The 56,927-nt window shown below is 42.6% G+C and carries 62 protein-coding genes (2 of these 62 only partly in view); 38 read left to right on the top strand and 24 right to left on the bottom strand.

The window, feature by feature from the left end:
• A protein-coding gene (locus GWK48_RS01385) for a histone deacetylase family protein (protein ID WP_174628910.1) crosses the window boundary here: on the top strand, positions 1-879 show its 3' portion. 144 nt of this gene lie to the left of the window's left edge; 879 of the gene's 1,023 nt are visible here — the last part of the coding sequence; the start codon falls outside the window, past its left edge; it ends in the stop codon at positions 877-879.
• On the opposite strand, the gene GWK48_RS01380 is transcribed toward GWK48_RS01385, so the two are convergent.
• Entirely contained in the window at positions 847-2,100 is a 1,254-nt protein-coding gene (locus GWK48_RS01380; protein WP_174628908.1) for a helical membrane plugin domain-containing protein, read from the bottom strand. The two genes, GWK48_RS01385 and GWK48_RS01380, sit on opposite strands and share 33 nt — an antisense overlap.
• Before the next feature lie 49 nt (positions 2,101-2,149).
• Here GWK48_RS01380 and GWK48_RS01375 point away from each other — a divergent pair, with 49 nt between their 5' ends.
• Positions 2,150-2,467 (top strand): PIN domain-containing protein, encoded by a 318-nt coding sequence (locus GWK48_RS01375; protein WP_174632409.1) that lies wholly within the window; start codon positions 2,150-2,152, stop codon positions 2,465-2,467.
• On the opposite strand, the gene GWK48_RS01370 is transcribed toward GWK48_RS01375, so the two are convergent.
• Genes GWK48_RS01370 through GWK48_RS01355 form a run of 4 tightly spaced genes read right to left on the bottom strand, consistent with a single transcriptional unit; the run spans position 2,454 to position 5,060 of the window.
• Positions 2,454-3,005: a thioredoxin family protein gene (locus GWK48_RS01370; protein ID WP_174628906.1), complete on the bottom strand. Its 552-nt coding sequence runs from the start codon at positions 3,003-3,005 to the stop codon at positions 2,454-2,456. The genes GWK48_RS01375 and GWK48_RS01370 overlap by 14 nt on opposite strands.
• Positions 3,002-3,343, bottom strand: a complete 342-nt coding sequence (locus tag GWK48_RS01365; protein WP_174628905.1) for a hypothetical protein — start codon at positions 3,341-3,343, stop codon at positions 3,002-3,004. Before GWK48_RS01365 ends, GWK48_RS01370 begins: the two co-directional genes overlap by 4 nt.
• Positions 3,340-4,659 (bottom strand): dihydrolipoyl dehydrogenase family protein, encoded by a 1,320-nt coding sequence (locus tag GWK48_RS01360; RefSeq protein ID WP_174628903.1) that lies wholly within the window; start codon positions 4,657-4,659, stop codon positions 3,340-3,342. The genes GWK48_RS01365 and GWK48_RS01360 overlap by 4 nt, the downstream gene beginning before the upstream one ends.
• Before the next feature lie 5 nt (positions 4,660-4,664).
• Positions 4,665-5,060, bottom strand: coding sequence for a DsrE family protein (locus tag GWK48_RS01355; protein ID WP_174628901.1), 396 nt, complete (start codon positions 5,058-5,060; stop codon positions 4,665-4,667).
• A 256-nt stretch (positions 5,061-5,316) separates the two neighbouring features.
• Here GWK48_RS01355 and GWK48_RS11645 point away from each other — a divergent pair, with 256 nt between their 5' ends.
• The 13 genes from GWK48_RS11645 to GWK48_RS01300 all read left to right on the top strand — a co-directional run bounded on the left by GWK48_RS11645 (position 5,317) and on the right by GWK48_RS01300 (position 14,917).
• Complete coding sequence (locus tag GWK48_RS11645) at positions 5,317-5,451, top strand: hypothetical protein (RefSeq protein ID WP_281359992.1); 135 nt, start codon at positions 5,317-5,319, stop codon at positions 5,449-5,451.
• Between the two features lie 575 nt (positions 5,452-6,026).
• Positions 6,027-6,278, top strand: a complete 252-nt coding sequence (locus GWK48_RS11415; RefSeq protein ID WP_246263866.1) for a transposase — start codon at positions 6,027-6,029, stop codon at positions 6,276-6,278.
• A 151-nt stretch (positions 6,279-6,429) separates the two neighbouring features.
• Complete coding sequence (locus tag GWK48_RS11410) at positions 6,430-6,615, top strand: transposase (RefSeq protein WP_246263865.1); 186 nt, start codon at positions 6,430-6,432, stop codon at positions 6,613-6,615.
• Positions 6,616-6,916: 301 nt separating this feature from the next.
• Positions 6,917-7,333 (top strand): DsrE/DsrF/DrsH-like family protein, encoded by a 417-nt coding sequence (locus GWK48_RS01345; RefSeq protein ID WP_174628900.1) that lies wholly within the window; start codon positions 6,917-6,919, stop codon positions 7,331-7,333.
• Positions 7,334-7,343: 10 nt separating this feature from the next.
• On the top strand, positions 7,344-7,586 hold the full coding sequence (locus GWK48_RS01340; RefSeq protein WP_174628898.1) for a sulfurtransferase TusA family protein: 243 nt from the start codon (positions 7,344-7,346) through the stop codon (positions 7,584-7,586).
• A gap of 70 nt (positions 7,587-7,656) precedes the next feature.
• A complete protein-coding gene (locus tag GWK48_RS01335) occupies positions 7,657-8,499 on the top strand; it encodes a 4Fe-4S dicluster domain-containing protein (RefSeq protein ID WP_174628896.1) in 843 nt (280 codons plus the stop codon).
• A gap of 164 nt (positions 8,500-8,663) precedes the next feature.
• Positions 8,664-9,971, top strand: a complete 1,308-nt coding sequence (locus tag GWK48_RS01330; protein WP_425487506.1) for a heterodisulfide reductase-related iron-sulfur binding cluster — start codon at positions 8,664-8,666, stop codon at positions 9,969-9,971.
• Between the two features lie 44 nt (positions 9,972-10,015).
• Entirely contained in the window at positions 10,016-11,113 is a 1,098-nt protein-coding gene (locus tag GWK48_RS01325; protein WP_174628893.1) for a CoB--CoM heterodisulfide reductase iron-sulfur subunit A family protein, read from the top strand.
• A gap of 46 nt (positions 11,114-11,159) precedes the next feature.
• Entirely contained in the window at positions 11,160-11,843 is a 684-nt protein-coding gene (locus GWK48_RS01320) for a hypothetical protein (RefSeq protein ID WP_174628891.1), read from the top strand.
• The gene (locus tag GWK48_RS01315; RefSeq protein WP_174628890.1) at positions 11,830-12,522 is read left to right on the top strand and encodes a 4Fe-4S dicluster domain-containing protein; all 693 of its coding nucleotides are present in this window, start codon (positions 11,830-11,832) and stop codon (positions 12,520-12,522) included. The genes GWK48_RS01320 and GWK48_RS01315 overlap by 14 nt, the downstream gene beginning before the upstream one ends.
• Positions 12,519-13,439: a CoB--CoM heterodisulfide reductase iron-sulfur subunit B family protein gene (locus tag GWK48_RS01310; RefSeq protein WP_174628888.1), complete on the top strand. Its 921-nt coding sequence runs from the start codon at positions 12,519-12,521 to the stop codon at positions 13,437-13,439. Before GWK48_RS01315 ends, GWK48_RS01310 begins: the two co-directional genes overlap by 4 nt.
• A gap of 29 nt (positions 13,440-13,468) precedes the next feature.
• Positions 13,469-13,801: a YidH family protein gene (locus GWK48_RS01305; protein WP_246263864.1), complete on the top strand. Its 333-nt coding sequence runs from the start codon at positions 13,469-13,471 to the stop codon at positions 13,799-13,801.
• A gap of 156 nt (positions 13,802-13,957) precedes the next feature.
• The gene (locus tag GWK48_RS01300; RefSeq protein WP_246263863.1) at positions 13,958-14,917 is read left to right on the top strand and encodes a sodium:calcium antiporter; all 960 of its coding nucleotides are present in this window, start codon (positions 13,958-13,960) and stop codon (positions 14,915-14,917) included.
• 174 nt (positions 14,918-15,091) lie between these two features.
• On the opposite strand, the gene GWK48_RS01295 is transcribed toward GWK48_RS01300, so the two are convergent.
• Entirely contained in the window at positions 15,092-16,510 is a 1,419-nt protein-coding gene (locus GWK48_RS01295; protein ID WP_174628886.1) for an ammonium transporter, read from the bottom strand.
• A 482-nt stretch (positions 16,511-16,992) separates the two neighbouring features.
• Between GWK48_RS01295 and GWK48_RS01290 the strand changes: the two genes are divergently transcribed.
• Positions 16,993-18,348, top strand: coding sequence for an ATP-binding protein (locus GWK48_RS01290; RefSeq protein WP_174628884.1), 1,356 nt, complete (start codon positions 16,993-16,995; stop codon positions 18,346-18,348).
• Between the two features lie 1,576 nt (positions 18,349-19,924).
• Positions 19,925-20,341, top strand: coding sequence for a hypothetical protein (locus GWK48_RS01285; protein WP_246263862.1), 417 nt, complete (start codon positions 19,925-19,927; stop codon positions 20,339-20,341).
• Between the two features lie 62 nt (positions 20,342-20,403).
• On the opposite strand, the gene GWK48_RS01280 is transcribed toward GWK48_RS01285, so the two are convergent.
• The 3 genes from GWK48_RS01280 to GWK48_RS01270 all read right to left on the bottom strand — a co-directional run bounded on the left by GWK48_RS01280 (position 20,404) and on the right by GWK48_RS01270 (position 23,006).
• Positions 20,404-21,147, bottom strand: a complete 744-nt coding sequence (locus tag GWK48_RS01280; RefSeq protein WP_174628882.1) for a tetratricopeptide repeat protein — start codon at positions 21,145-21,147, stop codon at positions 20,404-20,406.
• A gap of 301 nt (positions 21,148-21,448) precedes the next feature.
• Positions 21,449-22,249 (bottom strand): DMT family transporter, encoded by an 801-nt coding sequence (locus GWK48_RS01275; RefSeq protein ID WP_174628880.1) that lies wholly within the window; start codon positions 22,247-22,249, stop codon positions 21,449-21,451.
• An 82-nt stretch (positions 22,250-22,331) separates the two neighbouring features.
• Positions 22,332-23,006, bottom strand: a complete 675-nt coding sequence (locus tag GWK48_RS01270) for an ABC transporter ATP-binding protein (RefSeq protein ID WP_174628878.1) — start codon at positions 23,004-23,006, stop codon at positions 22,332-22,334.
• Between the two features lie 214 nt (positions 23,007-23,220).
• On the opposite strand from GWK48_RS01270, the gene GWK48_RS01265 reads away from it, so the two are divergent.
• From GWK48_RS01265 to GWK48_RS01235, 7 genes are all read left to right on the top strand, one after another.
• Positions 23,221-25,836 (top strand): COG1361 S-layer family protein, encoded by a 2,616-nt coding sequence (locus GWK48_RS01265; RefSeq protein WP_174628876.1) that lies wholly within the window; start codon positions 23,221-23,223, stop codon positions 25,834-25,836.
• Positions 25,833-27,056, top strand: a complete 1,224-nt coding sequence (locus GWK48_RS01260; RefSeq protein ID WP_174628874.1) for an ABC transporter permease — start codon at positions 25,833-25,835, stop codon at positions 27,054-27,056. The genes GWK48_RS01265 and GWK48_RS01260 overlap by 4 nt, the downstream gene beginning before the upstream one ends.
• 221 nt (positions 27,057-27,277) lie before the next feature.
• A complete protein-coding gene (locus GWK48_RS01255) occupies positions 27,278-27,877 on the top strand; it encodes a cysteine hydrolase family protein (RefSeq protein WP_174628872.1) in 600 nt (199 codons plus the stop codon).
• A gap of 25 nt (positions 27,878-27,902) precedes the next feature.
• Positions 27,903-28,877 (top strand): DHH family phosphoesterase, encoded by a 975-nt coding sequence (locus GWK48_RS01250; RefSeq protein ID WP_174628870.1) that lies wholly within the window; start codon positions 27,903-27,905, stop codon positions 28,875-28,877.
• Positions 28,878-29,085: 208 nt separating this feature from the next.
• On the top strand, positions 29,086-29,358 hold the full coding sequence (locus GWK48_RS01245) for a transposase (RefSeq protein ID WP_174628868.1): 273 nt from the start codon (positions 29,086-29,088) through the stop codon (positions 29,356-29,358).
• Between the two features lie 15 nt (positions 29,359-29,373).
• On the top strand, positions 29,374-29,637 hold the full coding sequence (locus tag GWK48_RS01240; protein ID WP_174632402.1) for a zinc ribbon domain-containing protein: 264 nt from the start codon (positions 29,374-29,376) through the stop codon (positions 29,635-29,637).
• A 110-nt stretch (positions 29,638-29,747) separates the two neighbouring features.
• Positions 29,748-30,395, top strand: coding sequence for a peroxiredoxin (locus tag GWK48_RS01235; RefSeq protein ID WP_174628866.1), 648 nt, complete (start codon positions 29,748-29,750; stop codon positions 30,393-30,395).
• A gap of 12 nt (positions 30,396-30,407) precedes the next feature.
• On the opposite strand, the gene GWK48_RS01230 is transcribed toward GWK48_RS01235, so the two are convergent.
• Positions 30,408-31,064: a metallophosphoesterase family protein gene (locus GWK48_RS01230; RefSeq protein WP_174628864.1), complete on the bottom strand. Its 657-nt coding sequence runs from the start codon at positions 31,062-31,064 to the stop codon at positions 30,408-30,410.
• A gap of 32 nt (positions 31,065-31,096) precedes the next feature.
• Here GWK48_RS01230 and GWK48_RS01225 point away from each other — a divergent pair, with 32 nt between their 5' ends.
• Genes GWK48_RS01225 through GWK48_RS01215 form a run of 3 tightly spaced genes read left to right on the top strand, consistent with a single transcriptional unit; the run spans position 31,097 to position 34,025 of the window.
• On the top strand, positions 31,097-32,239 hold the full coding sequence (locus GWK48_RS01225; RefSeq protein WP_174628862.1) for a DUF763 domain-containing protein: 1,143 nt from the start codon (positions 31,097-31,099) through the stop codon (positions 32,237-32,239).
• The gene (locus GWK48_RS01220; RefSeq protein WP_174628860.1) at positions 32,217-33,332 is read left to right on the top strand and encodes a citrate synthase/methylcitrate synthase; all 1,116 of its coding nucleotides are present in this window, start codon (positions 32,217-32,219) and stop codon (positions 33,330-33,332) included. The genes GWK48_RS01225 and GWK48_RS01220 overlap by 23 nt, the downstream gene beginning before the upstream one ends.
• 33 nt (positions 33,333-33,365) lie before the next feature.
• Positions 33,366-34,025 (top strand): DUF47 domain-containing protein, encoded by a 660-nt coding sequence (locus tag GWK48_RS01215; protein WP_174628858.1) that lies wholly within the window; start codon positions 33,366-33,368, stop codon positions 34,023-34,025.
• Here GWK48_RS01215 and GWK48_RS01210 read toward each other — a convergent pair whose 3' ends face one another.
• On the bottom strand, positions 34,026-34,517 hold the full coding sequence (locus GWK48_RS01210) for a hypothetical protein (protein ID WP_174628856.1): 492 nt from the start codon (positions 34,515-34,517) through the stop codon (positions 34,026-34,028). It abuts the gene before it with no gap.
• 181 nt (positions 34,518-34,698) lie between these two features.
• Between GWK48_RS01210 and GWK48_RS11810 the strand changes: the two genes are divergently transcribed.
• The 3 genes from GWK48_RS11810 to GWK48_RS01195 all read left to right on the top strand — a co-directional run bounded on the left by GWK48_RS11810 (position 34,699) and on the right by GWK48_RS01195 (position 36,607).
• Complete coding sequence (locus tag GWK48_RS11810) at positions 34,699-34,980, top strand: DUF4898 domain-containing protein (protein ID WP_174628854.1); 282 nt, start codon at positions 34,699-34,701, stop codon at positions 34,978-34,980.
• A gap of 416 nt (positions 34,981-35,396) precedes the next feature.
• On the top strand, positions 35,397-35,648 hold the full coding sequence (locus GWK48_RS01200) for a ribbon-helix-helix domain-containing protein (RefSeq protein ID WP_174628852.1): 252 nt from the start codon (positions 35,397-35,399) through the stop codon (positions 35,646-35,648).
• Positions 35,648-36,607 carry an inorganic phosphate transporter gene (locus tag GWK48_RS01195; RefSeq protein WP_174628850.1) on the top strand — a complete coding sequence of 320 codons (960 nt, stop codon included), beginning with the start codon at positions 35,648-35,650 and terminating at the stop codon, positions 36,605-36,607. The genes GWK48_RS01200 and GWK48_RS01195 overlap by 1 nt, the downstream gene beginning before the upstream one ends.
• Positions 36,608-36,950: 343 nt before the next feature.
• On the opposite strand, the gene GWK48_RS01190 is transcribed toward GWK48_RS01195, so the two are convergent.
• Positions 36,951-37,772, bottom strand: coding sequence for a DMT family transporter (locus GWK48_RS01190; RefSeq protein ID WP_174628848.1), 822 nt, complete (start codon positions 37,770-37,772; stop codon positions 36,951-36,953).
• 137 nt (positions 37,773-37,909) lie between these two features.
• The gene (locus GWK48_RS01185; RefSeq protein WP_174628846.1) at positions 37,910-38,536 is read right to left on the bottom strand and encodes a hypothetical protein; all 627 of its coding nucleotides are present in this window, start codon (positions 38,534-38,536) and stop codon (positions 37,910-37,912) included.
• Between the two features lie 452 nt (positions 38,537-38,988).
• Between GWK48_RS01185 and GWK48_RS01180 the strand changes: the two genes are divergently transcribed.
• The 4 genes from GWK48_RS01180 (at position 38,989) to GWK48_RS01165 (ending at position 42,703) form a co-directional block, all read left to right on the top strand.
• Positions 38,989-39,195 carry a hypothetical protein gene (locus tag GWK48_RS01180; protein WP_174628844.1) on the top strand — a complete coding sequence of 69 codons (207 nt, stop codon included), beginning with the start codon at positions 38,989-38,991 and terminating at the stop codon, positions 39,193-39,195.
• A 6-nt stretch (positions 39,196-39,201) separates the two neighbouring features.
• The gene (locus GWK48_RS01175) at positions 39,202-40,785 is read left to right on the top strand and encodes a sodium:solute symporter family protein (RefSeq protein WP_174628842.1); all 1,584 of its coding nucleotides are present in this window, start codon (positions 39,202-39,204) and stop codon (positions 40,783-40,785) included.
• 298 nt (positions 40,786-41,083) lie between these two features.
• The gene (locus GWK48_RS01170) at positions 41,084-41,683 is read left to right on the top strand and encodes a hypothetical protein (protein ID WP_174628840.1); all 600 of its coding nucleotides are present in this window, start codon (positions 41,084-41,086) and stop codon (positions 41,681-41,683) included.
• Positions 41,684-41,908: 225 nt separating this feature from the next.
• Complete coding sequence (locus GWK48_RS01165; protein WP_174628838.1) at positions 41,909-42,703, top strand: DUF929 domain-containing protein; 795 nt, start codon at positions 41,909-41,911, stop codon at positions 42,701-42,703.
• Here the strand turns inward: GWK48_RS01165 and GWK48_RS01160 are convergent.
• The gene (locus tag GWK48_RS01160) at positions 42,684-43,718 is read right to left on the bottom strand and encodes a hypothetical protein (protein ID WP_174628837.1); all 1,035 of its coding nucleotides are present in this window, start codon (positions 43,716-43,718) and stop codon (positions 42,684-42,686) included. The genes GWK48_RS01165 and GWK48_RS01160 overlap by 20 nt on opposite strands.
• A gap of 44 nt (positions 43,719-43,762) precedes the next feature.
• Between GWK48_RS01160 and GWK48_RS01155 the strand changes: the two genes are divergently transcribed.
• Complete coding sequence (locus GWK48_RS01155; RefSeq protein ID WP_174628834.1) at positions 43,763-44,956, top strand: cation:proton antiporter; 1,194 nt, start codon at positions 43,763-43,765, stop codon at positions 44,954-44,956.
• 50 nt (positions 44,957-45,006) lie between these two features.
• Here GWK48_RS01155 and GWK48_RS01150 read toward each other — a convergent pair whose 3' ends face one another.
• From GWK48_RS01150 to GWK48_RS01140, 3 genes are all read right to left on the bottom strand, one after another.
• Positions 45,007-45,558, bottom strand: coding sequence for a DUF1404 domain-containing protein (locus GWK48_RS01150; protein WP_174628832.1), 552 nt, complete (start codon positions 45,556-45,558; stop codon positions 45,007-45,009).
• 33 nt (positions 45,559-45,591) lie between these two features.
• Positions 45,592-47,157, bottom strand: coding sequence for an APC family permease (locus GWK48_RS01145; RefSeq protein WP_174628831.1), 1,566 nt, complete (start codon positions 47,155-47,157; stop codon positions 45,592-45,594).
• Positions 47,158-47,247: 90 nt separating this feature from the next.
• On the bottom strand, positions 47,248-47,727 hold the full coding sequence (locus GWK48_RS01140; protein ID WP_174628829.1) for a DUF1286 domain-containing protein: 480 nt from the start codon (positions 47,725-47,727) through the stop codon (positions 47,248-47,250).
• Between the two features lie 340 nt (positions 47,728-48,067).
• Between GWK48_RS01140 and GWK48_RS01135 the strand changes: the two genes are divergently transcribed.
• On the top strand, positions 48,068-48,514 hold the full coding sequence (locus GWK48_RS01135) for an EVE domain-containing protein (protein WP_246263860.1): 447 nt from the start codon (positions 48,068-48,070) through the stop codon (positions 48,512-48,514).
• On the opposite strand, the gene GWK48_RS01130 is transcribed toward GWK48_RS01135, so the two are convergent.
• From GWK48_RS01130 to GWK48_RS01115, 4 genes are read right to left on the bottom strand one after another with little or no spacing between them, the layout of a single operon-like run.
• Complete coding sequence (locus tag GWK48_RS01130; RefSeq protein WP_174628827.1) at positions 48,501-48,740, bottom strand: hypothetical protein; 240 nt, start codon at positions 48,738-48,740, stop codon at positions 48,501-48,503. The two genes, GWK48_RS01135 and GWK48_RS01130, sit on opposite strands and share 14 nt — an antisense overlap.
• Before the next feature lie 5 nt (positions 48,741-48,745).
• On the bottom strand, positions 48,746-49,468 hold the full coding sequence (locus GWK48_RS01125; RefSeq protein WP_174628825.1) for a lipoate--protein ligase family protein: 723 nt from the start codon (positions 49,466-49,468) through the stop codon (positions 48,746-48,748).
• A complete protein-coding gene (lipS1, locus tag GWK48_RS01120; RefSeq protein WP_174628823.1) occupies positions 49,465-50,307 on the bottom strand; it encodes a LipS1 family lipoyl synthase in 843 nt (280 codons plus the stop codon). Before lipS1 ends, GWK48_RS01125 begins: the two co-directional genes overlap by 4 nt.
• The gene (locus tag GWK48_RS01115; protein ID WP_174628822.1) at positions 50,304-51,101 is read right to left on the bottom strand and encodes a radical SAM protein; all 798 of its coding nucleotides are present in this window, start codon (positions 51,099-51,101) and stop codon (positions 50,304-50,306) included. Before GWK48_RS01115 ends, lipS1 begins: the two co-directional genes overlap by 4 nt.
• Positions 51,102-51,393: 292 nt before the next feature.
• Between GWK48_RS01115 and GWK48_RS01110 the strand changes: the two genes are divergently transcribed.
• Positions 51,394-52,377 (top strand): NAD(P)/FAD-dependent oxidoreductase, encoded by a 984-nt coding sequence (locus tag GWK48_RS01110; RefSeq protein WP_174628820.1) that lies wholly within the window; start codon positions 51,394-51,396, stop codon positions 52,375-52,377.
• Between the two features lie 234 nt (positions 52,378-52,611).
• Here GWK48_RS01110 and GWK48_RS01105 read toward each other — a convergent pair whose 3' ends face one another.
• On the bottom strand, positions 52,612-54,015 hold the full coding sequence (locus GWK48_RS01105; RefSeq protein WP_174628818.1) for an MFS transporter: 1,404 nt from the start codon (positions 54,013-54,015) through the stop codon (positions 52,612-52,614).
• Positions 54,016-54,210: 195 nt separating this feature from the next.
• Positions 54,211-55,257, bottom strand: a complete 1,047-nt coding sequence (locus GWK48_RS01100; protein WP_174628816.1) for a DEAD/DEAH box helicase — start codon at positions 55,255-55,257, stop codon at positions 54,211-54,213.
• A gap of 305 nt (positions 55,258-55,562) precedes the next feature.
• On the opposite strand from GWK48_RS01100, the gene GWK48_RS01095 reads away from it, so the two are divergent.
• Entirely contained in the window at positions 55,563-56,099 is a 537-nt protein-coding gene (locus GWK48_RS01095; RefSeq protein ID WP_174628815.1) for a hypothetical protein, read from the top strand.
• Here the strand turns inward: GWK48_RS01095 and GWK48_RS01090 are convergent.
• Positions 56,083-56,927 carry the 3' portion of a VWA domain-containing protein gene (locus GWK48_RS01090; RefSeq protein WP_174628813.1) on the bottom strand. 307 nt of this gene lie beyond the right edge of the window, so the window shows 845 of its 1,152 coding nt (coding positions 308-1,152); its start codon lies off the right edge, out of view; the stop codon is at positions 56,083-56,085. The two genes, GWK48_RS01095 and GWK48_RS01090, sit on opposite strands and share 17 nt — an antisense overlap.

Here is a 56,927-nt window from a genome sequence, read left to right as displayed (position 1 = left end):
ACACCTAGACCGGCCCCCATTGATGCCCTTTATGAAGTTCATGATAAGGGATTGATAGAGAGAATTATGGAGGCAAGCAAATTGCCTTACATAGGGTTTCTTGATTCTGGAGATACGGTGCATTACCCTGGTATGTTTGAAGATGTCCTACTTGTGGCAGGCTCTGCGCTGACAGCCATTGAGATGTCTAACTATCTAAAAACCATTTACGTCCCATTAGGGGGTTTTCACCACGCTACTAAATACAATTCCATGGGGTTTTGCCCCATAAATGACGTGAACTTAACAATCAATAGGCTTATGAATTTAAAGCAAAAGGTTGCTGTCCTGGACGTAGATGCTCACCATCCCAACGGCGTAGAAGAAATGTTCTACGAAAAACCCGTTTTAAAAATTAGCATATTTGCCTATGACGGTTCCTTCTTCCCAGGGACAGGCGACCCTAGAAGAAGGGGAGATAAGGAAGGAAAGGGTCTCAATTACAACGTTGCTCTTCCTCTTGGAGCTGCAGATGACTCGTTTGAGGAGGCATTGAGGATGTTAAGGTTGCTGGAAGAGTATGACCCTTCATACCTCGTTGTGATAGCAGGGGTTGACGGACATAAGGATGACGGATTAAAATCGCTAAACCTCACTTCCAATTCCTATAACTTATTAGGATATAAAATAAGCAAGCTGTTCGGTAGAAGAGAGACAAGGATAATTTCCTTTGGCGGAGGCGGTTACGGACAGGGATCTGCCCTATCGATGTACTCTTTTGTTTTAGGTTTACAAGGTTTTTTAAAAAAGGAAGAAGTTCCTACTCAAGATTTCGAAAAAAGACATGAAGTTAAGAAATTAGTGGACTCATTCCTTGAAGGCTTTTCCAGTAGCCTTTAGTAGAGATGTCATTAAACCTAGAGCGTACTTAGAATCTGGATCCCTGGTAATCCCGGTTAAGCCTGTTAGTCCAACTGGTTTCACGTTCGGTACGTCGTTTGCCCATATCTTCATGGCCTTTGCAAATTTCTCCATTACAGTAACCATAGTGTCCATTAACTGAGGATCTGCCATAACATCTAGCAATTTGTACATTCTGTCCATGGCTCCTGTTCTCTGTAGTTCCGCCAGCTTCATTAGCATATTTATCATGGAGTCCATGTCAAGCTGGGATATTGCCTTTACCGTTTTCTCGTCGGTCATCTTTTTGAGCAGTGGCATTAGGCCCTCCATGGTCCCAAGTAGTGACTCTATATCGAGCTGTTGCATCAGCTTTATTGCCCTCTCGCTTGTCAACTTCTCCATCATGGGCATCATAGAGTTCATGGCGTTCAGCAATGAATCAACGTTCATCTTCTGGATCAAGTTTAACGTCTCTTCGCTTGTCAACTTCTCCATTAACGGCCATATGGCCTGAACTTTCCCTATCTGATCCATTCCAAACGCAATCAGCGTATTCACTAGGTCCGCCTTCTGAACAGCGTCTAGTAATTCCATTCCTTGTTTCATAAGGTTCATGAGGTTGTCCAACTGTCCGCTCTTCTGCATCTCACTCATCATTGTGGCTAGCTTTCCTAGGGTTGGGGTAAGGGTCTCCGTGGCCGAAAGAAGAGCATCGATGTCAAGACTCTGGATAACCTTTAGGGTCTTCTCGCTTGTAAGCTTGCTCATCACTGGGGTAAGGGCGGACATGTACTCTAGGAGAGAGTCCAGATCCACGCTTTCCAACACTTTTAACGCCTTTTCGCTTGTCATTTTGTTAAGAATTGGGGTGAGCTTTTCAAGGGCTGACAGCGTCGAATCTATGTCCAACTGCTCAATGATCTTAATAACTCTGTCACTTGTCAACTTCTCCATTAACGGCCATATGGCCTGAACTTTCCCTATCTGATCCATTCCAAACGAGACTAACGTATTCATCAAGTCAGCCTTCTGTATGGCATCTGCTATTGTCACTACCTGGTCCAACATATCAAGCATAAAGTCCAACTCTCCCTTCCTATCCATCTCGCTAAGCTTATTGGTCACCTTTTCTATTGTAGGCAATATATCAATGAACCTCGTAATTTTCTGTAAATTTTCTTCTTTTAGTAATATTTCAAACGGATCTTGTTGAGACATAGTATTCCACTACTCCTTATATATCATAAGTTAAATAATTTTAATGAATATGTTTGCCGTTATCTCTCCAAGCTCATTTCCTAAACTAGGGAAGATTCTTGAGAAGTTTACTGAATATAGGTTGATAATCACCTCCTATGGTGTATCTTACGCCCTTCAGAACCATATCGACATAGATTACGCGTTAGACCGTGGGGTCTGGGTAAGGGCCTACTCCCACAAGGCTGGTACTTTCTCAGGCTTACCTATTCATGAAGCCGAAGCTATAATGGTTGCATCCGACTTGCAAGCGATACTCATAGCTTCGGACGAGAAAGTGAAGAAAGAGGCTGAAAGATTAGGGGTTAAAGTTGTTACTCCTGATTAGAAGATTTCATTAGCATCTTCAGAACTATGTTGGGAGGAAAGCCACCAGGGATCTCGGTTTTCTCGTTAAGGACTATCTTAGGAACGTTCATTACGTGAAACTGTTTGGCTAAGCTATCATACATCTCGGAGTCTATGACCTCTAAAGTTACGTTCTGGTTTACCAGTGCTACCTGATAGAGAAGTTCAGCAGCAATGGGACACTTCGTACAGTCCTGGGTGACAAAAAGCTTGATGTTTCCCCTGATTTTCTTAGCCATCTCCAACTCCTGTTGATCCAACTGAACTACACCAGTGGACGCCCTAACCAAGGCATTGAGAAATGGCCATAACTCGTTTACTGCAGGTATTCCGTAATAAGAAAAATACTTTCTCCCTGCTGCGTACACGTGAAGTTCAGGATTATTGCAATTGTTGTCCTCCTCTATTTGAATTGAAGCCCCTTGAAGTTGAGACAGAAACTCCGTTGCCTTGCAATGCCTAACTTTGACATCCTTGATCATCTTTATGTACTGTTTGATTATGTAGTCGTAACTCACATGAAATACCTCAAGCTTTCAATACCCTCCATTGCTTTTATTAACTTTTGTTCTAACTCTTCCCTAGAACGGAAGTTCACAATTACTTCCAGTGTAGTATCTCTTAGCTTATACGATACTTTCTCCCCAATTCCTTGAATCAACCTGGAAGCCCTTGCGTAAAGGGTTCCCATTGTCACAAGGTCGTCCAGCTTTTCCTTGCCAGTTGGAAGGGGTATAGGAATGCGTATCTCATTACCCTCGATGTAAAACGAGTAGTCGTCCATGTAAACTGTCTCGATCTGTCCCTCCTTTTTATAAAGGAAATTTTTCCTCTCCAGGTATTCCTTTAGACTCATTGCTTATCTTTAAATACATCCACATCCAGGTTAAATAACGCTTTAGCTGCGTTACTAATCCCTTCTGAGGTTGAAGGGTGGACAAGGGGTAGAAGCGCTAGATCCTCGGCCTTCATCTTTGCCTTAATTGCGATAGATAAAAGATTTATCATTTCCTCCGCATATTGGGATACGACTTCACCGAAGCATACCCTGTTATCCTCGTCAAAGCCAACCTTAACGTATCCTTCCTTCATACCGTGAATTATGGCTCTAGTAGAAGCTCTAAGAGGAAAGGAAGAGCTCTTAACGGCTCTCTGTTCGGAACCGACAGATCCTATTTGAGGGTCGGTGTATATAACTTGAGGAACAGCGGAGTAGTCTGCCTTAACGCTTTTTCCCAGTATGGATAATGCAGCTACGTACCCTTCCATCATTGCGGAATGTGCCACTTTTCTGCTCTTGTCAACAACATCTCCTATGGCCCACACCTTTGGGTTGGTTGTTCTCATAGTATCGTCAACTTTTATACCGTTACAGTTAAACTCAATACCTAGATTACTAAGACCGAGAGGGAAATTAGGTCTTCTTCCAGTGGCGTACACTATGACTTCTCCCCTAAATTCGCCACATGTAGTTTTTAGGAGCCCCCGGTCTTGATACACAGGCTCACATTTCTCCTTTACAATTATTCCGTCCCAGTCTAAGGACTCTCTTACCAGCTCTCTTGCATCTTGACTAAAGTTTTCCAACATTTTACCTCTAGTTATTAGTACTACAGACGAGCCTAGCCTCGCGTAGAATTGAGCTATTTCTACGCCAGCAAATCCTCCGCCTACAACTACCATCTCTTTAGGTACAAAGTTTAAATTAACGGCCTGATCTTCTGTTATCCCGTTTTCGACACCGCTGATCCTAGGTAGAGAGGGAGAAGAACCGGAGGCTATGATAAGGTTATCGTACTCGAGCTCCCTTCCGTCAACCTCCACCTTATCCTTACTTAACTTAGCCTCTCCAAAATAGGTTTCTCCCCCTGCATTTTCTATAAGCTTCTTCCCTGCTTCGGATAGATAATCTATTATATTATTTCTCACGGAAAATATATCTCCCTGTTCCACGTTTAGGGAGAGTCCCTTATAGTTTCCTATCTCCCTTAATCTAGCAAGGGAAAAAGAGACGTCATATAAAAAAATGCTTGGAACGCAACCAGACCTTACGCAAACACCGCCGTACCTATCCTTTTCAATTACCAGGACCTTCCTTCCGTTCCTGGAAAGGACAGATCCAGCTACGTAGCCAGCAGATCCACCGCCTATTACTATAGCGTCATATTTCATGAGTATCAGAAGAACAGCGTTCTGTCAGCATCTAAAGTTAAGTCTATTAACGTTGATCCACCTACTAGCTCTACACCGTCAACAACGTCGCTCTCGTTCATGTGGCACATGTCCTTAAGGCTTTGCACACATACGTACATTTTTACGTTGTTGTCCTTAGCCATATCGAAGAAATGTATGAAGGGGTTTCCTCCTTTCTTTCTTTCATCTTCTTGCCATTTTTTGGACAATAGTAATGGTCCTTTTATCATGTAGAAAACTGACGTTTCGTACTCCATTGATGCTGAGATAGACGCCATGAAGAGTGGAGCGTAAGTTCTATCTATATCTTCAGGACCGTGAGTAACTACTATCAAGATTTTCTTCTTCTGTTCCTCTTGTTCTGATTGAGTTTGAGCCAAACTCTATCCCTCATGTTAATTTAATTTAGCTTACTTATATTTTTTATCAAACATAGTTATCGTGGATACCCATCTATTGTTTTACGATAGTTCCTCTTCCCCTTCAGAGACGTGAGGGATACCATGACCTCTGGAAGTATAGGTTCATAAATAATTCGTAGTTTTAATTTCTTCATTTAAAATTATAAAAGAAAAAGGAAACCTCGTCTTTTAAGGTGGGGCAATGTTTTCAACTTCTTTTTCCCTACCTTTTCTTATGGTACTCCCTTCCGGTCAACTTCTCTATGAGGAGCGGGAGCCGATCTATCCAGCAATACCGGAGGAGAGTATCAGGATCGTAACTGTCAGATTGCTCCCTAATGGAGCACAACAGAAAAACTTAGGAAGTTAGCAGACGCTTCAGCGGGGTTATACAACGAGGTAAACTGCGAGAGGAGGCAACAGTTCTTCCAACAGAAGGGAGTAGATCTAAAAGGTACTTGGGATAAGTATTACGAGAAGTACAAGGAGGTATTGGATTCTGTTAATGCACATGCTGTATTGTAGAAGAACAATGAAGCGTGGCATTCCTTTTTCTCATTACTGAAGAATAAAGATAGACCGCAATTTGTTCGTCATACCCCACCACCGGGATATTGGAAAGAGGACGGGAAGAGGGAGTTAATCCTAGTAGTTAGGCAAGACCGCTACGAGGTTGATGAGGAGAGACACATGTTCATCCTCAAGGACTGGAAGATGGAAATACCCTTCACCGGTAGGTTAAGGTGGTCTGGTACTTAAGGTAGGCTAGAGATACACATAGACGACAAGTCCTACGCTTACATTTCTGTCGACGTAGGTAGGGTTACAGCAAAGAAGAGCAAAAGACCAATAAAGGAACCCCTCATCGTCCACGGTGAGAGGGACAAGATACAGATAGCGTCACCTAAAGCCGAGAAGGTAGCTTCAATTGACTTAGGCATCAACATGTTAGCAACTGTTACCGTAGACGACGGTACCGTTCTGTTCTACCGTGGTTCAACCGTAAAGGCGGACTACTTCTACTTTCAGAAAAAGGTCGCAGAACTAGACAGACTAAAGAGCGAGGCTGTGAAGATACAAGAGTTTGAGGCAAGGGAGTCAGTGTTAAGGGAAAGGGAGCTACTCTTTAAGAAACTTTACCGCAGGCTCCTTTACTACTATAGAACCTTGTCCTCTAATCTCGCTAAGACGTTATAACAATTATGAGTTTCAACTGTTTACTTAAGTTACCCCTACTTCATCTCTCAAGATAAGGGTGACAAGTTAAGTGTGAACATATGGTCATATCGTAAGTTAATTGACGCCGTCGTGTCCAGGCTTTACGAGTATGGTATAAAGGCATTTCTGGTTGTCGAGTACAACACCTCTACTCTGTGCTTTTCACGACGTTGAAGTTGTCAGAAGACCTAGGGGAGTCGTCAGCGGTCCTTTAGGCGACAAGCTTCACAGTGACGTTAATGGTGCTTTAAACATAATGAAACTGGAGGTAAAGAGAACCGTAAACGTATGGAAAAACCTCCTTCCTTTCTCGTAACGTCAAATGGAGTAACTCCCTTAAAGGGGGGTAACGCCCCAGACCTCGGCAGAACCCTTGCCATGGCGCGGAGGAAGTCAGATACTTAAAAATAGGATGACTTTTCCCTTGTGAGTAGACCAGATGAGATATGCATCAACTGTCCACTTCGTCATCCATGGATATACGCCAAGAGCTCTTACGATAAATCTGTTTTATTTAAATACCATTAAGTGGAACATATTAAACTTGGTTTTTACAAAATATAAACAACACCACAAAGCTTAAATATTTTTGATATAAAAGATATTTTGGTGAAAGATTGGCAGGAAAAAAGTTATCCATAATTGTGTTCTCGGGAACAATAGATAAGCTAATGCCTGTAGGAATTTTAGCTTCAGGCGCTGCGGCATCGGGTTACGAGGTTAACCTCTTCTTTACGTTCTGGGGGCTGAACGCTATAAGCAAGCAAGGTATGCAGGCTCCTCCACAGATAGACAAGAATTACGAGCAGATGGGTCCGATGATGATAAAAAAGATGATGGATATGAAATTCCCCATGTGGCACCAAATGGTGAAGGAAGCTAAAGAGGTGGGAGAAGTGAAGGTCTACGCTTGCTCCACTACCATGGAGTTCTTCGGTCTCAAGAAAGAGAACTTAGCGGACTTCGTGGACGATGTCGTGGGCGTCGCCACTTTCTTGGACAGGGCTGAGGGTGGAACAACCCTATTCATTTAAGGTGACCAATATGTCACAAGAGGCCAAAATAACCAAGACCCTTGACGTAAAGGGTATGTATTGCCCGGGACCTGTGATGGAGACGGCGAAGGCTATAAAGCAAATTAACGTTGGAGAAGTTCTGGAAGTGTTGGCTACTGACCCCGCTGCCAAGCCTGATATTGAAGCTTGGGCTAGAAGGACTGGGCATCAAATTTTAGATATTCAGCAACAGGGCGGCGTAACTAGAATTCTAGTGAAGAGAGCGAAGTAACTTATTTTATTTTAGATTTTTTTTAACAAAACTTATAAGTCTCCTTTTATCATTATACTTGTGGAATAGTATGGCACAAGCTAAGAGTATACTCCAATTACCGGACGACCCAAGGTTTCTAGACATGGCGTTCGACGTTCAAGGTGCAATGCCAGAGGAGGAAAGGAACCTTCTCTCCACTTTATCACCGTCGGACAGGGAGTTAGCTCTGAAGTTCTGGCAGGCTGTGAAGTCCGACTTCAGATATGACGAATACCTAAGAGGATGCTTGAACTGTGGCGTATGCACATCCGGATGCCCTGCAGCTAAGTTCTACGATTTCGGTCCAAGGGAAATGATACAGTACATGATGAGGGATGAGGTTGACAAGATATGGGAATTCACCAACAAGAAAGTGTGGGCATGTGTTCAGTGTTACACCTGCTCCATGAGGTGTCCATTCAACAACGAGATTGCTGGCCTAATAATGTTACTCAGGGAGTACTCGGTTCAGTTTGCCCTACCGTCAGCTAAGGAGATCCTAGCGCCCTACAGGAGGGTTCTATACACTGTCCTAACGATGGGCAATCAGGTTACCCCTGATATGATACAACCAGATTCATTCCCAGACTGGGGACCTCAGGCGGTGGAGGAGTCTAAGAACATGGACGTATATAGAAAGGCCATTCCAGTGGACTTGATGCAGAGGACAGATATTGGATGGCACCCATCCCTTCAGACCGCTGTCGAGATGATGACAATAATGATAGAATCTGGTGTCATGGAATCGCTTAAGGGAGTGGACAAGGATCTTTACGATATGATAATGGACATATATGAGGACAGAAAATCCCAGTTGGAGGAAATCAGGGAGAAGTGGGAGAAGGGAGAGCTAGACGAGAACGAGCTACCGGATAGCTGGTTGGATCTGTAATTTTATAAACTCTTTTTATTATCGTCTTTTTCTTTAAAGTTGTTAAAGTTTTGGGAAAAATTTCATTGTTACATAAAATGTTTAATAAGTAAAGTATTTAACCCTCCTCAATATTATAATGTTAGAAGGTGTTTGGTTTGAGTACACAAGAAGTGGATAAGAAGATGGAACAGGAATTGAAGGAAGCTTTCCCCATGGCAGACAACATGGACTGGAACGAGGTTTACCAGAGGATTATCTACAGGTACAGCACCCCGCACGGTCTACAACACGTGAAAGAGGAGTTATACAAGTTAGAGGACAAAGGAGAGATAATAATTCATCACATTAAGCCATACAACAATCCAATAAAGATGCAGACCTTAAACGGAACTCCTAAGGTTATTCCCACAACTAAGTTATGGCAGCACAAGAGCTGTGGCCAGTGTGGACACATTCCAGGTTATCCAACTTCAGTGTTCTGGATGATGAATAAAATGGAAATAGACTATATGGACGAGCCACACCAGACCTCTTGTACAGGGTGGAACTATCATGCCTCTGGTGCGTCTAACCCAGTTGCCTTAGCTGGGGTATACGTCAGGAACATGTGGAGGGCATACGAGATAGATTACTTCCCCTTAATTCACTGCGGAACCTCTTTCGGTCATTACAAGGAAATAAGGAACATGCTAGTTCTGCACAAAGAGATAAGGGATAAGTTAAGACCCATCATGAGGAAAATGGATATGGACATAGTGATACCTGAGGAAGTCGTTCACTATTCTGAGTGGTTGTACACCATGAGTAAGAAGGCAGCCCAACAGAAGAAGTATAACTTAAACGGGATAAGGGCCGCAGTACACACGCCTTGCCACGTTTATAAGTTGGTTCCTGAGGACACGATTTATGATCCTGAGGTCTTCGAAGGGAGAAGACCTGCTGCTCCTAGCGGGACAGCGCAGAACTTCGGCGCTAAGCTAGTGGACTACTCCACCTGGTGGGACTGCTGCGGCTTCGGTTTCAGGCACATCTTAACTGAGAGGGAGTTCTCTAGGAGCTTTGCGTTGTTCAAAAAGGTGATACCAGCAGTTGAGGAAGGAAAGGCTGACATATTCGTGACCTCTGATACAGGGTGTGTCACTACATTGGACAAGAGCCAATGGGCAGGTAAAGCCCACGGCTTCAACTATAACCTACCAGTGCTAGCAGATGCTCAGTTCGCAGCAATAGCTATGGGCGCAGATCCCTACACCATAGCTCAAGTTCACTGGCACGCAACGGATGTTGAAGGCTTCATGAGGAAGATAGGAGTGAATGTAGACGACTATAAGGAGAAGTTCATACAGTACTTGGCAGACTTGAGGGAAGGAAAGGCTGAACCAGAGTACCTGTACAAGCCTCACAGGAAAATAGACTTCTACCTATCTGTGCCAGAAAGGGTTAAGTGGTATAAGCAAGAGAAGGGACAAACGACAAATACTTCTAAGTAAACCTTTTTAATTATTTTTATTAAAAATGATATGAGAGTGGGAGATTGGCAGGAGAAAAAGTCCTTGTAATAGGATCAGGCCCAGCAGGCCTTTCAGCTACAAAGGAATTAAGGAACATGGGTATTGACGTAGTTTTAGTGGAGAGAGAGTCCTATCTTGGTGGTACCCCAAAGAAACTAAAGTACAGCTTGCTCTTCCCTGAGCTGAGGCCAGCCTCCGAAGTTCTAGACCCCCTGATAAAGGGAGTGGAGTCTGGAGGCGTTAAGACCTACATGGAGAGCATAGTCGAGGGAATTAAGGATGAGGGAAAAGGGTTTACCGTCTCCATTAAAGATAAGTCCGGTAAAATAACTAATGAGAAAGTTAACGCAATAATTGCTGCGTCAGGTTTCGAACACTTTGACTCAAGGAGAAAATACGAGTACGGTTACGGTATTATTCCAAATATTTACCAGATCTCTGACATAGAGAGGATGCTCTCTGAGAACAAGCTGGTTACCACTAAGGGCGTTCCTCCCAAGAGAGTTGCGATTCTCTTATGTGTAGGATCTAGAGACGCAACAGTTGGGAACACCTACTGTTCAAGGGTATGCTGTGCAGTTTCGACCAAACAGGCAATGGAAATAAAGGAAAGGGTCCCAGATGCGGTAGTCCACATATATTACATGGACATAAGGACTTATGGTCTAATGGAGGACAAGCTTTACTGGAAGTCTCAGCTTGAGTACAGAGTAGGATATATCAGGGGCAGAATCTCCGAGTTTATGAGAGGTCCCAATGACACAGTGATTATAAAGGGTGAGGACACCATGAACCTGAATAGGGCTCTAGTGGTCCCATACGATATGGTCATATTGGCCAACGGAATGGAGCTAGGCTTGGGATCAAAACAAGTGGCTAAAGCCTTAGGGCTTGAGTTTGAGGAACATGGCTTCGTTAAGCCAATAGACCCGGATAGGTTACCTGTACAGTCAACCAAGAAGGGAATATTCCTTGCAGGCGCAATAACAGGTCCCAAGACCATATCTGACTCCATTACCGAGGGATACGCTGCTGCGATGAAGGCTTACGAATATGTAACCAAGGGCATATGGGACGAGTCGGACTTCGCTAAGAAGCGGGTCGAGGTGGCCCATCATTAGTACAGTTTTTTTGAACGTTGATTTCGTGAGGGAAATATATAACGCCATGTTAAATGTAGATGTGAATAACACCGCGTCTGGAGACGCGAGGAAATCCCTTAACTTAATCTTAGAAGCAATGAAGATGAAGACCGACTTCCTTAGGTCGGTCAACGTCACCTCGGAGGAGGAGATGAAGAAGGTATTTGACTCCATTTTCTACGCAAGGAGACATTTCGAAGAGGTTTTGAAGAAGGCTGGGGTCTCCAAGTTCTCCTCGGCATTGGGTTACTTGAAGGATGAAGAAATGAGTTACAATGAGAGGCTAAGTAAGTTCTTAGCAACTATAGGTTACAACGACGAGGACATAGAGGACATGGCCAAGGAAATAATGCATTATCTCTACCCTGAAAAGTTTCCGTTATGGACTAGATGGATATGGAACAACAAGAAGAACACAGGCTCTATTAATTATGTCCTTAAGGAGGGCTTGAATCTAAAGAGCGAGACTGAGTTCCTCTCCTCCGTAGATGAACTTAAGAGGGTACTTGAAATATTTGGGCTTTCCTCAGGAAATTATTATCCAACTTCCGTTTTTTTAGTTTACGCATACGTGAGGTATTTAGACTATACCACCCATTTGGCGGTCGACAAGAAGGCCGCTGGGTTGATCCCTACACACCTCACCACAACGGCCCTAGTAATGGGCCTAAAACCATATATTAAGGTGATAAAATTTGCCCATACCTAATTTGGAAAAACCCATAATAAAAGGTTTAATTCAGAAAGATAAAGTAATAGTAGATGGAGTAGAACTGGATGGAACCTGGAACGCATTCATGATAGAGAGAACGCAGACAGGGTACGATCAGAGCGTTTGGGACGAGATAGCCAATACAGTGGAAGGAGCTACCATAAGCCTATGCTGGCAGTGCGGTACATGTACTTCAGGTTGTACTATGAGGGAGTACGATCCAAACTACAGCCCAAGGAGGTTTATCGATTTAGCAAGAAAGGGAGATAAGCAGTCCCTAGTGGAACTTCAGGACAGCATATGGAGATGTGTATCTTGCCAAAAGTGCACTCACAGATGCCCTAAGGGAGTGCTAGTAGAGGAGGTGGTCCATAGCATCCACAACTACCTGCTGAAGCATGGTCTAGTTAAAACGGACCCTGGAACAGTGTTTGATGAACTGTTCTTAGAGACAGTTATGAAGAATGGTGGAAGAATAAGTGAGCTTCTTCTCGGTGGAGCTTCAGCTAAAGCTGGCTTTGTCACTATGAGCATAAGGGATCTAATTACTATGATGGGACCGCTAATGAAGTCAGGTCTAATCAAGGATCTAATGAAGCCCAGTAGGGTAAAGGAATGGGATAGGATTAAACCAGTCCTTGAGGAGGCAATGAAGGAAGAGGTGGTTCCACAATGACAGAGATAGCCAATCCTTACGGAAAAGTAGCCCTATACCCGGGTTGTGCCTTGGACGGGTTGGGTAAGTCCTACGATGTCTCTCTTCAGCTAGTGGCGAAGGATCTAGGTATAAATTACGAGAAGATAGAGGATTACAACTGCTGTGGTGCGCTAGAGGTAAAGAACGTAAATACCATGGCCGGGTTACTGTTACCAGCTAGAAACCTGTCCTTAGCCAGGCAGATGGGCGCAAACGCTGTAATGTCAGCATGTCCAGGTTGTCACTATTCGCTTTCCAGAACTCAGTACTTCATGACTAGATACCCTAAGCTCAGGGAAAAGGTAAACTCCTATCTGGAGAAAATGGGAGAGAAACAGTACGACATGCAGTTGCTAATGATCCATGCAGTGGAGTTCGTGTACAATACGGTAGGACCAGAAGGAGTAAAGGCTAGGGTTAAGAGGCCGTTAACTGGGCTCAAGGTAGCTCCGTACTATGGATGCCTTTACTCTAGGCCTAAGGCATATACCCTTACTGGGTATATGAAGATGAAAGATGACCCAGAGAGACCGGTGTTCATGGACGAATTGCTGAAGGCTTTAGGGGCCGAAGTAGTGCCATTTGAAAGCAAGACTATGTGCTGCGGCGGTCCACATGTATACTCCGACGTCAACACATCTCTTCACCTGGAGGCTAGGATCTTAAAGGACGCCAAGAGAAACGGTGCAGAGTTACTAATTACCGACTGTCCACTTGGCCACGTCGCTATAGAGACCAACATGAATAAGATCGCTGAAAAGTACGGGCAGGATCTAAGGATGCCTCTGGTTTACTTCAGTCAACTTCTGGCATTTGCCTTCGGTCACAGCCCAGACGAGGCTCTACTGACAGCTAACATGACCAATCCCATGTCAGTTTTGAAAAGATACCTCTAATTTTTTACCTCTTTAACCTTTCTTTTATCATGGTATCTCCTTCAGATCATATGGCCAACGAGAGGACTTTTTTAGCGTGGATAAGGACAGGCGTAGCCTTAATAGGGTTCGGTTTCGTCATAGCTAAGTTCTCCATATTTCTGGAAGTTCTGAAAGGTGTAAAAAGCGGAGGTCACTCCCTGGAGTTCGGGGAGGTTATGATAGCCCTTGGTGGTTTGGTTATAGGTTACGGTCTCGCGGTGTACCTGCTGACAGAAAGGGATTTGAGAGATGGGACGTATAGACCTAGGTACTTTATGAATTCGGTCTTCGCTGTGGTTGTTTTGGTCATAGCTTTGAGTCTGGCCTTTCTCGTCATATGAAAGTTAAGTAAATCAGTCAGTGCATCGGTGTACTTTGCCGTTTAGTTAATTTTCTATGGAACATCGCCTCATATAGATTTTGAACTGACTATCCTCTGTTCCTATTCCTTTGAATATCCCCACGACGCTTAGATACCTTCTCGTTTGGTTCCTTCTATGATCTTAATATCCTTGCCGAATCTATTTTACTTGAAAATGGAGCTCTCTGCACTTGCTTTGGAACTTTCCCTTACAATGGTTTTAATGGCGTTCTCCGCGGAGATAATCTCTAAGGGAGTTGAAAACTTAGAGAACGTAGTGGGGCAAGGTCTAGCAGGAGGGGTGATCCTAGGAAACCTTACAGCATTTCCTGAGACTGTAATAGTTCTAGAGGCAGTTCTGAATCACGATGGAGATGTGGCCTTAGGGTCATCAATTGCTGGTAACGTGGTTTTATTCACCTTAGGACTCGGACTAGTTGGTGTCGCCTATCGTTTGAAATGGGGGTCGTCCTTAACCATGAAAGGGGACTTTAGGCAGGAGCTTGGAGTAATGTCCATAGTCATAGTGTTACTCGGAGTTGCTATACTTATTGGTCAAATTAATCCTATCTTATCTTTATTTCTCTTCTCGATCTACGGGTATTATTTAGTCAAAAGAGTCAAGGGTGGAAACGTTACTTCTAAGATAAGCGTTAAGGCATTGATAGAGATAATGATCGGAGGAACCGTTGTTGTTTTGCTGTCTCCCGTATTTCTTAGTCTAATCACTAACCTAGCCTTGATAGCCATGGTCTCTAAAACTTGGATCTCCATGGTCTTAACTCCAGTGGTAGCTGAGCTCGAGGAGGGAATATCAGCAATGAGGTTAGCCCTAAGGTCTAAGGGTGGAGGTTCAACTGCTATCGTTAGCTACTTTGGTAGCAAGATCCAAAACTCTACGATATTGCTCGGGTTAGTGGGACTGGACATGGTTGAGGTTCATGGACTCTATCTCTTGATCACTATACTGTCTAGCTTAATTGGGGTCATGGTTATATATGATGGTAAGCTTACCGTAGGGGAAGGTGTCGTACTATGTTTGAGCTACTTTGCTTTCATGTACTTAGCTTTGGTGTTTAGCTCACTACCGCTTTGATTTAGGTTAGAAATTAAGGTTGAGGCTAGACCATGCTATAAAGAAATCTAAGGTAATTACACTTTAGCTGGGCTGGTTCTATTTTGCTGGGTGGGAAAAACTCATTAAAGTTCTCTTGAACCTGATCCTCGTACAATTAGAAGCTCTAGGTCCTTTATTGGGATCTTCGTTACCTCAAATATCTTTAGTCTTTTCCTCCTCTTTCTCTTCTCCGCTTTTACTTGACTTCACTTCCTTTCCATTCCCTGAATCCCTTATCTTTATCTGTACTACATCTGGTTCCATCTGTACTACGTCTGGGTACGCGGTCTCTCCGTGAATAGCATAATCCCCTTGCATCATCTCCTTCTCGCCCAGCCTCAACGGGGTTATCTTCCCTAATAACTTCCCTAATCCGAAAGTTATAAGGAAAGAGTAAACGCCCACCACTAGAACAGCTAAGGCCTGAACCAGAAACTGATGCCAATCGCCAAATAGGGCTCCCCTATAACCTGGAAGGTAATAGGACGACACAGTTGGATCTATCATAAGTCCAGTAAGTAAACCACCAACAGTTCCTCCAATTCCGTGAACGGGGAAAACTCCCAGAGAATCATCTACCCCTAACCTTGGAAGAATTCGGTAAAGTCCAATCCAGACTATTGGAGCGGCAATGATTCCAGTTATGAAAGCTTCGCTAGGGTTAACCAGCCCCGCCATTGGAGTTATCGCTACTAACCCCGTAAAGGCCCCATTGGCTAATCCCGTGAAAGTGGACTTCCCAAATACCTTCATGTCAAGCGCTAGCCAGGTTATGGCTGCTGCTGCAGCAGCCAGATTGGTATTGAAAACCGCTATGGCAGCGTCAATAGTTGCTCCTCCAGCGTCTCCGCCGTTAAATCCGTTCCAACCCATCCAGTCTAACCCGAACCCTATTGCGGTCAAGAGGAGGTTGTGCGCCTCTATCTTCCTCTCTTGCGGTAACCTTTGACCTACTACCATGGCTAAGGCTAAAGCGGAATATCCAGCTGTCATATGAATAACGTAACCCCCAGAGTAATCCACTGCGCCCAGCTGATTTAACCATCCACCCGCGAAGAGCCAGTAGGCGACTGGCGCGTAAACTAGAACAATCCAAGCAGGAGAGAACAACATCCAAGCCTTAAAGTTCATCTTCTCCGTTACCGCACCTACTATTAGACCAGGAGTTATGGCGGCGAAGGCAAATTGAAACATGACGAAGGTTAGGAACGGAATGTTGAGGGAAGTCTGAGCAGGACCGTAAACTGTCTCCCCAAAAATGGGAAGATTCCATATAGGGATAGGCAACCCCAGAAGATACATCCCGTCTACTCGCAATGAAGAGGAGTAAAAACTGAGAGAATAACCCAAGAGAGTCCAAACCAGAAACGTGGAGGCAAAGGAGAAGAGAACCATCATAACAGTATTCATGGAGAACTTCCTTCTAGTCATTCCGGCGTAGAACATTGCCAACGCGGGAACCGATTGGATCATGACTAGGGTAGTTGCAGTTAGAATCCATGAGTTAGAACCTAAACTAAGCCATTGGGGTACCGCATTTGGAGGGTAGGTATTTAGGTTCGCTATGCTCATAAAATTTAAGGGTGGCATTTATCATATAAATTTGACTGTGAATCACATTTCTTTCTTTTAATGATATAGTCTTTTATCTTGATAACTTTATATATAGATCCTGTAAGGTTTAACATGATAATTATCAAGTTTTTACTTTGATCTGTCACAATTAAGTAAGATTGCAACGGAACCTGTTGATGATACAATCAACTTCTGTGTATGGAATAGTGGGTTATTAGTCCTAACCGGATTAAGACCTCAAACATGAAAAGACCTACTGTTAAGCATCAGTAAACAAGGTGAAAGATAGCTGGAAGTGAAACATTTAAGGAAATAGATGTTTAGAAGGGATGGGCATCAAAGGGTTCTTCCTTTTTAGAAGAATTTAATGTCAAGAGTCGCCTACCTGTTCTAAGCTCTGGGCTGAGCTGGGAAAAGGCAGAGGCGAACTCCTCTCGATATACAATCGTTTAAAAAGTTGTACCTAGATTATTATACTCATGGTACAACAATTTATCAACAGAGGCAAGGAGCTGAAGTTCTTAGAGGAGAAATACAGAGAGGATAAGGCACAGCTGATAATACTTTACGGTAGGAGGAGAATAGGAAAGACTGAATTGATTAAACAGTTCATCAAGGGGAAGGAGTATATTTACCATATGTCCACCACCGACGGGATTCTGAACAACCTAAACAGACTTAAGGAAGCGTTTGCTAGGTATACTGGGAAAAACTACTTCAAATCCCTCAATGTAGCCCTTGACGAAATGCTGATCTATTTTGGTGACGAAATAGGTTATAGGAGGCCTATCCTCGCCATAGATGAGTTCCAGTATTTAATGGACGCGGACAGAAGCGTCGTTTCCCTACTCCAAAGGGCGTGGGATGAGAAGCTAGCATCTACCAAGATCTTCCTGTTAATTACTGGGTCAAGCGTGGGGATGATGGAAAACGAAGTCTTATCCAAGAAGTCGCCGCTTTACGGCAGAAGGACTGGGAGTTGGAAACTCACTAGACTCTCATTTTCACACATCCCCGAGTTTTTCCCTGGAAAGAAAATAGAGGATCTTGTAAAGATTTGGAGTATAGTGGACGGAATACCCTTCTACATTCTTCAGTTGGATGCAAGCAAAACCGTTGAGGACAACGTAAGGGACAAAATACTGAAGAAAGGAAGCGTACTTTACGATGAACCTCTCTACTTATTGAGAGAGGAGTTTAGGGAGCAAAGGGTCTACCTAAGCATATTGAAAGCGCTCTCCCAAGGGTACAACACAATCTCCAAAATATCTGAGGTTACAGGAATCGATAAGGGGAACCTAACGGCTTACCTTGATAGGTTGGAGGAAAACGAGATCGTTGAAAGGGTCACACCATATGGGATGAAGAGAGGGTGGTACGAATTTAAGGACAACTTCTTCGATTTCTGGTTTGAATTTGTTTATGAGAACTTAAACGACCTTGAAATGGATAGGGTTGAGGAAGTAATGAGGAGAATCGATCTAGATAGGTACTTCTCCTTCAAGTTCGAGAAATTAATAAGGGAACTGGTGAGGGAGAGATCGATCGTGCTACCTTTGGAATATGAGTACGTTGGCAAGTACTTACATAAAGGGGAAGAAGTGGATGTAATAGCGGAGGGGAAGGACGCGATATTTTTGGGAGAAGTCAAGTGGTCAGAGGAAGTGGACTGCAAACCCTTACTTACAAAAATGAGGAAGGTTATGGGTAATTTGAACAAAAGTGGCGAAAAACAGGAGTACTATGGAGTTTTCGCAAAGTCCTTTAAAAACTGCGAAGCCGATGTGGTCTACGACTTGAGCAATATAGCCCAGGCGGTTCTAGAGGGGAAGTAAAGAGCTCACCGAATGTTCTCTAGGAGATTCAGATTCCATACGAGTAAATTGTTGCAGTGTCAGAATAAAACTGTATCTCTTTTGGAATAAATCGTGAAATAAGATGTTCTCCCCATCCCTCAGCTGGCTGTCTGGACTCTTCTCTCCAGAAAACTACGATGTTAATTCATCCGTACTGACGATTAAATCAATTAATCCGGTCTTTTTATTTCAATAATTAAAACATCCAGTCCTTTCATAGTTTTATTCATTAATTCTTTTGTACGTACTGCTTTATAGCGCGTCCATAGGAACTCTCTCCAACCTCTATTTTTTAGGGACTTCCCTCAAATTCTCATAACCCTGAGTTTCAAAGGGTCTCCCCCAATTTGCGTTAAACTGTCTAGTTAACTGGGAGTTAACTATACTCTGTATTATTATATCTCTATATATAGAAAGTAAGAGACGTAGAGTCCAGAGGAAATGGGGGAGTTTTATATCTGGAGCTAAATTGAAAGTATTACTCGACTTTGGTATTCCACGTGGAGATGTGATGAACGATACAGCTCTTTTTCATGAGGATTTCTTGAGATAAAAACAGAATCAATAGAATACTTGTTCTCCCTTGAAACAAAGGGGTCAACGTCTACAGTCACTCAGGGATGTCTCCGAGAGAAACCATGGGGTTTAAGCCCCAAGTCACGTTGAGTAAAGTCGTATTACCTAACCTTAATGTCCGTCTGAGCTACCCTAATTTAATAAAAAGACTCTATAAGAAGTGGTTAAAGCCTATTCACTCAAGGTAACGATAGGTTCAAAAAGACCTTCAGGAGTTCATTGCACTAACTCTTTGTAGAAGTTTCAACTGGATAGGATAAAATAAGCACAAGTCTAGCCTTTAAAGGCAGAGAAGGGGTAAGAAGCTAAGACGTGTAGTTTCTCTTCAGAAGCTTCAATACCAAAGGAAAGTCAAAGATTCCTGAAAGCTTTAAGGGGTAGGATCTGAGAGACGTTTTTAATTCTTTATTAATTCAGTCCAAAACCAGACATGGTCTAGACGAACTGAATCGAATTCTACTGTATTCTAGTTTAAAACACAACATTATTTTTAACTATAATCGCATATTATATCTTAGAAATTATAAGAAGGTTAAAGAGAAAACTACTAATAAATTAAAACTGAAATTGTTATTGATAGAGCATTATACAATAGTAGTGGTACCAACAGGATATTACGATCAATTGGTATTCCCCCTAAAGATGTGTCAGTTGGGCTATACCAATTATCTTAAGATTTTATAAGGATAATATTCTTGTCATGCATCTATTTCTTCGATTTAAAATATTTAGTGTAGTTAAGGGTAAATTGACCGGTATATTGGTCAGTATATCGGTCTGTTTGTACCATACTTGGTAGCGAGAGCATAGGAGTAAACAGCCCTAGGTACAAACCTAGTTAGGAGTCACCAAAAAGTAGGTACTATTGTTTCTTTTAAGTTGGATCATATCAATACTAAACTTTTCGTTGGATTTACGCGGTGAAAGACCGACGGATAGGATAGAAATATTTATATAGAATATTACCCCGCATATTTATATGTCTCGGACTCTCAGAAAAGGTATGTCTGATGCCATAGTGGTCCTTGTCCTTGTTTTGGTAGCGGTAGCTCTTACGCTATCAGTTTCTCTGATAGGCTTTTCCCTGTTCAGGAACTACGGTGCCCAAAACATTATTGCTGTGAGAGGAGAGCCTTCAATAGTTTCTCAGGGCGGTAAGTATATACTTAACTTAACCCTACAGAACCAGGGCACAACTACGATACTTATCGAGAGTGTAAGTATAGGAGCCAACGTGGTTAACACTACAGTTTTCTCATTGCCCGGAGGTTCCATACAAACTCTTCATATCTATCTAAATGTTGGTTATTTACCTAGCAACACGGATATACAAGTAGCCATAAAGACCTCCTCTCAGTTAGAACCAGTGTTTTACACTTACGCTGTGGTATCCTAAGATGATTAAGACGATGATAAAAGAACGACAAACCTCACGCTTTACGGCAAGTAGGAGTTCAGCTAGAGTTGGCTTGACTTCTCAAGGTCGCTTTTGGCCTCTTCGTCTCTCCCTATTTTTGAGTAGGCCCCAGATCTTCTTATATACGCTTCCTTATAGTTAGGTCTAATGGAGATACTCTTACTGTACATGGATATGGCTTTGTTGATGTCTCCTCTCCTCTCCGCTATTAGACCCTTATTGAGGTAGGCCTCGGCATAATAGGGGTTAAGGTTTATGGCTATATCTAGGTCCTTCTCAGCGTTATCTTCATCACCTAGTCTTATTCTCACTAACGCTCTGTAGTAGTAAAGATCTGCATCCAATGGGTAGAGGAGTATACCTCTGCTTAGATCCCTCATGGCTTCATAGATCCTGTCAGTGTAAAACTCGGCTATTCCCTTGACCTTGAAAAAAAGAGGGTTCTCATTTATTGAATCCATGGAACCAAGTTCCTTAAGAGCCTCATCGTATTTTTCCATCCTCATAAATATCATGGCCCTCATTAGCTTAGACTCGTTTACCGAGACCTTCTCCAGTAGTGTAAGAGCGCTCCTTGGATCTTTCAACGAGAGGATCTTAGCTGCAGTTATGTAGTCCTCAGCCTTAAGAAATGCATCTAAAGCCTCATCATCTCTGCCAAGCTCAAGCAGTATTCTTCCCAATAGCTCGTAGTTCTCTTTAGAAGGGTTCGACTCAATTGCCTCCCTCAACTTTAAGAGGGCTAGGTTCAGATTTCCTGAAGAGAGAAGTTCAGAGAGGTCCAATTAGCTCACCTGGAACAAACACTTAATCCTTCTTGAAATCCACATTAGCCACGTTTCATCAATGTTTTTTAACACAGTCAAGAAAGTTTTACGAAGTGAGAGGAAACTTGAGGGTATCAACTCCATCACCTTCTTACATGAGATTGATAAGCGCCTCTCACACTCTAACCCAATCTCTCCAGATTTAGGAAGAGGCTTATGTAAGACCACAGGATATATTATCCCTTAACCTCTCTTAAAGGTTTCCTTGAAAACCCATACTCCCTCTTGATGATCTCCATGTGAAGGAAATCCTCAGGCTTCATCTGTTCACCAATAACGCAATGGATATAATAACAAGACCAGACCCTAAAAGCTCAAAGGACGTCGGAACCTGTTTGAACAAGAAGAAGGAGAGCACTGTGGCGACCACTGGCTCTAGGAGTCCAATAACCTCTATGTGGGAGGGTTTCACATGTCCAGAGGCGTAGATAACCGAAGTGTGTCCTATGAGAGTAGGGAAAATGATGAGACCCAGAAGGGATAAAACGGAGACTAGATCTATTTTCCCTACTCCCTGTATCAAAAGAAACGGGAAACTGAATATGGTCGAAGAGAGATAGACGTAAGACGTTAAGAGCAATGGGTCATCCTCTTGGTTTTTGGAGAGGATTATGGTATACAAGGATATGGCTAACGCCGAGAGCACAGCGAGAAGATTTCCGTACAATCTACCCTCATTCAGCGGGAAATTCATGATAATAACACCGAGAAAGGCAATGAGCCCGGTAACTATTTCCTTCCTTGTAGTGGGTATACCTACTAAAGGGGATAGAGCCAAGGAAAAGATTGGGGAAGTAGACACCAACACAGTGGAGTCTATTATGGTGGTGTTGTAAACGCTCAAAATAAACAATATCATGTGCACTGCAAGTAGAAAGCCAACCTTCAAATTCTTGACTATGTTACGAAAGTTTACTCTTCCCCTGGAAAGTATGATACCTGCAACAAGAAACCTCGAAAACGCTATCATTCCAGGGGTCATGTTAGAGAACTTTATGAAAATGGCTGCAGTCCCAAAGGTAACGCCTCCAATAACCAGGGCCGTATAGTACTTGTCCAAGGCAAAGACAGTTAGAGAGCGAGGATTTTAAGCTACCTTCGGATGTCTAGCTTCGACTTGGCTCGTGACACGATAATGAAGTTCATTCAATTTTTTCAATAGTCCCATCTTTTATGTGGACCTTTCTTTTGGCGTAAGTGGCGACGTCCTGGTCATGGGTTATAATTACAACTGTAGTTTTGAAGTCCCTATTGGCTTGGAGGAAGGTCTTCATTACAGTCTCTCCGCTCTTAGAGTCCAGGTTAGCTGTAGGTTCGTCAGCCAGTATTATTTTAGGGTTTTGAACTAAAGCTCTAGCTATAGAAACTCTCTGCTGTTGACCCCCAGACAGTTCGGTTGGCTTTTTGTAAGCCAGATCTCCTAAACCTAAGGAATTCAGTATGTCCATGGCTTTTTCCCTCCTTTCCTTCCTCGGAACGTTCCTAGCTATTAGAGGTAGCTCTACGTTCTCAATTGCACTCATCCTGTCTATGAGGTTGTAATTTTGGAACACAAAACCTATGTAGCTATTTCTAATCTTAGAAAGCGCATCGTCATTAAGTGACGTCACTTCCTGACCGTATATATAAACCTTGCCCGTAGTTGGTTTAGCCAACGTGCCCATTATTGTGAGGAGAGTAGTTTTCCCGCTCCCTGAAGGTCCAACTATGGCCACAAACTCGCTTTCCTCAATGCTTAAATTTATGTTATTCAACGCTGTGACCTTAACCTTATTGCCATAGATCTTACTGACGTTCTCTAACTTTATGACTTCCATACGTGATAAAGGTCAGGCTTATTTTAAAAATATATTCAGAATAATCCCTTACGGACAAGAGACGCATCCTTTGGATAGGTCTTTTATTACTTATCTCAGTCACCGATCTTGTTTAGATCGCTCGATAAAAGAACGACAAACCTTTCAGGGAGGGAAAGAGGTCAGACTAAATCTTTGGAATAGTTTTTTAAAGATATATCTTGTTTATGACCTTATGAAAATATATCAACTACTTCTCGTTACATTGCTAACGTTGAGTTTCGTTGGTCTTGTTCCGTCATTCGAAGGATCTCCAGCCACCCCAACCGTTTATTTGATAGGTTATGGGTGGGGGAGTCCGAGTAATCCAATAAATGTCCATCCGGGCTATACTGATTTTCCCTTCTACGTGGAGCTAGTCGCATATGATGCAACTCCACTGAGTGCAACTATTTCTTTCCCTCCCCCTCCAGGCACAACCTTCTACGTCCCTCCATTTACTGCAGTTTCAAGCAACCAGGCTGGAGTTTCACAGGCCAATGGGAACTACGTTTCGACGTTCTACCTTACAGTAAGTAACACCACGTCCCCAGGATACTATACAGTCAAGGTAACAGTATGCTTCGCTTACACAATAGCAGATTCTCAAGTGATAGGTTCAAGATCCTTCACCCTGGAGGTGCCTGTAAGTGCCGTGAACTTTCCAACCCCTGTGGCCATACAGGGAGGTACCCCCAACAACGTTGAAGTGTTGACCCAAGGAGAGGGACTAGTCCCAGTTACACTTGAGGTATCTAATCCATCTCAACATGTGGTCAGTAATGTAATGATAAACGTTACCCTACCTAAAGGTTTGTACAACCAGATGGGTCAGGATTACGTTACGTTTGCCTTTCCTTCGATTCAGCCCCAGTCGACTCAGTATGACACCCAAATGATGAACGTAACTCAGGGAGCTGTTTCCGGGACATACACCCTTAACTATACTATTACCTTCATGAATTACCTAGGCTACAGGTACTTTGCAACAAATCAGAACTTAACATCCGGGAACGCTAACGTAACGTTGAATAGAGTTCCTCTAACTCTCTCGTTATATCCTAAAATGCCAGTGAAGTTTAGTGCAACGAGCACAAGCACTACTCCGTCATCCACTTTCTCCATTATGTTAGAACTTAACTCTCCCTATGATTACCTTATCCAATCAGTGACGCCACAATCACAGTTTAGCTTAGTGAAGTCCAATTTCACACCTGCTACTTTTCAAGGGTTCCAGACGTTCAACTACACCTTTTCCGTTCCTCAGAACGAAATTCCTGGAGTCTACCCCGTGACGTTTACAGTTAACTATCAGGTTTTTGGCCAAAGCCAGCAAGCTCTCGTGACTACGTACGTAACTGTTAACTATTACAACCTATCTCCTTCGCTTTCCACCCCAGTGTGGGGAGAGCAGGGAAATCAGATAGTTCCGATGCCAGGACTTACGGGTATTCCGCTAACCCTGACCTTATCAAATCCTCTACCTTACGCGATAAGCGAAGTCAATGCAACTCTCATCTTCCCTCAAGGGATTAACTCCACTTACGACTCGTATCTTATCCCTGAAGTTCAGGCTTATGGGGCAACAACCCTCACACTAGTGATGAACTTAGGGCAGAACGTCAGCCCCGGTTACCACACTTTGAATTACGTACTTACCTATGCGTCCAGTTACGGGATATCCAGAGTTGAAGGCTCCCTTCCTGTCTACATTTATCCTGAAAATCAAATATCAGTATCATTTGCCAACAGTACGGTTTATCAGGGTACAGAGTCCATCCTCCCCATAACAATTGAAAACTTGGGAGCACCCTTGAGCTCAGTCTCAGTAAACCTGAAGACATCCGGACTTAATCTAGTTGGATTCTCGAACGAGACCCTGACGTACCTCGGCTCTGGCGAGTCTTCGACCTTCACGTTCCTGTTATCAGCCCAAGGAGTTGGAGTAGGAACTTACCCTGCAGTCCTAACTGTCTCCTATAACTACGGCGGGGTCACCAAGGTGTCAAATTACGTTATTCCCATAAACGTAGTCTCTTCACAGAACCTAGTCTCTGTGTCCCTTGAGCCTGGGATAGTGTATTACGGACAGGTGAACAACCTGACCTTGAAGTTGACTGACCTCTCTCAGGTACCTCTTACTGACGTCTCCGTTAAGGTTTTCGGCAACCCAACGTTATACTCCATATCTCAGACTACTCTAAACCTAGGAACTGTGGATCCAGGTAAAACTACCAGCTTTACCCTTCAGGTATTGCCATCAGTTACATCTACAACGCCACTGCCCATATCTGTACAGCTTCAGTATGTGGTTCCAGGAGGTGTTGTAACTCAGGGATATAACTTCTCCCTAATAGCAACAGGATCAGTTGTACTTCAGCTTCAACAGCCCACAGTCTCCTTCTCAAATGGTTCATTGACTGTAAACGGTGTGCTTAACAATTTCGGGAGCACGAGCGCAAACTTCGTTACAGTCTACGTTAATGGTAATTCAACCTATATTGGTAGCGTTCCTCCCAACAGCCCAACTCCGTTCTCCTTAACCCTTCCCCTTTTCTTTAATGGGAATGGTACAGGACACCCACTTCACTTAAGGATCATAATCTCTTACGAGGACGCGATATATCAGAGTCATAACTTGACCTACAGCCTTAACTTCTCCCCTACTTTCAATACCAACTCGACATTTCATAACTTTCATCAGTTTAGAGTCCATAGGGCGTCCATATTGCCCGAACTTATCATCTTTTTAGTGATTATTATCGTGATAGTCATTGCGATATTCCTCGTCTTGCGGAGGGGTAGAAAGTGAGGATATCAGACTCCATTAGACTTTCATTTAACGCCCTAACCAGCAAGAGACTCAGAACCTCGCTTACTATCCTCGGGATTCTTATAGGACCTGCAATAGTCGTCGGTCTGACAGGTTTGACCTTAGGTTTCTCAGCTGTGTTGACCCACCAGTTGTTCTCTAGCCTTTCTCCCACTGACATTTTCGTTAATCCAGGCACTAACGTCATTACAAGCTATACTGTGCAACAGATCTCCCATCTACCTGGCGTGAAGTCGGTGGTTCCATACTACCTCATTTCAGGAACCATCCAAACCCCAAGTGGGCCAGAGCCCACTGAAATCCTTTCTATAGACACTCAAGAAGCTTCCCTTGCATTTCCAGGTCTAACTCTACAGACAGGGACTTACCCTCCATTAACTTCCACTTACGGAACAGTTGTTGGGTACTATATAGCTCATCCCCAGTACCCTGGCCAACCTACCTACAGTTCTGGGCAGACTATAACGGTTGTGATGAATACACCTGACGGGAAAATGTCCAAAACTTTCCTTGTTATGGGGAACTTTAACGAGTTTAGCAGCGCGTTCGCCGATATTGATAGGGCACTAATAGTACAAGATATAATAGGGCAACAATATTATGGAGATAAGTATAGTGGACTAATAGTTCAGGCAGATAGCGTGTCGGATGTTAATAAGGTTGTCACAGAAATACAGAACGAGTTTGGTAGATCAGTCTCTGTGACCTCAGTAGAACAGTTTATAAACCTGATCAATAACTCCCTCTCTGCCGTTAGCAGTTTGCTCTTTATTGCGGGCGCCTCTTCCTTTATTGTGGCTTTCGTGGGAATATTGAGCACTATGTTCACCACTGTTGTTGAAAGAACCAGGGAAATAGGCGTTCTAAGGGCAATAGGTTACACTAGGAGAGGCATTATGGTCATTTTCATCGGAGAGGCAGTGCTCATGGGCCTATTAGGAGGAATAGCCGGTGTAGGTGCGGGGGTGGGTATGGGTTACTTACTAACGTCGTTATCGGCTGGAGGTAGTGGAGGAAATGCTGCTGGACCTAGAGGAGCTGGGATAATTTCCAGTACTCACATTACGCCTGTCTTTGAACCTACATTTATGCTTGAAGTCGTGCTCATCACGGTGATCTTCAGTTTGTTAGCTGGTATAATACCAGCGTATAGGGCTTCTAGAATAGAGCCAGCCGTAGCTTTGAGATACGAAGTATAATTTCATGGATGTTTTTAAATTCAGATTACAAGAAGAGTTTTTCAGCTCATATATTCAGGATGCAAATTCACGGTGTGGAAACGTCTCATAACTAAACGTGACATTAGATTTCCTAAACTATGTGTTTTTAAGTTCTGAGCTCCTATTCTCTGCTAAAGTTCAACATTAGCTACGAACTACCTCTAATACGTTTATAAATAACCGCTCCATTAGTCAGATTAATGAAAAGGGAAGTTCAGGTTCCTGAAATCCCTGTAGCAAAGGAAGTGCGGTTGGATCCACGTAAAACGGCTGTAGTAATTGTGGACATGCAAAATGATTTCGTGAGAAAGGAGGGCAAACTTTACGTTCCCGGTGCTGAGTCCACTATCAATCAAATTAAGAGTCTGATCTCCAAAGCGAGGGAATCCGGGGCAAAGGTTGTTTACACCCAGGACTGGCATATGAAGGACGATCCCGAGTTCAAGATCTGGGGAGAACATGCAGTCGCTGGGACTTGGGGGGCTGATATAGTGGAAGAGCTCAAGCCCGAGATAGACGACTATGTTGTGAGGAAACTGAGATATGACGCTTTCTTTGGGACGTCCCTAGAATACTTTCTAAACGTTAAGGGAATAGACTCTCTTGTTATCGTTGGTACAGTGGCGAACATATGTGTTCTTCACACAGCTGGTAGCGCGGCGCTAAGGTGGTATAACGTTGTCATGCCCATGGATGGAATATCAGCCCTCAGTGAGTTTGACTATTACTCCACCCTGAGGCAAGTGGATTTCCTGTATAAGGGGAAAATTACAGAGAGCTCAGGCATCATTTTTAAGTAGATCCTTACTTATTGATTATGATAGCATGGATTACTACGCTATTGTACATAACGACTTTGATGGAACAGCCTCAGCCTCTGTATACGCCAGGGCAGTCAATTCTCTACCTAGAAATATATGGTTCACTGAACCAACAAAACTACACGAGGTCTTGGCTAGATTAGAGCTCAGGGGTGTAAACAGAGTCATGATCGCAGACCTTGGAATAAACGACTCGACCTTCCAGTACATTTTAGATTCCATAAGGAAGCTCAGGGGAGAAGGAGCAGAGATCCAGTGGTTTGATCATCACGTCTGGAAAGACGATTGGAAGACCAAATTACAGGAAGCGGGTGTACAAGTCTTTCATGACGTTAGCACCTGCGGTGCGGGGGTCGTCAACAAGAACATGAATCCTGAGGACGAAGTCTCGAGGTCCCTTGCTTCGGCTGATTGTTCTGTGGACATCTGGCTCCACAACGACCCATTAGGGGAGAAACTTAGGAGGGTTGTGGAAAATGACAGGAGTTACGAGTGGAAAAGGAAACTTATGGAAACCTTCTTCAATGGGATACTTTGGAACGAAGAGTTTGATACAATTCTGCAGACCCGTATGGAGGAAGAGCTGAAAGGGTACCAAAGAATCTGGAAGTACGTTAAAGTTCTAGATCTGGAAGGAACTAAAATAGTAGTAGCCATAAGGTGGAATGGTCCCCCAGATATTAGTTACGCATCCCAATTTTTAATGACGAGAACTGGAGCTCAAATCTTCGCCTCAGCTAACGGTAAATCCATATCATTTAGAAGTAACAGCATTGACATCAGGAGGTTTGCAGTGCGCCTAGGAGGTGGAGGTCATCCGTTAGCTGCTGGAGCGTCGTTGAGAATTCCATTCATATACAGGTTATTGAGACGTCTGGGTGTTACAGGACCTGCTTTGAACTGGGTCGCTAAGGAGGTCTTAGAAGTCGTTAAAAAGGAAGGAATAGTCAAATACGAAAGGAGAACCACAAAGAATTAATTTAAGTCTTTCCCAGCAGTTTTATTTATTCCTAGAGTTTATATAATTTGGTACTGAGATTAAATACGTGCTTAGACTAAGGGGTATGGCAAAGTTTAGGAACGCAATACACTGTGGGGTCTTGCAGCAGGTTTGGGCCTGTACCCAGAAGGGTTGACAAGAGCTAACGACTGTCCAAGCCAAGATGTACGGATCCTCTATCTTCTAGGTGGGATATTTCTATTTTCAGAAGACAATAGCAGGGATAGATAGGTTAAAGGCTGAGGCTGAGAAGGTACAAGAGTTTGACGCAAGGGAGGAAGCGTTGAGAGAAAGGGAGAGGGTCTTTAAGAGACTATACCGTATACTTCTCCACCACTACAGGACTTTATCCTCCCACTCATCTAAGTCACTCTGGCAGTTAGGGGTCTCAACAGTCTACCTCGGTTACCCTTACTCCATCTCTCAGGACAAGGGTAACATGTTCGCTTCAAACATCTAGTCTTATCCTAAGTTAATTGAGGCAATCACGTCCAAGCTCCACAAGTATGACATAAAGGTGTCCCTAGTTGTTGAGTATAACACCTCTAGGCCCTGCGCTTTCCACAACATTCCCGTTGAGAGGAGGCCTAGAGGAGTCATCAACTGCCCTTTAGGTCATAGACTCCACAGTGACGTTAACGGTGCCCTCAACATAATGAAACTGGGGATAAAGAAAGTCGCAAACACACTGAAAAGACCTCTCTCCTTCCTCGTAACGTCAAACGGAGTAACTCCGTAAAGGGGAGTAACACCCAAGACCTAGGTGAAACCCTCGCCATTTAGGGCGTGGAGGGGGTCAGCTTAAGCAACTAATTTAACTGAGGCTAGGTTAACTAGATTAGTGATAACATGGTCAAAACATATCAGAAGTTTCCGGATATCCAAGTCATGACAACCGCAGGTCCCATAGATTTTTATAAAGATATATTTGGTAAAGGGAAGTGGTTATTCCTATTCGCTCATCCAGCAGATTTCACCCCAGTTTGCACAACAGAATTCGTGGAGTTTGCCAGGAATTACCAGGAATTTGAGAAGCTTGGTGTCCAACTGGTGGGACTCAGTGTAGACAGCATTTACTCCCATATAGCTTGGCTGTCGGATATCGAGCAGAGATATGGAATAAAGATCCCCTTCCCTGTGATTGCAGATCCTGACAAGAAGGTCGCTAGACTCCTTGATTTGATAGAGGAGAACTCAGGCCTGACAGTGAGAGGAGTCTTCATAGTGGACCCGCAGGGTACCATAAGGTTCATGGCATTATACCCAATTGAAGCTGGAAGAAACATGCAAGAGCTCATTAGAATCACTAAGGCCCTGATAGTTACGTATAAAGCAAAGGTCTCAACACCTGCAAACTGGGAGCCAGGAAAGGAAGTTGTTGTGGGCGCCCCAACCACGTTGATGGAAGCTGAAATGAGGATGAAGTTGCCCAACGCTAAAGCTTGGTATCTCATGTTCAAGAAGTACGAGGAACTACCCCAAGACCAAAGAGTTTAACAACTTTTTCCGTTAAATTTTTATTTTAGTTATCTCGTGGGTTGCTGGAAGTGCAACGTTATACACCTCAGTTTCCCCTATCCTAGCCTTATGTAAAAGAGATTTGTGCGCATGACCGTGAATAGCTATATTCGGCTTACACTCTAGCTCCTCAATGAGTGGGTACCCCAACTCTAGGTATGCCCACCTCTTCTCTCCGTAAAGAGTCTCAAATGTAGAGGAGTAATGGGTTATAAGAATTGTTATATCCCCCTTTTTGTCACAGAGCAGTTTTTCAACCCTCTCCTTTCTTTTAAGATAAAACTCTTCGTTGATCCCAATCTCCCTCTGCCATCTCGTTGGTTTACTGATTATACCTTCGCTCCCAACAAGGTATATTTTTACAACGTCTAATTCCAGCGTTATAGAACTGTCCTCTAGCCAAATTACGTTAGGGTATAGGCGTCTAAATTCGTCCCTGACCTCTCTAAAGTCCTCATTCCCGAACACAGCCACAACTTTACTTGTCTTTAGAGCCCTATAGACAGGGTCGAAGTGGAGCACCTTTCCCCTATCCACGAGGTCTCCTGCTAGAACTATTAGGGGAAAATTAGTGGAGTACCTGAGCGAGTTGAAGAATTGGTTTAGGAACCTAGGAGAATGTATATCGGAGACAGCCCCGAATATCATGGTTTTTAATTCACTTAGCTACTAAATATTTCATGGAGATAACTGGAGTAAGCGACCTCCCCCTCCATTACGGTAGAGTTCCAAACTGGCTAATCCCAATAATGAGAAGACTTTCTAGGGCAATTATGGACGTTATGCTCTTGGAGTGGGGACCGGGAAAAGTAGTTGAACGTCTTTCAAATCCTCTTTGGTTCCAAGGATTTAATAACGTAATAGGTATGGACTGGGACTCCTCTGGCTCAACTACGGTAACGTTGGGAATACTCAAAGAGGTAACTAGACCTCAAGACGATGGATTAGCCATTCTAGGCGGAAAGGGGAGAAACTCGCTTAACGTACCCTTAGAGCTGCGCAAGTTACCTGGCAGATTTGACGTGGATGTGGAGAAACTAGAAAGAACTAGCAGGTTGGTCGCGAAAGTCGACTCTACCCTTCTTCAGGATGGGTATGAACTATATCATCATTCCCTAATCCTGGACGAAAAAGGCAGATGGGGAGTAATCCAACAAGGGATGAATCTGGAGACGAAGTTCGCCAGGAGGTATCACTGGATATCCGTAGCAAACCCGGTGGATGAGCTTAGGGAAGGAATAGCCGGGGCTTACAACGGAGTAGTACTTAACGTCCATGAGTCCCATGAAGCCAAGGAGGTAATAATTGATCTTCTGGGGGAGGACCCGAGGAGGATTAGTAGACAATATCTACAATTGATGTCTTATATAAGAGGAAATTCCATAGAGTCCTGGCTTGGGCTAGGGACCTTAGGGGCAATATCGAGGGAAGCGAGGATGATCTACATGAAACCGGTTGACGTGAATAAGGTAATGAAGATCCTAAACCATGTAAGAGAGTTCTCTCCAACCAATCTTCAAGACGCTCTCCTCCTCGGCTTGGGTCCGTCAACAGTAAGAGCCTTGAGTTTAATATCGGATCTGATATACAGCGAACCGCCATCCTACAGGGATCCAGTGAACTATCCCTACGATCCCTTTAAGTACGCCTTTGCCATAGGCGGTAAGGACGGTGTCCCCTATCCTGTGAGACGAGACGTAGCTTTCGAGGTAATACAGACACTTGAGGATATAGTAAGCCAAACTAAGTTAGATAAAAAAGATAAGAGTCTAGCACTAAATAAGCTCAGGGAGTTAAAACTTGGAACTTCGAAAAGGTCTTGAGGACATAGCGATAAAAGAGACTTCAATAACCTATATTGACGGTGATCTCGGTAGACTTTACTATAGAGGCTACTCAATATACGACTTGGCCAGTTTTTCGAACTTTGAAGAGGTATCCTACCTAATCTGGTATGGAAAGCTACCTACGCAACGTGAACTGGCGGATCTAAAATCTCACTTAGCTGAAGAGAGAAATGTATCTGAGGAAATATCCACTTTTGTGTCTAAAGTGGCTAAGACTGCGAACCCCATGGACATTCTTAGGACTGCAGTGAGCATGATGGGTCTAGAAGATAGAAGGGAGGAGGGACTTGTCACTAAGGCTATAAAGATCACCGCAAAAATTCCAACTATAATATCTTTGATTCAAAGGACTAGGCGTGACCAAAAGTTTATAGAACCAGACCCTTCCTTATCCCACGCTGAAAACTTCCTGTATATGATAAACGGTGAAAAACCTGACCTCAATTTCTCTAAAACCATGGACGTTGCTCTCATGCTTCACATGGACCACGAAATGAACGCCTCTACCATGGCGTGTCTAGTCGTTGCGTCTACTCTGTCTGACATATATTCTTCTGTCGTGGCTGGTATTTCAGCTCTAAAGGGTCCACTCCACGGTGGGGCTAACTCTGAGGCACTCAAGCAGTTCATGGAAGTTGAAAGTCCAGACCAGGTCGAGAAGTACGTTTTGAATAAACTAAGTACCGGGCACAGATTGATGGGTTTTGGTCACAGAATATATAAGACCATGGATCCAAGGGCCAAAATTCTCAAGGACTATGCCAGGGAAGTTACAGAAGGAAAACCTACTGAGAGACTTTATAAGGTTGCAGAGAAAATTGAAGAAATAGGAATTAAAATTCTAGGAAAGAGAGGTATTTATCCCAATGTAGATTTCTACTCAGGTTTAGTGTTTTTTTCCCTGGGTTTTGACACTGATCTCTTTCCTACCATATTCGCTTCAGCTAGGGTTGTTGGATGGACAGCTCACGTTGACGAATACTTGCTGGACAACAAGTTAATTAGACCTAAGGCTATTTACGTTGGAGATCTAGGAAAAAAATACATTCCTATAGATGAAAGGCAATAATTTTTAAATGCGGCTAAGATACCTATAAGAGTGATGATAAAGCTAAGTATCAATAAGGAGGAGATTATTTTCAATAAAACTATGGAGATGTCAAAGGGGATCGGCGACGCTATACTCAGGTTAAACGAACTGGTCAAGAAAGTTATAAGGGGAGATAGGGACGGGTTAACTTCAGAGTCGATTAAAATAAAGTCCATTTATGAAAGGGTTGCAATGACCAGGGAAGAGATAGTTTCAATGCTTTACGGCGAGGCATTCTTGCCCGACTTCAAGGAATCAATGATGATGTTAACCCAAGCTTTGTACAACACTATCAAAGCTATAAAAGATTCAGGGAGGGCGATTTCATCCAGGAGACCCAATGAGGATCTTTTAAAGACCCTGAGTGAAGGACTTCTGACTTACATGAGTACCATCATTGAGGCAGGGGAGAAACTCTCTACGATGATTTCCTACATGAAAGTCGATATGAAAGAATCGATTAGGGTCGGAAAAGAAATACAGCTTCTTGAAAGGAACGGAGATGATATCAAAGATGTACTCATTCAGAGATTATACGACTCTGAAAAGGTCGCAGATGTAATTAGTATCCTGCAGTTTAAGGACGTCATAATATTCATGGACGATATTCTTGATTATATGGAAGAAGCTACGTTAAGTATAGAAACTCTTTACGCGACGCTAAAGGCCTAATCACTGCGGTGGAGATGAGATCTTCTTTATGAATTTTGCTTTCTGCATCAACAATATTTTATTGATGGAAGGGGGTATAACTAATTCATCGATGTAGACTAAAGAATCGATATACTTGTCTAACGTTTCCTGATCCAAATCTGGTAAGGAAAGCTTACCAATGTTTCTGAATGATATAATCTTGTTAGAGGAAATGATTTCAGACTTATAGACTGTAAGTTCTCCTATGTTTGAGATTACAAGAACGTTCTTTTTTGACTCATTAAACCCATCTATAAAGGCCTTTCCGGTATTCTTTATACTGTCCTTGACGTTATAGGTGATCATTTCAGCTTCAGCCACAGCACTTAAGAACTGACTCATGGCTTGATTCGTAAGTTCTCCTACGGTCTTACCTGTGTCATGTGCCAGTTTAACTATTCTCTCATATAACTTGGAATCTATGCCCCTAATAGTTACGGTTTTATTTTCTTGGTTGTTGTCATCAGACATGATTTCATGTTTTCTTGAAAACATTTAAACCTTTCTATGACAGTTGGTGTCATCAGACTTTATATATACAAACTAAAGTCCAAACGATAGAAAATGAAACCTTAATGTTCTAGGATTATATTCAGAATTATAACAAAAGTTTAAAAGTGCGCTTTCGTATTACCTAAAGAGGGAATGGACATTGGCTCAATATCAAGTTCAACCATATGTAGGTAGAATTCTTGCGGAGCACGGTTTTAATAAGAAAATTATTATACCTATAAAAATGATTACAAATCTAGAATCAACACTCAATGTCGCTTTACCAAGATCGGTAGAGGGACTTGTTGTAGTGTCCAATCAGAGCGAAAATTTTTGCGAAAAAATGAAAGGTGTAATATCTAGGGTAAGACCGAACTCCTTTGTAATGTGTTTATTTGATGATTATCATCCAGCCGGTATGGTTTCATTGTTCTATAAGTAATGGGAAGCTTTCCAAAACTTATACAAGCTTTATCGAGGACCGATCATCGACAGTGCTCATACTATGCATCAATGAGTTCCCAACGGTTCGCTGACCATTGGTGCCTTCTATTAGTATGTCTACACATCCAACATTTTAGATAACATACTGAATTGGGATCAGAACCTCTTTTTATCCATGAAGTTTAGACGGCGCAAGATTTCACGGAAACTTTATGAAATTAATGATGAATCATGTTTATTTATTTACATAGATTCTCTAAAATATCTTAATTGTTTTGTAACTTTTTAGTCTTTAAGGGCGCAGAAATATATAGTCTTTAGAAATCATGACATATTAGTATTTAAACTATTCTAATCTCTTCCCGGGAAAAAGGTTTATGTGCTGATATGATTACATTAATCGAGGTTCTAATTATGACAATCGATCGCCCTCAGGCAAAGAACAAGGTCGACGTTGTATTCGATGAAACTACTAACACAGGAGTAATATATGTGGATGGCGTGGACAGTAGTAAAACTGTTACATTCAAGATATCTTCCGATCTATTGGAAAAGGTGGACGAAGACGCTAGGCGAAGAAGTGTACAGAACAGGAGCGATTACTTAAGGCATGTTATACAGTATTACATAAAAGTTATTAAATCGCAGAACTCTAAAAGTCCTTGATGGATTTCTTAACTTTATTGCTTTTTGTTATTGGGTTTTTATCCTCTTTTGTGGTTGGTGGGAACAACTCCGCAACTTCTTTGGGTATACTGATATCAACGAATTCCCTGAGGAGAAGGTACTCATATCTAGTAAGCTCACTTAGCATATTCTTTGGGGTTGCAATAGGATCCATATCAATGGAGAGTTCAATTTATGGAACAGTTAATGGACCTTCACCATATCTTGACGCAGCCGTACTTTTTGTCTTTGTTGCGTCTGTAATTTCATTTTATTACCTGAATAAGACTGGCATTCCGTCCTCCCTAAGTCAAATGATCTATCCCTCTCTTGCTGTGATAGTGCTCCTTTCTAAGGGACTTGAGTTCGATTGGACGAAGTTTTGGTTCACTTTCACTTCCTGGCTTGTTTCCCCCTTACTTGCCATACTTTGTTCCATCCTTCTCTATTTTGGGCTAGCAAAGTTAGCTACGAGGCAGAAGAAAATTATCAAGGAAATGAAAATATATAAAGCATTAATAATTTCATCAGCAGTTTTTACTTCTTTCGTAACTGGGGCTAATGCGATAGGTATCATTGTTTCTGAAGGCTTGTTGGCAGAACCTGCATACGTTACTCTCCCTCTTTACGCGTTTTCAGCTGCACTGGGAATATATTTTAGTTCCAGAAAGGCATCCATTGTTGTTGGTTTTAGACTTACAAGGATGGGTTACTTGAGCGCCACGTCGGCTCTTTTGGGGAGCGACATAATATCAGAGGTTTTTACACTACTGGGAGTTCCAATATCTATTACACAGACCGTGATGGGAGGTATACTCGGGCTGAGTTTCAGGAGTTATGGTCCAGACGTAAAAAATCAGTTGAAGCAAGTGGCTAGGGGTTGGCTGACTTCTCCCTTTATCGCGGTAATATCCTCTTTAGCGGCTTTCGGCGTTTTAAAAAGCATACTGAATATTTAAGGTCTAAAGAATAATGCCATCTCTGGAGTACTTAGAACTTCTATCTAAGGGGTTTGGATTTTATCAGATTTCATGATTTGATATCAACCCTCGACCCTTGAGCTTCACGAGAGTCGAGAGGATCTCCTCTCACCTCTCAGTGGGCTAACCCCAACCCACTAGGTAGGGGAATCTGAACAACTCTAGTCTCATGACCTTACCCTAAGTCGAAATATAGGCCCACATCTGGGACAGGTCTCTACACTTAGGTCTTATCGTACATAGTCATGAAATCATATAAACTCAACGGGCCCACGGAAACTGCTAACTAAGGCTACACACCGTTTACCTCTTATCTGAATTCCTAGACAGAGATGGAGAGCCAAATAGCACAGAGAAGTATCAAGACTGAGCCAATCAACTGATATCCCGTTAATCCTTCACCCAGTAACGGTAAGGATAAGATGGTAGTCACCACTGGCTCCAAGGCCGTTATAACGGTTGCTATAGTTGAATCTGCATACTTAATTCCCTTGTAGAAGAAATAGTACGGAATTATCGTACCTAACACTGCGAGGTAAACTCCCCCCAAAAGGGAGGGTAGAGAAATGGTATCTCTATTTAATAAAAGAAGCGGAAATACTAAGATCGACGACCAAAAAGATTGCACTCCAAGAATATCGATTTCCCTATAATCTTTAGTCTGAAGGTATTTTGAGAACGAAATTAGCATCCCATAAGTTAAGCCAGACATTAACCCCCAAAAAACTTGGTAGAAAGTTGGTGTGCCTAGGTATTCTAAATATAATGCAAAAATAACAATGAATATCGCGGCGACTTTTCTCGAGGTTATTCTCTCCTTGACTAAGCCAAACGAGATTACTGCCACGAAAATAGGCGCAGTATAAAGAAGAAAAGAAGAGAGCGGAGCACCATCAATTGTGATAGCGAAAGTGTAAGTCTCATAAAATAACCCAGAGACGAGGCCCATAATTATGGATTCTCTCCTGAAAAGCATCCTCCTATCGAGCAGGAATATGGTTACGATTAACGAGAACAGTGTCCTAAAGCCTACCATTCCAATGGAGTTTCCTCCGGCCTTGTAGGAAAATTGGACCGCTATCCCAATAGTTCCCCAGAGCACAGACGCCAGAGTGAGGTAATTGAACCCCTTGTTAATTTTCATTTTACCTTTATTAATGGCGAATAGTTTAAAGCCTTGGGCTACGGTTTTATGTTTCAAAACTTGGATTTGCCCGTTATTGAAGCCATCCTAAATGTTGAAGATATGGGAATACTGAATTGAAGCTAGCACTCAATCTATTAGAGTTTAATTATACAATAATTCACCCCTACGAAGATCAAAAAGAGAGGGACGATAAGGATTTCAGAGACGTTAAGGACTACCTCGAGGATCCATAAAGAAGCTAGGGAAAAGAGAAGGGAAGATAAGACAAACTTCAAATGTGGTAATCTTATCTTAGCGATCTTGTTCTTTAAGAGTGCAGTGAGGGCTAATACAAGAACAACGGCTATTCCGGTCCCTAAGAGGGTTGAGTAGTAACTTTGAGGAATTAGAGCTAATGCAACTAACGAATCCTCAAAAGCTTCTGTCATAGAAATGACCAATACCACTCCAATTCCCTCTCTTTCCTCGGTATGTTTTCTGAATCCTTTGAAGGATCTCCTTGCGCTCCTTATTAGTCTATATCCGAAATACGCTAGGATAAACCCACCTACAATTAACACGTATTGGATAGGGAGTAACTCAATGAGCCTACCGACTGTGAAGGTAGGAAATAGCACTACCGTAACACCTACTATTGCGTAAAGATAAGGTAACCACGACTTGTATGCCCCAGCATATATTGCAGACACTGCTCCAGCCTCTGAGAGCTCTAAAGTGCCCATAGCTAAGGAAGCTAAAAATATCCCAATGTCTAGTGCCATGGGTTCTGAATGCTGTTAAAGCGTTAAATAAAATTGACTTATCAAGATTTCCGAAATTTTTATCATCTCCATAGAGGGAGAGACTTTCGTTAATTGTAAGAATGACTGAGCAAGAGATTCCTACGATGTCCATCACTAACGTTGAAGTATCGTCTAGTCATTTGTATTATGGGTTCAATCGTTATAGTTTCTTATTTTATTATAAAATTTATAAAAGAAAAGCAAACGTCGCCCTTTAGGGCGGGGAGGAGATCAGCTACTTGGAACGTAGTAAAACATAGAGATTTAGAATAGTATAACTGCAGGTCGGTTTTTATCTTACAATAGATGAATAAATTAAAAAAGCTTTTTATTATTATTGACCCTTTATATTATGGGTTCAATCGTTATAGTTTCTTATTATATTATAAAATTTATAAGGTTAGTTTCGGTTATATATAGATGAGAACAAAATGGGTAAATTTTATCTAGCTATGGGCGTTGTCCTCCTGATCGATATAATACTCTACTCCATTTATCCGCTTTTTAATAATTCATCACCATCCATAGGGGGGCTAACTAATTTTTATTCATATCAAATAATTCTACTCTTCGTCTCAACAATCCTTTTTGCAGGTATCTCATTGGCAATAAAGGAAAACGGTTCTAGAAAGAGGTGAGTTGTGATGGCATTGGGGAATATAGACGCAGTTTCCTTAGCAGTATTTTTAGTTCTTTTCGCTATATTCGCATTTTTTGGTTTTTGGGCTTCAAGGTGGAGAAGGGGCGATCTATCTAGGATAGACGAGTGGGGACTAGGGGGAAGAAAGCTAGGTTGGCTTTTGGTATGGTTTTTGATGGGAGCGGATCTTTACACTGCGTATACTTTCATCGCCGTCCCATCTGCTATGCTTACGGTAGGCTCCCTATACTTCTTCGCGGTACCCTACGTAGCGTGGGCCTTTGGAATAGCTCTTCTAACTATGCCCAGATTGTGGACGGTTTCAAGGAACAAGGGTTACGTCACTGCAGCTGACTTTGTCAAGGACAGGTTCGATAGCAGATGGTTAGCAATAGCGATCGCCCTTACAGGTGTCGTGGCTGAGTTACCATACATCGCTTTACAGATAGTCGGAATGCAGGCAGTCCTTGCACCAATGATTGCAGGAGTTACAGGAGTTGTATCAAAGTCAGTATCAGACATCGCCTTGATTATCGCCTTCATAGTGTTGGCAGCTTTCACTTTCACGAGTGGGTTAAGAGGTGCAGCTCTAACAGGCGTTATGAAGGACATACTGATCTGGATTACTGTACTAGCTGTCATTATTATTGTCCCATTGAGTTATGGTGGTTTCGCTACTGCTTTCTCCAACGCTCTACATAATTCCGGTACAGTTAATCTTGAACTTAATCATGCGAAAGGTTCTATCCTGTACGGTTACCTCTCCCCTAAGCTAATACCCGCTTACTTCTCGTTATCGCTAGGTAGTGCGTTTGCCCTTTATCTTTATCCACACGCAATAAACGGTTCGTTGAGCTCCGAGGACAAGGAGAAATTAAAGTTAGGAACGTCCTTATTGCCCATCTACGGTGTGGGTTTGGCTCTGTTAGCTCTATTCGGCGTCCTGATCTATGCCGTCCCCGCAGCGCTCAATAGTGTGCTAAAGCTGGGAGCAGGAACCTTTGTAGTTCCTTCCTTGATAGCTTATACGATGCCCGATTGGTTTATAGGTTTAGCTTACCTGGCGATTTTCATTGGAGGTCTAGTCCCTGCTGCTATAATGGCTATAGGAGTCGCTAACCTGTTAGTTAGAAACGTGATCAAGGAGTTCAAGCAATTGCAACCAAGGACTGAGGCCAACCTTGCTAAGATTATTTCCACAGTGTTCAAGTTCTTAGCGTTGGGTTTTGTATTTCTTGTTCCAGCAAGTTATGCTATTCAGTTACAACTGCTTGGTGGCATTCTAATCACGCAAACCTTGCCGGCTATATTTCTCGGTCTGTATACGAATAAGTTAAACGGAAAAGCAACTCTTGCGGGATGGGCTATTGGAATAATCTCCTCTCTAGCTCTAGTTATAGAAGCTAACGCAAAGTTCGGGGTAATAAAGACCAGTCTATATGCTACGCCTGTTGGACCTCTATATATAGCCCTATTGGCCTTAGGAATCAATCTAGTAGTATCAGTAATAGGATCTGCGATAGCATATGGTATGGGTTGGAGACCCTCTCAAAAGGTAAAGGCTGAGGAGATTACTAAGGAGCTCTAATTCAAGTGGATTAGAAGTTTTTAAATCAGATTGTTTTTTTGTCAAGTCAATAATATCATTTTTTCTTCGTATACCCATTAAAGGGATTGAACCAGTAAGATTTATATACATATTTTATTTTATAAAGGATAAATAATAACTATGGGCTCTTTTTAGCTCAGCCATTAACCTAAACGAGAAGTTAGAATCCTTAAGCTTTTGTCAGAGTAAATCTAGAAACTTAGTTCGGATAAATCTTCAATGAATCTCCCCACGATTAATACCGAGATTAAATAGGGAGTTCAACGTCTCTATATTTGTGGACCTGAAAATAGAGTCTCCAGAAGATGTAGTTTTCCCGCCACTTCCAGAGCTTTCTTACGTATGCTCTGGAAAAATATCTGAAAGTAAGTGTTCAGGTCAAACCATATTTAGGGATCAGGATTTCATTACAGCCACACCTTCTGATCTAATTTCTTCAATGAGCATTTCAGGCCTAGTGAGATCTAGGCTTAGGGGAAGGAAAAGAGAAAGATGGCTGAACTACATTACAAAATATAACATTGAGATAGAGCCCAGAGAATTTTCTGCAGTTCTAAAGACAGGCTCATTGGTTACCATATACTCTGACGGACTTGACTTTGAGGAAGTCTCAGGGAACATAGTGTTCAAAGAGTTTAGGGTATCTGGGATGGGAAATACGTATAACGTGCTAGATAAGTTGCTCGAGATTGACCCACGTCTAGTTATAGTAGAAATTAGAGGGAATCTATGGTATCTTGTTTCTGCGTATAAACTTATCTCTATGGATTTACACATAAGAAAAGCGTTGGAGAAGTTGAGCAACGTTAGTAGGATTGAGTGCGACGAGATATCCTCTTTCAAAGGCGGAAGAGTTTGTATGAAAAAAACTCAATGAATATTCACAAAAAGTACTCCTACGTAGAACACACTTAGCCTCTGTAGCTGTTAAGCCCTTCGCCTGAAAATAGGGTAGGATTTTCAACTTTAATGACCTATATCTCTCTGAAAGTTAAACCTCAGACCTCCTCCCCGCCCCAAAGGGCGAGGTTCGCCGTTCTTTATAATAAGTTAACTTTTTATTGCAATAACACTTTTTAAACTCTATAACAAAGATCTAGTAATGCCTAAAAAGAGCGGTTCAAAAAATGAGAGCAGGTTAATATACATTCCCTTCATTGCCCTTGCTCTAGTAATTATCCTATTTGTAGCATTAAGTATGAGACCATCCGACGTATCTCAGCAGACCCAAAGTGCCTTCACAAATCTCGTAAAAGTATCATCCACAGATTACGCCAGTTCAGGCAAGGTGGAGGTCTATTTCGTAAGTTGGTACGGTTGCCCCTACGGAGCTACCCTGTCGTGGCCTCTCTACGTGTCCCTTGAGCACTATGGAGTAGTTGGCGTAACACCACACACTTCCCTAACCGAGCCAGGACTATCTAGTTATCCCATACCAGGTCTAATTTTTCAAAACTTCACCCCTAGTTCCAATCTGGATTTTCATTTCTATTATATTTATAACCAATATTTGAATGAAACTGTCTCAGGTCAACCTCTGGACGGTAAGGGGGTTCAGTTAGGCCTCCAAGAACTGAGCCAAGAAGCCCCAAACTGGTTAGTTAACCTGATTAGCGAATACCAGCTGAATAGGACTTTGGTTGCCTTACCTAATGGTTCCCAGGCACCAATAGCTTTTGCTTCTGAGACACCTCACCTAGTGACCACTTTAGTTATAACTGGTCCTGGGGGGACCTGGATCCTACTAGGCTATCCCTCTTCGTTCACCCCTCAGGACGCTGTTTCCATAAGTACGGATCCCAGCGTTATACTTAGTGAGATTAATAGTGGAACAGTACCTTCACAGATCCAAGTAACCGCGCAACAGTTACTTCAAGTTATACAGCAGGCGTCATGACTTTAAAGAAGTCACTGTCCTTTTCTACCCTGAACCTCTTAGCCCATGTGAATTGCTCTATCCTATCTACGGGTGGTGTTTTTTGATCAGTTATTAGAATGAGTTTTTCCGAGTTGGAGGCATACTTCTCCACGAGTTCGTTGATTGACTCAACGTTATAGAGTATCGGTCCAACTTCGATTTCATGAAATCTACCTTGCCTTAATATCTCAGAGTAAGTAGAGTTCGAATTCCAAGCCTCCATAACGGAGACGTTCCCTACTAACTTATTTTTGGGGTATATAAAAAGTGGTAGTATAGTAACCTCTACATCACCGGGCTTCTCTACTATCTTGGAAGAGATAGTTTTCTTTATAACCGAGAATAATCTCTTCATATAAGATCTTCCTAGCTCTGCGTCATAGTCTTTATCTCTGTCGTATCTTTCGTGAAAAGTCTTGTTCAGCCAGATAAATGAATCTATTATTTCATTTTCCCTTTTACTTATTATATCAATAAGCTCTATCTTAGAAGACTTAGATAGGGGAGATGCCCTGTTAACGCTCTGTCCTGCTAGTGCAGGGGTCAATATTAGGATTTTTTTCCCTTGAATGTAGCTCTCTATATCTTTCAAGTTAAAGGCGTCCTGTTCAAGAGAGGCTAGTGGATTGGCAGCTAAACCTACTCTCATTTTCCCCTCTTGCGCTGTTGAGTAGAATGTGAACCTGTAATGATCTATTTCCTCTGCAGATGGAAACCACTCCTTGTAAATCTTCATTCCCTGTTCCCTCTTTTCCTCAACTATGCCCAGTATCCTCTCAAAGGCCTCATGTGTGTCCTTATAATCATCATCAAGCAAGCCATAGGGTATAAATAAAGGCTCACCAACTTTAGGGAAAAGGTATCTAAATCCGTATAACTTTGCAATCTCAGGAATTCCAGAGTCTATCAGGGTTTTGATCGCCCTTTTCATTAAGGGATTAAGGTGGTCTATATGCAAAATGTTCTTCTCATCTTTCTTTCCGAAAATAGACATGGATTTGTATCAACATTTAAAGTTATAAAAGTCAATGTTGGGTCATGTCATCGGATCAGGTCTATTTGACTTTGCTAGAGATATTTATACTAGTAACTGTTGCACAAGCCCTCAAGATTTCAGGGAGTAGGGTCAGGATTCCTCCTATAATAATGGAACTTATTACAGGTTTAATCCTCGGTCCCTTTGCCTTGGGAGAATTTCTTAATTCATTGCTTAACCTGAATATATTCACAATAAACAGTTACTTACTCCTCTTCTCCCAATTCTCAGTAATCTTACTGATATTTGCGGCGGGTCTAGAACACGGGTTCAGATCCTTGAGATCCTCAGGGGCTTTATCCGTCCTAGCTGCAACCTTTGGTGCTATTCTTCCTTTCCTTGGTGTATTTTTTTACATGTTGAACTACGTCTCTTTCAATACAGCGATACTCATGGGGGCAGCTAGCGCAGCCACTAGTTTAGCAGCTGTGGCCTCAATAATTTCGGGGGAAAAGCTGGAGAACGAAAGGTACATCAAGATAACCATGTCCGCAGCTGCCATAGATGATGTCGTAGCTTTTATAATTCTTTCAGTTTCCCTAGCTATTATAGGAGGAGCCCAATCCACTGCCTTTGGTCTTGTTAAGATCATTGCTACTGTGGTAATATCATGGTTGATCATCTTCTTTGCCTCAGTTTTCATTATACCTAGGCTTGTTTCAATGGTCTCTGGATCCCTAGTTGTAGACTTGTCTCTATTGGTTCTATTTGCACTGGTGACTATCATGATATCATTGGGTTTTTCTCCAGTGATAGCAGCCTTCATAGCAGGTGTGGCCATAGCTGAGAGTAGAAAGGCTGAGATTATTCGGGGTATGGTTTCGGCAATGATAGGGATTTTTGGCTCCATTTTTTTCATAACCATAGGGGCGGAAACCGACGTCTTTTCCTTCCTATCTTTTCAGGTATTGTTTCAGGGAGTTATAATCACTCTCATAGCTGTAGGGTTGAAATTCCTTGGTATCTTTCCATTTGCTTACTTTTATAATAAAGACACAAAAAAGGCGATAGCATCTTCTTTGGGTATGATACCCAGAGGGGAGATGGGATTAGTTATTTCGTCTATAGCGTTCTCTTCCGGTATCTTTGATCAGATGGACCTTGCAGAGATCGTGTTAATGAGTCTCTTAACTACCGTGATTGGTGCTATCTCGTTCGAGAGCAGTGTAAAAGGTCTGCTCAGGACTGAAAACTAATAGAGTTCAAGACTTGTTATTCCATGCAAAGTCTTATTTTCAACCTGTTTTTAAATTTTAAAAATTGACCTCAGGAACTTAAGGATTACGATAATAAAGATAACTGTCATTATCCCAAACATAACGAGCCCAGTTGAGAGCTCCTGGTTAATGGAGAACGGCGAGAAAGGGTAAACCTCATCAGAATACGGGGGCCATCCAACGATCAGGATTACTGATAGAACGCTGTCAGCGCTCATCCACAATATGAAAAGGAAAAGCTTCACGGCTGTCGATAATCTGGACGTAGCCCCTCCTCCAAGGATACCAGCGGAAAATAAGGATAAATCATTCATGGCTCTATATGCGGGTGACGAAGCTGCTAGGGCATATAATAGCGGAACATGCCATAGTCCTACTAACGCGATGCTAAGGGATACGAGATAACCTGGAAGAGTTCTTCTCTCCATGAGCAGGAACCCAGATATAAATAGGAGGTAATGAGTGGCCATGAACAAAGGCTCCAACGAGAATTCTTTTAACTCTGTGTAGGGATTTATGGAAAATATTAGTAGTATCAGCGCTATAACGGAATTCCTAGATCTAAAGTAGGTAAATCTCACAAAAAATATATTTGTAAATTAGCTTTTAAAAAACTATTCTGGAGGTATCTCCTTAAATACTAGAGAGATATCAATACCTTTTCTCTTATTGTTATATTTAGAAGCCAAGTAGACAACAACGCCAACAGCTATGACTCCTAGGACGAAGAGTAGAGTAGTAAAGTTTACCGAGTTGTTCCCAGTCGTAAATCCAAACAGGGGATTGGTCGCAGCCTCATAGGTTAAGAACGCGAAGTAAATTGAAGATATTATTCCTGCGACTGAGAGGGATTTAACTTTCTGCTTTAATCCGTACAGGGCTCCAGCCACGCTTGCTACAAGGAAGTACAGGGACCCAAGAATCGTGGCTCCGTATAAACTTAGCGCCGCATTAAGAGAAAATACAGGAACTAGTAGGAAGAGGAGCGTAATAGTTAGATCCAGGGCGTGAGCGTAAATAGGGGATCCGTACTTGTTAACTTCAGCGAACTTCTCCGGTAAGATTCTGTCGAAAGATAGAGCAAATATATACCTTGAGAAGACGATGACGCCATAGGAAAGGACGAAGAAATTCCACAGTATAGCTCCGAGGCCTATGAACCATTGGAGGATTGGGTTCCCAGCTAAGGCAATGGCAACTGTCCAGAAATTGTAAATGAAATATGGATAGGCCTGGAAATTAAATTGATATCCTGCAACAACATCCATTTCCAAAAATGCCCCTGTTACCAGGGCTGCGGTAAGTAGGAGAGCGAACAATAAGTTGAACTTTGCTACCTTATCGCTCTGTTTAAACTCAGCGGAGACTGCTGGTCCAGCTTGCATCCATGGGTAAGTGTATAGGGCAAATAGTGGAAGTAGCAAAATGGTGGAAACTAGACTGAAGTTAGAGGGAAAAGTGACGTGAGGAGACGTCTGGTAGGTCGTTATCAAGCTTGAATTAATAGAGTTAAGAAATGGCTGAATTGAAGCCCCAAAGTGGGTAGCTGAAGCTCCTATCACTACCATGGCTACGACGAGAGAGGCAAGGGAAAAGACCCCTAGTATGCTTACTATGGAGTAGCCCCATTTTGACCTGAATATGTTTAGGAGTATGATCAGGACGAAAAATCCTGCAGCTATCCCATAAAATAGGGCCTTTTGCTCCAAGGTAAGCCCTCCATTATAGGGGTTAACGAAGAGCGTATTTGATAGGCCAACAAGCTGTTGTGAGTTGTCCACGCTCCCTATGGTAAAGAGCACTGCGTTAATGCTCGATGCGGAGAAGAAAGCTACTAAAGCGAAGTAAGCAACGGACTCAAGCATTAGTGATATGGCCATGACTGCACCGATCCCTCCGTTTATGCTTCTGCTAATCCATACATAATCACCACCGGTCCTTCCCATCTTCCTAGTCATGTAAGTGTAAACTAAGAGCTGTGGGAAAGCGAAAATCATTCCTATGATTGAAGCTAACCACAACACGCCTCCAGGATAGCTATTGATGTAAGGGGATATGGACTCAAAGAGTGTAATACCAGCTGACATATTTCCAACGTTCAGCATTATCGCGTCCAACAATGTTACTTGTTTTAAAAGACCAGAACTTTCCCTTATGAACACGTTTCTTTTGTTACTCACGTAGACCAAGTTGGGAAACCGATTTATATTTTTTACTCAGCTGATTACATGTATGACGTGAAGTATCCCTAGTGCATTTACTTAGTTAAGTCAAAAAAGTAAGGTGGTCAAGGGTTGGGACTGTATGAGCATTGCAATGTACAGGAATACAGCACCTATTAAGATAAACAAACCATTCAACAGGGGATTGTTGTAGGCGAAATGTGCTAGAGCGTATCTTACCCACCTGCCTCTCCTTTTTACGTATATTCCCCTCTCAGTGAGCACGTCCAAAACAAGGTGTGATGGTCCAGCAACTATACCTAAAAAGGCAATAATTGGGACTCCAAGAATTAGGGAAAGGGGCAGAGATGGTAAAATCCCCCACGGAAGGCTTCTAAGTAGGGTATGGGTTCTGGGGGTTCTCCTTATGTAACCGTAACGAACTTCATGACCTAGCCTATCAATGAGGCTGTTTGAGATCCACGCTATTATGAAGGAGACAAGAAGAGAGTCGTAGAAACCTAGAAACGGGGACGACATTAGGGTAAGAACTCCCGTAGTGAAGACGTAATGAGTTAACAGTTTCATTAATGACTTTTGTACCAACTATGTTTTATAATTTTTGTGAATTCAGACTTTACATTTTAAGCAAGAAATCAAACCTAAGATCGGATCGCTGTTCGTACGTTTCTCAGGTACTTTGGGTCTTGAAATACTTAGAAATATTAATTTTACTGATGTCGTTAATACCAACCCCAAGGAAACATTTAATAGAGATCTGACCTCCTCCCTGTCCTAAAGGGCTAGGTCTGCCGTTCTTTTATAAAGGGATTATTTTCAATAATATTTATGTATCTTCCTAATTCTCAATTATTCTAACTTGATGTATGTGGAAAAATTTTTAAATATTATGTCTTTAAAAACGATTATGACCTTTTGGCTAGTACCTATTCAGGAGGACATGTGGGACGTTATCCAATACGATGGGATTTACGGTTACAAAAATAATCTAAGTAAATATATAAAACAAGGTGATAACATTATTTTCTACGTAAGCAAATATTACGCTTCGAGGTATGGTGGCAAATTGGTGGGAATTGGTAGGGTAGTATCGGACTGGTACTACGACGAGACGCCGATATATCCTGAGGAGAAAGTTAGGAACAGGGCTTTATTTCCTCACAGGGTTAAGGTAGAGGTCTGGGTTACGGGAGCCTGCGACGTTAAGAGTCTCATTGGTAAGGTGAAGTTTGTCGAGGACACCGTTCAGTTGCCCAAATACTTAAGAAACGCACCCGCCAACCTAGGGAGGCCAATACTGGATTCGGACGCTAAAGTTATGGAGGAGTGTCTGAGACAGACTATGTATGACTGAGAATGCACTCCTTTACCTTTTGTAGTACCTCTTGATTATCTAAACCGAGTATCTTAACCTCGCTCAATCTCAGTTGGGCCAGATCCCTTTCAAGGTCTTCTAAATCTTCTTCTGACCCGAAGAAGTCCCCCGTAACCTCGACCTTTACTCCAGGAGTAAAGAAGACCCTTACAATCACCGTTTTGCCAGCCTTGGATCTAAATACTTTCTCACATATCTCAGTCACTCCAATCACCTTAAAAAGGTCCACTTGTCATTGGTGTACTTGTAACTTAATTGCCTAGCTAGTTCTAGCTCCAAGGTGGTAAGCTCCCCTTGGGATAAGGGAAAGACTTCCGAGAATCCCTTCATCAGTGCGTTTAGTGCTTCCTCCCTCTTTACTTCTCTTCCCAGCAACGAGCTTAAGTTAGTAACCCTAGCTGAGGCGCTTCCCCTCTCCATCTCCTTAGGTTTTGGTACCTTGATGAGCGACATTAGGGACAAATTTGTGTTAAACATGAAAGTCCCGTGGACTATTACAGCGTTGTGCCTCTGAGCTCCTGCCATACCAACAACCTTCTTATCGTTTACAACTACATCATTTATTGGAGTAAATATCCCTTCCAACCCCATGATCTTAAGGGAGCGAACCAGGGCCTCCCCTATCTGTTGGTAAGCCGACTCCACACTCCCAGTCCTTAAAGCCACTGACCATGTTATTTCTCCCCTTTCGTCATGAAGGGCTGGTCCACCTCCGGTAAACCTTCTGATTAAGGGTACCTTATATTTCTCAAGTAGATCCAAATTCACCCAATCCCTTACACTGAGGAACCTCCCTATACTAAGAGTAGTGGGGGAGAAGTTCCAAAACCTGACCGTCTCCTCCACTAGGTCATGGCTAAGTAAGATAAGGACTGCCTCGTCCAAGGCCATTTGCCTTTGCCCTGGGTGCCCCTGCTCAATTATGAGTCTCATATCTTGAAATCACCCAGTAGGTGAGCGGGTAAGCTACAACATGCATCATATAGTCGCAAACTGAACTCCTTTACGACCTTGTGATGTGGGTTGGCAATCCTCTCCACTAGTCCTCTGGAAACCACTTCCCTGTCTAGAACTTCTTTTAAGGCGAAAGGTCTCATACAGCCTAGGCTCACTTTTCCTCCCATCATTCTAGACCCCTCTTGAATCAATGGTAAGATCTTGTTTAGATCAACCTTTAAGACCCTTGATGGAGTGTCCGGAGTAGGTGTTACAACAAGGAAATTTAGAAGGTATGGCTTATACTGGGACGCAATTTTCATTTCCTCCAGAAGGTCTTCGTAAGTGTCCTTGGGAAGTCCAAGCATTACATGGGGTACAATATACTCGGGTCCAAATTCAATGAGGTTACTCAGGACTTCTACGTAGGCGTCCCTTTCCCTTTTAACTCCCTTAGACAAGTATGCTCCAGGAGAGTAGGCGAACTCAAAATCCACTATATCCACTGCGTCTCTTAACTCCATTATGGTTTCCTTATCCTGAAGACCTGGATGTAAGTTGAACACAACGTTCAGTTCTCTCCTTAACTTCCTCATTACAGGTAGGAAAGGTCTTATGGGAAGTTTACCCGACTCATCGAAACCCCCGCTGATCAAAAAGCCCCTCACCCCTTTGGAGTGTAGCTTTGTCACTATCTTCTCAAATTTTTCAGGGCTAATCGCCTCCTCCATTGTAGAAATGTACTTAGCCCCACAGTAGAAGCAGTTAAGTGAACACGAACCGCCAGTTATGCTCAAGGTCGTAAACTTGCTCCTTGTTACGAAACCTCCTATCATGATACAAACCTCAGGGGAACGTTGTACGGCTTACCTCTAGGGTCTTCATTATAAAATGGTCTATCACATGAGGGGCATCCTGAAGTAAGGAACGCCTTTTCTCCTCCATCTTTACCGTGGAAAATGAGGAACCGTAATTTTTGTATTTTTCTATAATCTTCTAGTTTTGGCGGTTTAACGTTCTCCATGGGAGTTCCCTTAACAGGAGTAAACGCGAAGAGAGCTACTTCTGCACCCACGGAATGAAGAGTTTCCATGAGAGAGATGAATTCACTCTCCTCTTCCCCAAGACCGTAGACTAAGTGAACGTAAACCTTACCCTTTCCAAAGACTTGGACAGCGTCCTCTATGAACCTAAAGTACTCGTGAAAAGTCGCAGGTTTCTTCACCTTATTCCAGTTCCCCTCTGTGGTGTCTAACCCTATCCCTAGGTAGTCAACTCCCACTCGTTTCAGCTCCACTAAATACTCCCTAGAAATCGGAACCACTGTGACCGACTTCTTGGTGTCCACGTGCTTAAGGATTTCTAACATCTCATGTTCAAATCCTGGTCTTACTACAGTCTGTAGGCAGAATCTCTTGAACGAGCTTAGCCTGCCTTTCACCTTCTCCAGGTCAACTGGGTACCACTTAACCCGCGAAAGGTAAAACTTGCTAGCTGAGTTACTCAGGGACTGGGAACAAAAACCGCACTGGTTCTGGCAACCACCAGTCATCAATGCGTACGCTGTTTGGCTATAGTAAATCCCTCTTTCTATGGCATAGTATGTACCTGCTGATAAGAGGATTTCCAAGGTATTTCATATTATTCAACATAGGTTTTAACTCTTCCCTTGGTTCCATTTAAGCTTTGGCAACAAGGTAAGCACCTAGCCATCCAGCACTTCTGATCTAAAGGGTTCCACATCAAATTCTTCGTTTTAGGTCGCTGACCAATAACAGCCCATCTACCTTTTTTATGAAGGACTTGGTATAAATATCGTATTTATTTATAGGGAGAAAAGTAAGTTTACTTTAATTGTTCCAATTGGAATATAGTTCTGGCTTTAATCCTTTTAATTATACTAGAAAAGTAAGGGGTTTTGTTTGAGGACTGTTATTTTAGGTGGAGGATTTGCAGGGATGTCTGCCTTAAATCAAAATAGGTCAGCTGTAGTGATAGACTCCAAAGAGTATTTCCTTCTCACGCACAGGTTGGTGGACGTGATCGAAACAGGTAATCCATCCCTTGCTGCCATACCATATCCACGAGGAGTGATCCGAAGCAAAGTAGTAGGAATAGACTTTAAGAGTAAGGTAGTGAAGACCACGAGCGGTATTTACTCGTATGATAAATTAATCATCGCTTTAGGATATGAGCAGGATGCAACCAAGATAAGGGGAAACGTTCAGAAGCTGGAGACTTTAGAGGATGCTCTGGAAATTCGGTCTAAGCTTCCTAAAATAAAGAGCGTTGCAGTACTAGGTGGAGGGACCTTAGGTGTAGAACTTGCTGGGGCTTTGAGGGGGATGGGAAAGGAGGTTCACCTCATTGAGGCTCAGGAGAGACTACTCTCCTTCATGACTAAGGAGTCTTCCCAGTTTGCTGAAAGCAGACTAAGGGAGATGGGGGTTAACGTTCATTTAGGAACCAAGGTGGAAAGTTTCAATGCAGGTATTCTTACCACTACTAAGGGAGAGTTCAAAGCTGAAATGGCAATTATGGCTGTGGGTTTCAGAGGACCTAAGCTGATTGAGGACTTAGGGTTAACCAACAAAAACGGGAGAATGGTCGTGGATGACTATCTGATGTCTGTGGATCATGAGGACGTTTTTGGAGCTGGGGACTCCATGACTACAAAGGGTTTCGTCCCCATGTCAGCTCAAGTTGCCGTTCAGTCTGGGAAGTTGGCCATGAGTAACGCCATGGGAGGATCGGAAAAGTTCCAATACAAACAAGTAGCGATAGTGTTGAGAATTGGTTCCGAATATTTCGGGGATTTTATGGGGAAATTTGTAAGGGGTTCAATGGCAGAACTGGCAAAGAGGGTGGGGATCTACAAGGCTGTAAGGATGGTGGAAAGTATATAGAGGAATAGTCTACTCATTTTTATTAATTGCTAAGACCTTTTCGTGATAAATTCTAAAGGTAAAGTAGGAATCCTCTATTGAGATGTTTTTTTAGAAGGAGACTTAGCGTCGAATTCAGCTATACCTTTATCCCTCTCATAAAGGTCTGATAACAACGAGCGATATAGTGCGAATTCTTAATCTAAAAAGGTAGATTAAGGGTACAATGGAGAGGAACGTAAAACCAAACAAAGTTTATCCATTCTTTTCCTCCAGTACGACTTTGTCCTGAGACACTTCCTCTAAACTCTTCAATTTAGGTTCTTTCACTGCTATTATAGTGAGTATAGCCCCAATTACACTGATTATACCTAGCATATACAGTATATCCTTTATCCCATATTGAGCAAGAAGAACGCTAAAGTAGAAAGTAGTTATGGCGGCGCCAGTCTTTCCAGCTGCGGCTGATATACCATGACCTGTAGTCCTGTAGCTTGTAGGATACACCTCGGATGGGATCACGAAGGTAGTGGTATTTGGACCAAAGTCTATGAAGAAATACGAAAGGGCATATAATGCGAACGCCTGCGTGGCTGGGATGACGAAGCCTATCAACTTAGCTCCATGGGAGATAGCTAGGGTTCCCACTAACCCATAGATTGCAGCCATCATAATGAAACCTATAGTCTGTATGGTTTTCCTACCCAGCTTATCCATTAGAGCTACCGCCGTAAAGTATCCAAAGAACCCAACCATGAAAGGAACTCCAGCATAAACTATTTCCGTTCCTAAGGAAGATGGTTTACCCAGAATGGAACTAACTATTGGTCCCGAGTATATCCCTGTACCATAAAACGCTATATCTAGCAGGAACCAAGAGCCTGCAGTACCAACTAGTAATAACCAATATTTTGACAGAAACTCCCTCAATCCCATCCTCTTTATTTTTACATTTTTACTTTCACTACCGTTATCAATTTTAGTCCCATTTACAAACCCTAAAGCTTTCTTCAGGGTTTCGGTATCTCCCTTAAGTGCAGAGTAACGAGGAGTTTCGGGCACTTTCCTTCTAAGGTAAATCACGGTAGCTGCTGGTATTGCCCCTATTAAGGCCATCACCCTCCATGCGATGTCAGGAGGTAAAGTGAAAGCCGATATAGCACCTACAGCGACTGCAACTAGGCTACCTATTCCTTGATTGGCAAAGACCAAAGCCACTAACTTCCCTCTATCCTTCACGTTGGCGTACTCACTCATTATTGTAGCTGATATTGGGTAGTCACCTCCAATTCCCAGTCCCATTACTGATCTAAATATGATCAACCACAGTACATTTGGGGATATCGCTGATAACGCTGCACCAGCTGTCAGAAGAGACGCCTCAACTCCGTAGACCTTTTTCCTCCCTAGCAGGTCCCCCAAAGCCCCAAATATAAGCTGACCGAAAATAGCTGTGAATATCGCTGAGGAAGCCAACAAACCAGTGTAAAGCGGATTTAGAACAAAGCCTGGGATTTTGTAAGCATTAAATACGTCAAGGATGGCTCCAATTATGAAGAGGTCATATGCATCTGTAAAGAATCCCATACCGGCCGTGTACCAAATCTTAATGTGGTTGAAGTTTAGTTTTAGACTGTCTATGGTCTTGAACGGTTCCATAAATCTTCCGAGCTACTCTTGTTGGCATGTTATATAATTATAACCCTCATAGTTAACATAGTCTCTATAGAACTATATAGTTAATAACTCAGGCCCATTAGTTGAGGATCCCTGAGATAGAAGACCCGATTGTCATGTCTTTACCTCGAGCTAAACCTAAGAGTGTTTTATAAAAATGAAAGATAAAAATTAAAATTAAGACGAGATAACCTTGGTCTGAATAATAGCCCTTATTCTGCTTACCATCTCTTGTTCTCTTCTAGTATAATAAGAGATGGCTGTACCCTTTCTCCCCATTCTTCCGGTTCTTCCTACCCTGTGGATATAAGTCTCAACGTCCCTAGGCATGTCAAAATTGATCACCTTGTCCACATCAATCACATCGATTCCCCTTGCAGCTAGATCCGTAGAAATGAGTACCTCACTGTTCCCCTTTCTGAAATTCATAAGATTTCTTCTCCTAGCTCCTTGGGACATATCACCGTGAAGTAGAGATGCGCTGAGCTTTTCAGAGACTCTCTCATAAAGCGATTCTGCCCTTATCTTCGTATTGGTGAATATTATAGTTTTTCCGTTAACATCTTTGAGAAGATTAAAGATCTTTTCATTCCAATTATCTCTTACTTGATAAAATATATGTTCTATTTCGACCGGTTTATAGTCATCTACCTTTAAGAATTGGGCCTCAGGTGCGAACTCCATAGCCAAATCCTTAACCTCCTCTGGAACCGTAGCGGAGAAAAACCCGAAACTTTCAGCATCGGTCTTGGACAGGATCATCCTAACGTCCTCAATAAACCCCATGTCCAACATTCTATCGACTTCGTCTACCACTGCTAGTTTAAACCTAGATAAGTCCAGGGATCCTCTACCCCAAAGGTCTAGAATTCTCCCAGGAGTTCCTATGATAAACTTGCTATCCACCTCAGCTTCTTGCCTATCATATCCAACTCCTCCTATTATTACTCCAACTGACGTCCTTTTGTACTTAGCTAACCTCCTGGCCTCATAAGCCACTTGTTCAGCTAACTCCCTAGTTGGAGTCAGAACCAGTGTGTCGACCCCCCTCTCCAGGGCGGGAATCAAGTAAGAAGCGGTCTTGCCTGAGCCAGTTTTGGCCTGAACTATGACGCTTCTTCCTGTTATGAACACTGGAATGGACAACTCTTGTACCTTAGTGGGAGCCCTGTAATTCATTTCCGTCAGAGCCCTTTTCAGTTGATCGCTTAACTGATCAAACATGAGGTGCTTGTATATTTCAGAGTTAATAAATTCGCTTGGAAAATCTTATACCATTAAATCTTTCATTAATTTAAAAAAAGATGAAAGAGATCCATGATAAAAAATATTCATCTATCCAGGGGAGACCATAATTATATTTTATGGTAGTAGAAAATTTAACGCGGATATATATGATGAATATTCAGCAACTATAAAAGGTATTTCACGGTTCTGTTTAAATATTTCAAATTGTAAAGTGATGTTTTCAACAGATATAAGTGGAATTAAATGACGTGTAAATTATCTAGTAGATCGTAATTTGATCTATGAAGCTGTTTGGAGTTGACGTCACCTCTTTAATTTCTCCACAGGTCAAGTTTCTAGCTACCTATAGGGAATTTATCTCTACAATTGGGGAGGAGAGACCAAGAATAGTCTCCTTGGATGAACGAGGGAGGGTTGTGAGAGAACTAATAGTGCTTAGGGAATCTAAATTTCCGGGAAGGAGAATAGAACCAGGTTACAGATTAGAGGTAGATCCTAAAGGTGACGGCAAGCTGGGTAGTCTCTCTACGATGAAATTCATTACCATAATGCCCAGGATGAGAAAGGACAGTTGGATAAGACCTAGTCTGTTATTTCTCGGGAGGAGGTTAAATCCTGAGATAATTCTAGTCGTAAACGATATCCCTGTGATAGGCAAAACAGGGTCAGAAGTTAAGAGGGAACTATTGTCCTTCCTAGAGGGCTGGGGGATAAGGGTAAGGTCTTTACCTGCAACTGTAAAGAGCAAAGGTGAAAAGGAGAAGGTTAAGGCCAAAATAGTTGACTTGGACTTCCTTACGCTTAACTCTCTCCCCTGAGCTTTCTGGTAACTTCGCTGGATACCTCTTTCGATAGCTTTCTAGTCTGTTCGCTTACGTTTCCTGATCTTTTAGTAGTCTCCAGGCTGTCTGAGAGCCTCCTTGTAGTCTCCATCAGCTCGAGTTTTCTTGTCTGACCTGCTATCTCTTCCATTCTCTTTAAGGTCCTCGTGGCTTCCACTAGGTTACCAGCTTCGACCTCACTGGAAACCTTCTTTAGGTTGTTGAAATACTCGTACTCCAGAATGATGTCCTTGTTAATTCCATTCATGAACACGTTTTGATTTTGTGCAGGTGATACCGATAGCACGTTCATTAAAGCCTGTTTCCTCCCATCTGCAGGCTCCTCGTAGTTGACCTTTACAGTGAGGAAGTTACCGTTAAAATTAGGAGGTATCACTGTCTCCCCCAAGATCTTTACAACACCTTCGATTGCGTTCAATTTGACAGGAGAACCAGAGTAGTTCAATAGCTTAATTTCAGACTCTCCGACAAAGTCCACAACTACGTTCTTCGCTGCTATTTTGGTCTTTGCCGCTTTAGGCAGCTTCTCTGGAATCTCCATTGCATCGTCAACGTGATAAAACACGCCACCTGATCTGTCTGCTAACGCCTTCAGAATACTTTCGTTATAGTCATCTCCTAATCCAAAGGAAATGGTCTGAACCCCGTTGGGTATCGGAACCTTCTTGTACGTTTCAGTATTGGTATCGTCGGTAGGATTTCCGTCCGTGAGAAGGATTACGTAACTAGGAATCCCGTGCTTGTTGTGAAGGTTAAACGCAGTCAAAAGGGCTGTGTAAAAGGCTGTTTGACCGCCGGCATTTA

The sequence above is a fragment of the Metallosphaera tengchongensis genome (assembly GCF_013343295.1).
Taxonomy (GTDB): domain Archaea; phylum Thermoproteota; class Thermoprotei_A; order Sulfolobales; family Sulfolobaceae; genus Metallosphaera; species Metallosphaera tengchongensis.
Note: the sequence above shows the minus strand (reverse complement) of the source record. Positions and strands in the feature narration are given on the sequence as shown.

What these genes read in the sequence shown, in the direction of transcription:
- GWK48_RS01105 (WP_174628818.1), bottom strand. Translation starts at nt 54,015, where the DNA reads ATGGAACCGTTCAAGACCATAGACAGTCTAAAACTAAACTTCAACCAC.
- GWK48_RS01305 (WP_246263864.1), top strand. Translation starts at nt 13,469, where the DNA reads ATGGTATCTCCTTCAGATCATATGGCCAACGAGAGGACTTTTTTAGCG.
- GWK48_RS01195 (WP_174628850.1), top strand. Translation starts at nt 35,648, where the DNA reads ATGGATTTCTTAACTTTATTGCTTTTTGTTATTGGGTTTTTATCCTCT.
- GWK48_RS01320 (WP_174628891.1), top strand. Translation starts at nt 11,160, where the DNA reads ATGTTAAATGTAGATGTGAATAACACCGCGTCTGGAGACGCGAGGAAA.
- GWK48_RS01250 (WP_174628870.1), top strand. Translation starts at nt 27,903, where the DNA reads ATGGATTACTACGCTATTGTACATAACGACTTTGATGGAACAGCCTCA.
- GWK48_RS11645 (WP_281359992.1), top strand. Translation starts at nt 5,317, where the DNA reads ATGGTACTCCCTTCCGGTCAACTTCTCTATGAGGAGCGGGAGCCGATC.
- GWK48_RS01155 (WP_174628834.1), top strand. Translation starts at nt 43,763, where the DNA reads ATGTCATCGGATCAGGTCTATTTGACTTTGCTAGAGATATTTATACTA.
- GWK48_RS01340 (WP_174628898.1), top strand. Translation starts at nt 7,344, where the DNA reads ATGTCACAAGAGGCCAAAATAACCAAGACCCTTGACGTAAAGGGTATG.
- GWK48_RS01285 (WP_246263862.1), top strand. Translation starts at nt 19,925, where the DNA reads ATGTCTCGGACTCTCAGAAAAGGTATGTCTGATGCCATAGTGGTCCTT.
- GWK48_RS01225 (WP_174628862.1), top strand. Translation starts at nt 31,097, where the DNA reads ATGGAGATAACTGGAGTAAGCGACCTCCCCCTCCATTACGGTAGAGTT.
- GWK48_RS01310 (WP_174628888.1), top strand. Translation starts at nt 12,519, where the DNA reads ATGACAGAGATAGCCAATCCTTACGGAAAAGTAGCCCTATACCCGGGT.
- GWK48_RS01290 (WP_174628884.1), top strand. Translation starts at nt 16,993, where the DNA reads ATGGTACAACAATTTATCAACAGAGGCAAGGAGCTGAAGTTCTTAGAG.
- GWK48_RS01210 (WP_174628856.1), bottom strand. Translation starts at nt 34,517, where the DNA reads ATGTCTGATGACAACAACCAAGAAAATAAAACCGTAACTATTAGGGGC.
- GWK48_RS01100 (WP_174628816.1), bottom strand. Translation starts at nt 55,257, where the DNA reads ATGTTTGATCAGTTAAGCGATCAACTGAAAAGGGCTCTGACGGAAATG.
- GWK48_RS11415 (WP_246263866.1), top strand. Translation starts at nt 6,027, where the DNA reads ATGTTAGCAACTGTTACCGTAGACGACGGTACCGTTCTGTTCTACCGT.
- GWK48_RS01300 (WP_246263863.1), top strand. Translation starts at nt 13,958, where the DNA reads ATGATCTTAATATCCTTGCCGAATCTATTTTACTTGAAAATGGAGCTC.
- GWK48_RS01380 (WP_174628908.1), bottom strand. Translation starts at nt 2,100, where the DNA reads ATGTCTCAACAAGATCCGTTTGAAATATTACTAAAAGAAGAAAATTTA.
- GWK48_RS01140 (WP_174628829.1), bottom strand. Translation starts at nt 47,727, where the DNA reads ATGAAACTGTTAACTCATTACGTCTTCACTACGGGAGTTCTTACCCTA.
- GWK48_RS01200 (WP_174628852.1), top strand. Translation starts at nt 35,397, where the DNA reads ATGACAATCGATCGCCCTCAGGCAAAGAACAAGGTCGACGTTGTATTC.
- GWK48_RS01215 (WP_174628858.1), top strand. Translation starts at nt 33,366, where the DNA reads ATGATAAAGCTAAGTATCAATAAGGAGGAGATTATTTTCAATAAAACT.
- GWK48_RS01190 (WP_174628848.1), bottom strand. Translation starts at nt 37,772, where the DNA reads ATGAAAATTAACAAGGGGTTCAATTACCTCACTCTGGCGTCTGTGCTC.
- GWK48_RS01255 (WP_174628872.1), top strand. Translation starts at nt 27,278, where the DNA reads ATGAAAAGGGAAGTTCAGGTTCCTGAAATCCCTGTAGCAAAGGAAGTG.
- GWK48_RS01330 (WP_425487506.1), top strand. Translation starts at nt 8,664, where the DNA reads ATGGAACAGGAATTGAAGGAAGCTTTCCCCATGGCAGACAACATGGAC.
- GWK48_RS01185 (WP_174628846.1), bottom strand. Translation starts at nt 38,536, where the DNA reads ATGGCACTAGACATTGGGATATTTTTAGCTTCCTTAGCTATGGGCACT.
- GWK48_RS01095 (WP_174628815.1), top strand. Translation starts at nt 55,563, where the DNA reads ATGAAGCTGTTTGGAGTTGACGTCACCTCTTTAATTTCTCCACAGGTC.
- GWK48_RS01175 (WP_174628842.1), top strand. Translation starts at nt 39,202, where the DNA reads ATGGCATTGGGGAATATAGACGCAGTTTCCTTAGCAGTATTTTTAGTT.
- GWK48_RS01165 (WP_174628838.1), top strand. Translation starts at nt 41,909, where the DNA reads ATGCCTAAAAAGAGCGGTTCAAAAAATGAGAGCAGGTTAATATACATT.
- GWK48_RS01295 (WP_174628886.1), bottom strand. Translation starts at nt 16,510, where the DNA reads ATGAGCATAGCGAACCTAAATACCTACCCTCCAAATGCGGTACCCCAA.
- GWK48_RS01335 (WP_174628896.1), top strand. Translation starts at nt 7,657, where the DNA reads ATGGCACAAGCTAAGAGTATACTCCAATTACCGGACGACCCAAGGTTT.
- GWK48_RS01360 (WP_174628903.1), bottom strand. Translation starts at nt 4,659, where the DNA reads ATGAAATATGACGCTATAGTAATAGGCGGTGGATCTGCTGGCTACGTA.
- GWK48_RS01230 (WP_174628864.1), bottom strand. Translation starts at nt 31,064, where the DNA reads ATGATATTCGGGGCTGTCTCCGATATACATTCTCCTAGGTTCCTAAAC.
- GWK48_RS01160 (WP_174628837.1), bottom strand. Translation starts at nt 43,718, where the DNA reads ATGTCTATTTTCGGAAAGAAAGATGAGAAGAACATTTTGCATATAGAC.
- GWK48_RS01375 (WP_174632409.1), top strand. Translation starts at nt 2,150, where the DNA reads ATGTTTGCCGTTATCTCTCCAAGCTCATTTCCTAAACTAGGGAAGATT.
- GWK48_RS01125 (WP_174628825.1), bottom strand. Translation starts at nt 49,468, where the DNA reads ATGAGACTCATAATTGAGCAGGGGCACCCAGGGCAAAGGCAAATGGCC.
- GWK48_RS01265 (WP_174628876.1), top strand. Translation starts at nt 23,221, where the DNA reads ATGAAAATATATCAACTACTTCTCGTTACATTGCTAACGTTGAGTTTC.
- GWK48_RS01235 (WP_174628866.1), top strand. Translation starts at nt 29,748, where the DNA reads ATGGTCAAAACATATCAGAAGTTTCCGGATATCCAAGTCATGACAACC.
- lipS1 (WP_174628823.1), bottom strand. Translation starts at nt 50,307, where the DNA reads ATGATAGGAGGTTTCGTAACAAGGAGCAAGTTTACGACCTTGAGCATA.
- GWK48_RS01270 (WP_174628878.1), bottom strand. Translation starts at nt 23,006, where the DNA reads ATGGAAGTCATAAAGTTAGAGAACGTCAGTAAGATCTATGGCAATAAG.
- GWK48_RS01135 (WP_246263860.1), top strand. Translation starts at nt 48,068, where the DNA reads ATGACCTTTTGGCTAGTACCTATTCAGGAGGACATGTGGGACGTTATC.
- GWK48_RS01180 (WP_174628844.1), top strand. Translation starts at nt 38,989, where the DNA reads ATGGGTAAATTTTATCTAGCTATGGGCGTTGTCCTCCTGATCGATATA.
- GWK48_RS01365 (WP_174628905.1), bottom strand. Translation starts at nt 3,343, where the DNA reads ATGAGTCTAAAGGAATACCTGGAGAGGAAAAATTTCCTTTATAAAAAG.